Source organism: Algoriphagus yeomjeoni (genome assembly GCF_003259505.1).
Taxonomy (GTDB): domain Bacteria; phylum Bacteroidota; class Bacteroidia; order Cytophagales; family Cyclobacteriaceae; genus Algoriphagus; species Algoriphagus yeomjeoni.
This window is the reverse complement of sequence record NZ_QLLK01000017.1, coordinates 1-57,671: the sequence shown is the minus strand read 5'-3', so window position 1 is coordinate 57,671 and position 57,671 is coordinate 1. Positions and strand designations below refer to the sequence as shown.

46 protein-coding genes (1 of these 46 running past the window's edge) are annotated in these 57,671 nt (G+C 39.8%); 26 read left to right on the top strand and 20 right to left on the bottom strand.

Translation table 11 applies throughout. The annotated features are described in order from the left end of the window. Both LV83_RS19955 and LV83_RS19950 read left to right on the top strand, forming a co-directional pair. A protein-coding gene (locus LV83_RS19955) for a SusC/RagA family TonB-linked outer membrane protein (protein WP_111613332.1) crosses the window boundary here: on the top strand, positions 1 to 2,885 show its 3' portion. It extends 187 nt beyond the left edge of the window; only the last 2,885 of its 3,072 coding nucleotides appear in the window; its start codon lies beyond the left edge, outside the window; the stop codon is at positions 2,883 to 2,885. A gap of 44 nt (positions 2,886 to 2,929) precedes the next feature. Further along, a complete protein-coding gene (locus LV83_RS19950) occupies positions 2,930 to 4,675 on the top strand; it encodes a RagB/SusD family nutrient uptake outer membrane protein (RefSeq protein WP_111613331.1) in 1,746 nt (581 codons plus the stop codon). A 441-nt stretch (positions 4,676 to 5,116) separates the two neighbouring features. Here LV83_RS19950 and LV83_RS19945 read toward each other — a convergent pair whose 3' ends face one another. Beyond that, positions 5,117 to 6,958, bottom strand: coding sequence for a metallophosphoesterase family protein (locus LV83_RS19945; RefSeq protein ID WP_245947111.1), 1,842 nt, complete (start codon positions 6,956 to 6,958; stop codon positions 5,117 to 5,119). Positions 6,959 to 6,973: 15 nt separating this feature from the next. Continuing rightward, positions 6,974 to 8,047 carry a phosphatidylinositol-specific phospholipase C1-like protein gene (locus LV83_RS19940; protein WP_111613330.1) on the bottom strand — a complete coding sequence of 358 codons (1,074 nt, stop codon included), beginning with the start codon at positions 8,045 to 8,047 and terminating at the stop codon, positions 6,974 to 6,976. 279 nt (positions 8,048 to 8,326) lie between these two features. On the opposite strand from LV83_RS19940, the gene LV83_RS19935 reads away from it, so the two are divergent. The 5 genes from LV83_RS19935 (at position 8,327) to LV83_RS19915 (ending at position 13,987) form a co-directional block, all read left to right on the top strand. After that, complete coding sequence (locus LV83_RS19935) at positions 8,327 to 9,019, top strand: hypothetical protein (protein WP_111613329.1); 693 nt, start codon at positions 8,327 to 8,329, stop codon at positions 9,017 to 9,019. 195 nt (positions 9,020 to 9,214) lie between these two features. Continuing rightward, the gene (locus LV83_RS19930; RefSeq protein WP_111613328.1) at positions 9,215 to 12,208 is read left to right on the top strand and encodes a sensor histidine kinase; all 2,994 of its coding nucleotides are present in this window, start codon (positions 9,215 to 9,217) and stop codon (positions 12,206 to 12,208) included. 67 nt (positions 12,209 to 12,275) lie between these two features. Further along, entirely contained in the window at positions 12,276 to 12,908 is a 633-nt protein-coding gene (locus LV83_RS19925; RefSeq protein ID WP_111613327.1) for a response regulator, read from the top strand. A 257-nt stretch (positions 12,909 to 13,165) separates the two neighbouring features. Beyond that, positions 13,166 to 13,366: a hypothetical protein gene (locus LV83_RS19920; RefSeq protein WP_111613326.1), complete on the top strand. Its 201-nt coding sequence runs from the start codon at positions 13,166 to 13,168 to the stop codon at positions 13,364 to 13,366. 39 nt (positions 13,367 to 13,405) lie between these two features. Further along, positions 13,406 to 13,987: an RNA polymerase sigma factor gene (locus LV83_RS19915; protein WP_111613325.1), complete on the top strand. Its 582-nt coding sequence runs from the start codon at positions 13,406 to 13,408 to the stop codon at positions 13,985 to 13,987. Between the two features lie 105 nt (positions 13,988 to 14,092). Here LV83_RS19915 and LV83_RS19910 read toward each other — a convergent pair whose 3' ends face one another. Further along, a complete protein-coding gene (locus tag LV83_RS19910; protein ID WP_111613324.1) occupies positions 14,093 to 16,414 on the bottom strand; it encodes a PKD domain-containing protein in 2,322 nt (773 codons plus the stop codon). 290 nt (positions 16,415 to 16,704) lie between these two features. Between LV83_RS19910 and LV83_RS19905 the strand changes: the two genes are divergently transcribed. The 3 genes from LV83_RS19905 (at position 16,705) to LV83_RS19890 (ending at position 24,558) form a co-directional block, all read left to right on the top strand. Further along, on the top strand, positions 16,705 to 18,522 hold the full coding sequence (locus LV83_RS19905; protein WP_111613323.1) for an alkaline phosphatase: 1,818 nt from the start codon (positions 16,705 to 16,707) through the stop codon (positions 18,520 to 18,522). Between the two features lie 1,258 nt (positions 18,523 to 19,780). Then, positions 19,781 to 22,882 carry a SusC/RagA family TonB-linked outer membrane protein gene (locus tag LV83_RS19895; RefSeq protein ID WP_245947113.1) on the top strand — a complete coding sequence of 1,034 codons (3,102 nt, stop codon included), beginning with the start codon at positions 19,781 to 19,783 and terminating at the stop codon, positions 22,880 to 22,882. 119 nt (positions 22,883 to 23,001) lie between these two features. After that, a complete protein-coding gene (locus LV83_RS19890; RefSeq protein ID WP_111613320.1) occupies positions 23,002 to 24,558 on the top strand; it encodes a RagB/SusD family nutrient uptake outer membrane protein in 1,557 nt (518 codons plus the stop codon). Positions 24,559 to 24,650: 92 nt separating this feature from the next. Here LV83_RS19890 and LV83_RS19885 read toward each other — a convergent pair whose 3' ends face one another. The 3 genes from LV83_RS19885 to LV83_RS19875 form a co-directional block, all read right to left on the bottom strand. Further along, the gene (locus LV83_RS19885) at positions 24,651 to 26,138 is read right to left on the bottom strand and encodes a sulfatase-like hydrolase/transferase (RefSeq protein ID WP_111613319.1); all 1,488 of its coding nucleotides are present in this window, start codon (positions 26,136 to 26,138) and stop codon (positions 24,651 to 24,653) included. Then, a complete protein-coding gene (locus LV83_RS19880; protein WP_111613318.1) occupies positions 26,138 to 26,782 on the bottom strand; it encodes a TetR/AcrR family transcriptional regulator in 645 nt (214 codons plus the stop codon). The genes LV83_RS19885 and LV83_RS19880 overlap by 1 nt, the downstream gene beginning before the upstream one ends. Positions 26,783 to 26,996: 214 nt before the next feature. Then, the gene (locus tag LV83_RS19875; RefSeq protein WP_111613317.1) at positions 26,997 to 28,430 is read right to left on the bottom strand and encodes a sulfatase; all 1,434 of its coding nucleotides are present in this window, start codon (positions 28,428 to 28,430) and stop codon (positions 26,997 to 26,999) included. Positions 28,431 to 28,615: 185 nt separating this feature from the next. Between LV83_RS19875 and LV83_RS19870 the strand changes: the two genes are divergently transcribed. The 4 genes from LV83_RS19870 to LV83_RS19855 all read left to right on the top strand — a co-directional run bounded on the left by LV83_RS19870 (position 28,616) and on the right by LV83_RS19855 (position 33,324). Continuing rightward, positions 28,616 to 30,244 carry a sulfatase family protein gene (locus LV83_RS19870; protein WP_111613316.1) on the top strand — a complete coding sequence of 543 codons (1,629 nt, stop codon included), beginning with the start codon at positions 28,616 to 28,618 and terminating at the stop codon, positions 30,242 to 30,244. Positions 30,245 to 30,495: 251 nt separating this feature from the next. Beyond that, positions 30,496 to 30,813: a low molecular weight protein tyrosine phosphatase family protein gene (locus LV83_RS19865; RefSeq protein ID WP_111613315.1), complete on the top strand. Its 318-nt coding sequence runs from the start codon at positions 30,496 to 30,498 to the stop codon at positions 30,811 to 30,813. Between the two features lie 32 nt (positions 30,814 to 30,845). Continuing rightward, complete coding sequence (gene msrA, locus LV83_RS19860) at positions 30,846 to 31,346, top strand: peptide-methionine (S)-S-oxide reductase MsrA (RefSeq protein ID WP_111613314.1); 501 nt, start codon at positions 30,846 to 30,848, stop codon at positions 31,344 to 31,346. A 286-nt stretch (positions 31,347 to 31,632) separates the two neighbouring features. Continuing rightward, positions 31,633 to 33,324 (top strand): sulfatase family protein, encoded by a 1,692-nt coding sequence (locus tag LV83_RS19855; protein WP_111613313.1) that lies wholly within the window; start codon positions 31,633 to 31,635, stop codon positions 33,322 to 33,324. Between the two features lie 198 nt (positions 33,325 to 33,522). Here LV83_RS19855 and LV83_RS19850 read toward each other — a convergent pair whose 3' ends face one another. Beyond that, the gene (locus LV83_RS19850; protein ID WP_111613312.1) at positions 33,523 to 33,873 is read right to left on the bottom strand and encodes a GIY-YIG nuclease family protein; all 351 of its coding nucleotides are present in this window, start codon (positions 33,871 to 33,873) and stop codon (positions 33,523 to 33,525) included. 472 nt (positions 33,874 to 34,345) lie between these two features. Here LV83_RS19850 and LV83_RS19845 point away from each other — a divergent pair, with 472 nt between their 5' ends. Then, a complete protein-coding gene (locus LV83_RS19845) occupies positions 34,346 to 35,143 on the top strand; it encodes a phytanoyl-CoA dioxygenase family protein (RefSeq protein ID WP_111613311.1) in 798 nt (265 codons plus the stop codon). Between the two features lie 88 nt (positions 35,144 to 35,231). Here LV83_RS19845 and LV83_RS19840 read toward each other — a convergent pair whose 3' ends face one another. Together LV83_RS19840 and LV83_RS19835 are read right to left on the bottom strand one after the other, a co-directional pair. Continuing rightward, positions 35,232 to 35,519 carry a type II toxin-antitoxin system RelE/ParE family toxin gene (locus LV83_RS19840; protein WP_111613310.1) on the bottom strand — a complete coding sequence of 96 codons (288 nt, stop codon included), beginning with the start codon at positions 35,517 to 35,519 and terminating at the stop codon, positions 35,232 to 35,234. Then, positions 35,512 to 35,748, bottom strand: coding sequence for a ribbon-helix-helix domain-containing protein (locus tag LV83_RS19835; protein ID WP_111613309.1), 237 nt, complete (start codon positions 35,746 to 35,748; stop codon positions 35,512 to 35,514). Before LV83_RS19835 ends, LV83_RS19840 begins: the two co-directional genes overlap by 8 nt. A 333-nt stretch (positions 35,749 to 36,081) precedes the next feature. Here LV83_RS19835 and LV83_RS19825 point away from each other — a divergent pair, with 333 nt between their 5' ends. Further along, positions 36,082 to 36,237, top strand: a complete 156-nt coding sequence (locus LV83_RS19825; protein WP_245947110.1) for a hypothetical protein — start codon at positions 36,082 to 36,084, stop codon at positions 36,235 to 36,237. Between the two features lie 36 nt (positions 36,238 to 36,273). Here the strand turns inward: LV83_RS19825 and LV83_RS19820 are convergent, their stop codons facing one another. Then, positions 36,274 to 37,278, bottom strand: a complete 1,005-nt coding sequence (locus tag LV83_RS19820; RefSeq protein WP_111613308.1) for an SAM-dependent methyltransferase — start codon at positions 37,276 to 37,278, stop codon at positions 36,274 to 36,276. A 422-nt stretch (positions 37,279 to 37,700) separates the two neighbouring features. Beyond that, entirely contained in the window at positions 37,701 to 38,702 is a 1,002-nt protein-coding gene (locus LV83_RS19815) for a PDDEXK nuclease domain-containing protein (RefSeq protein WP_111613307.1), read from the bottom strand. 178 nt (positions 38,703 to 38,880) lie between these two features. On the opposite strand from LV83_RS19815, the gene LV83_RS19810 reads away from it, so the two are divergent. Together LV83_RS19810 and LV83_RS19805 are read left to right on the top strand one after the other, a co-directional pair. Next, positions 38,881 to 40,284 carry a sugar porter family MFS transporter gene (locus LV83_RS19810; RefSeq protein ID WP_111613306.1) on the top strand — a complete coding sequence of 468 codons (1,404 nt, stop codon included), beginning with the start codon at positions 38,881 to 38,883 and terminating at the stop codon, positions 40,282 to 40,284. Positions 40,285 to 40,803: 519 nt separating this feature from the next. Then, entirely contained in the window at positions 40,804 to 41,835 is a 1,032-nt protein-coding gene (locus tag LV83_RS19805; RefSeq protein WP_111613305.1) for an LLM class flavin-dependent oxidoreductase, read from the top strand. A gap of 104 nt (positions 41,836 to 41,939) precedes the next feature. Here LV83_RS19805 and LV83_RS19800 read toward each other — a convergent pair whose 3' ends face one another. Together LV83_RS19800 and LV83_RS19795 are read right to left on the bottom strand one after the other, a co-directional pair. Next, the gene (locus tag LV83_RS19800) at positions 41,940 to 43,001 is read right to left on the bottom strand and encodes a hypothetical protein (RefSeq protein ID WP_146613768.1); all 1,062 of its coding nucleotides are present in this window, start codon (positions 42,999 to 43,001) and stop codon (positions 41,940 to 41,942) included. Next, the gene (locus LV83_RS19795) at positions 42,994 to 43,626 is read right to left on the bottom strand and encodes an ABC transporter ATP-binding protein (protein ID WP_111613303.1); all 633 of its coding nucleotides are present in this window, start codon (positions 43,624 to 43,626) and stop codon (positions 42,994 to 42,996) included. The genes LV83_RS19800 and LV83_RS19795 overlap by 8 nt, the downstream gene beginning before the upstream one ends. A 238-nt stretch (positions 43,627 to 43,864) precedes the next feature. Between LV83_RS19795 and LV83_RS19790 the strand changes: the two genes are divergently transcribed. From LV83_RS19790 to LV83_RS19780, 3 genes are all read left to right on the top strand, one after another. Further along, complete coding sequence (locus LV83_RS19790; RefSeq protein ID WP_245947109.1) at positions 43,865 to 44,101, top strand: type II toxin-antitoxin system ParD family antitoxin; 237 nt, start codon at positions 43,865 to 43,867, stop codon at positions 44,099 to 44,101. Positions 44,102 to 44,128: 27 nt separating this feature from the next. Then, positions 44,129 to 44,575 (top strand): hypothetical protein, encoded by a 447-nt coding sequence (locus tag LV83_RS19785; protein ID WP_111613302.1) that lies wholly within the window; start codon positions 44,129 to 44,131, stop codon positions 44,573 to 44,575. Between the two features lie 361 nt (positions 44,576 to 44,936). Further along, complete coding sequence (locus LV83_RS19780; RefSeq protein WP_245947108.1) at positions 44,937 to 45,599, top strand: CPBP family intramembrane glutamic endopeptidase; 663 nt, start codon at positions 44,937 to 44,939, stop codon at positions 45,597 to 45,599. 135 nt (positions 45,600 to 45,734) lie between these two features. Here the strand turns inward: LV83_RS19780 and LV83_RS19775 are convergent, their stop codons facing one another. The 3 genes from LV83_RS19775 to LV83_RS19765 form a co-directional block, all read right to left on the bottom strand. Further along, on the bottom strand, positions 45,735 to 47,078 hold the full coding sequence (locus LV83_RS19775; protein ID WP_245947107.1) for an ammonium transporter: 1,344 nt from the start codon (positions 47,076 to 47,078) through the stop codon (positions 45,735 to 45,737). 154 nt (positions 47,079 to 47,232) lie between these two features. Then, positions 47,233 to 47,424, bottom strand: a complete 192-nt coding sequence (locus tag LV83_RS19770) for a helix-turn-helix transcriptional regulator (RefSeq protein ID WP_111613300.1) — start codon at positions 47,422 to 47,424, stop codon at positions 47,233 to 47,235. Positions 47,425 to 47,569: 145 nt separating this feature from the next. Next, a complete protein-coding gene (locus LV83_RS19765) occupies positions 47,570 to 48,271 on the bottom strand; it encodes a LytR/AlgR family response regulator transcription factor (RefSeq protein WP_111613299.1) in 702 nt (233 codons plus the stop codon). Between the two features lie 149 nt (positions 48,272 to 48,420). On the opposite strand from LV83_RS19765, the gene LV83_RS19760 reads away from it, so the two are divergent. After that, positions 48,421 to 48,750 (top strand): MotA/TolQ/ExbB proton channel family protein, encoded by a 330-nt coding sequence (locus LV83_RS19760; RefSeq protein ID WP_111613298.1) that lies wholly within the window; start codon positions 48,421 to 48,423, stop codon positions 48,748 to 48,750. Between the two features lie 36 nt (positions 48,751 to 48,786). Here the strand turns inward: LV83_RS19760 and LV83_RS19755 are convergent, their stop codons facing one another. Together LV83_RS19755 and LV83_RS19750 are read right to left on the bottom strand one after the other, a co-directional pair. Next, positions 48,787 to 49,629 carry an N-acetylmuramoyl-L-alanine amidase-like domain-containing protein gene (locus LV83_RS19755; RefSeq protein ID WP_111613347.1) on the bottom strand — a complete coding sequence of 281 codons (843 nt, stop codon included), beginning with the start codon at positions 49,627 to 49,629 and terminating at the stop codon, positions 48,787 to 48,789. Positions 49,630 to 49,678: 49 nt separating this feature from the next. After that, positions 49,679 to 50,341 carry a DUF6266 family protein gene (locus LV83_RS19750; protein ID WP_111613297.1) on the bottom strand — a complete coding sequence of 221 codons (663 nt, stop codon included), beginning with the start codon at positions 50,339 to 50,341 and terminating at the stop codon, positions 49,679 to 49,681. A gap of 342 nt (positions 50,342 to 50,683) precedes the next feature. Between LV83_RS19750 and LV83_RS19745 the strand changes: the two genes are divergently transcribed. Next, positions 50,684 to 51,073: a DUF3024 domain-containing protein gene (locus tag LV83_RS19745; protein WP_111613296.1), complete on the top strand. Its 390-nt coding sequence runs from the start codon at positions 50,684 to 50,686 to the stop codon at positions 51,071 to 51,073. On the opposite strand, the gene LV83_RS19740 is transcribed toward LV83_RS19745, so the two are convergent. After that, the gene (locus LV83_RS19740) at positions 51,047 to 51,301 is read right to left on the bottom strand and encodes a hypothetical protein (RefSeq protein WP_111613295.1); all 255 of its coding nucleotides are present in this window, start codon (positions 51,299 to 51,301) and stop codon (positions 51,047 to 51,049) included. The genes LV83_RS19745 and LV83_RS19740 overlap by 27 nt on opposite strands. Positions 51,302 to 51,501: 200 nt before the next feature. Between LV83_RS19740 and LV83_RS19735 the strand changes: the two genes are divergently transcribed. Genes LV83_RS19735 through LV83_RS19725 form a run of 3 tightly spaced genes read left to right on the top strand, consistent with a single transcriptional unit; the run spans position 51,502 to position 57,364 of the window. Next, positions 51,502 to 54,573, top strand: a complete 3,072-nt coding sequence (locus LV83_RS19735) for a type I restriction endonuclease subunit R (RefSeq protein WP_111613294.1) — start codon at positions 51,502 to 51,504, stop codon at positions 54,571 to 54,573. A gap of 3 nt (positions 54,574 to 54,576) precedes the next feature. After that, on the top strand, positions 54,577 to 56,175 hold the full coding sequence (locus LV83_RS19730) for an HsdM family class I SAM-dependent methyltransferase (RefSeq protein WP_111613293.1): 1,599 nt from the start codon (positions 54,577 to 54,579) through the stop codon (positions 56,173 to 56,175). After that, a complete protein-coding gene (locus LV83_RS19725) occupies positions 56,168 to 57,364 on the top strand; it encodes a restriction endonuclease subunit S (RefSeq protein ID WP_111613292.1) in 1,197 nt (398 codons plus the stop codon). The genes LV83_RS19730 and LV83_RS19725 overlap by 8 nt, the downstream gene beginning before the upstream one ends. On the opposite strand, the gene LV83_RS19720 is transcribed toward LV83_RS19725, so the two are convergent. Next, on the bottom strand, positions 57,324 to 57,671 hold a 348-nt coding region (locus LV83_RS19720), incomplete at its 5' end, for an IS1595 family transposase (RefSeq protein ID WP_111613291.1). The genes LV83_RS19725 and LV83_RS19720 overlap by 41 nt on opposite strands.

The following is a 57,671-nucleotide window of genomic DNA, read 5'->3' as shown; positions in this document are numbered from 1 at the left end:
CACTACCAGGCGCAACTGTTCAGATCAAGGGAACTGTGAATGGAACCGTAACAGATCTTGATGGTAAATTTTCTATTGAGGTGGGTGAAGATGCCATCCTTCAGATTTCATATGTAGGGTATATCCTTCAGGAAATCTCTGTAAATGGGAAATCTATCATTGATGTGCAATTGCAGCCAGATGCTACTCAACTGGATGAATTGGTTGTAATCGGCTACGGTACCCAAAAAAGATCGGATGTAACTGGAGCGATAAGCTCTGTTAAAAGTGAAGATTTCAATAGAGGCGTGATCACAAATCCAGTTGATCTGTTGCAGGGCAAAATGGCTGGAGTAAATATTACTTCTACCAGTGGAGAGCCTGGAGCAAACCAAAATGTGATTATCCGGGGAATCGGAAGTTTACGCTCAGGTACGCAGCCACTTTATGTCTTGGACGGGTTTTTATTGGACAATTCCGGAACTGGCGTAGCTTCTAATCCGCTCAACTTTCTAAATCCCAATGATATCGCCAGCATAGATGTGCTGAAGGACGCTAGTGCAACTGCGCTTTATGGTTCTCGTGCCTCAAATGGGGTTGTGGTGATTACCACCAAAAAGGGCAAAATGGGAAGTTCTCAAGTTAACTTCTCTGCTGGAGCATCCTGGTCTAAAATGGCAAAGCAAATCGATGTTTTTGGAGCAGATGAGTTTAGAGAGCAAGTAGTAGCTGTAGGAGGTAATCTGGAAGATTTCGGAGGCAACACCAATTGGCAAGAGGAATTGACTCAGGTAGGGTTCTCTCAGGATTATAGTTTATCTATGAGTGGAGCCAATACAGAGCGGTTTTCCTACTTCGCATCTCTAGGTTATCAAGAGCAAGAAGGTATTTTGAAAAACAGTGATTTGAAGCGCTATTCAGGTAAACTGAACGTAAATCAGAAGGCTTTTGATGGCAGGATGAATATTGATTACAATCTTACTGCTGCCTATACTGAAAACCTTCGACCAGTAATTACAGGCACGATTAGCGATATGCTGGGTCTTAATCCCACAATTCCAGCTTTCACAGATGGTGAGCCTACTCTTTTGAATACCAATGCACTGAATCCAATTAAGAGATATGATTTGTACAGTGATGATGCAGCAAACAACCGGATTTTAGGGACTATCTCTCCATCCTTTGAGATTTTTGATGGCCTGACTTATAAGTTGAATTTAGGTGTGGATTATTCCAATACAAATCGATACGTACAATACAAGCCATATACTGAGGTAATCAATGAATCCAATGTGTCCGACGGTACCTTGGATGAGCTTATTTCTTCGAATACCAATAGTCTTGTAGAAAACACGTTGACGTACAATTGGAACAATTACAAACACAATTTCACGGTATTAGCGGGCCATTCTTACCAGACTTTTCTAGACCAGTTTAGAGGTACTTCTTACCGAGGATTCGCAGCCAATAATATAGAGCCAAGATATCAGGATCATAATAGCACGAGCGAGTTTCCTACAACGGTCAATGCCTCTGCGACCCGAAATGAATTACAGTCCTTCTTCGGTAGATTGAATTATGTGTATGCAGATAAATATTTGTTCACGGCCACTTTCCGTGCAGACGGTTCTTCTAAATTCGGGGAGAACAACAAATACGGATACTTCCCTTCATTTGCTTTGGGTTGGAATTTGAGCAAAGAAGCTTTCATGGCCAATTCCGTTTTCAACAACCTAAAAGTACGTGCGAGCTGGGGACAAACTGGAAATCAGGAGATTCCATCCAAAATCACCAAAGCCAGCTATTCCGAAGATCGATTGGCCACTGGTTCAGGCAGTTTGAATACATATCCTATAGACACAGACGGAACGACCTTAGATAGCTATCCATACGGCATTGTATTCACGAGATTGGCAAATCCGAATTTGCAATGGGAAGTCTCCACTCAAATCGATTTCGGGATTGATTTTGCCTTGAGGGATTACAGATTGACAGGTACTTTGGATTATTTCAACAAAGTATCTTCAAATATCCTCCTTGAGGTAGTTCCGGCGGATCCGGTGCAACCGACTTCCACTTTTTGGGATAATATCGACAATATGGAAATCCACAACAGTGGAGTTGAGCTTACCTTGAATTATGCCAGTAAAGAAACAAAGTCTTTTTCCTATGAAATTGGCGGTAACATCACATTTATTCAAAACGAAGTAAGAGACTCTCCTTATGCGGTCTTGACTACTGGAGCAGCTCAGGGTGCCGGACAAACTGGCGCAACTATCAACGGATACATCAACAACCAGCCAATTGGAGCTTTCTATATGCTTGAGTTTGATGGAATCGGAGAGGATGGCCTCAATAGATTCGTAGACATCAACAATGATGGACAGATCCTGGACAATGACAGAAGTGTAGTGGGAAGCGCTATTCCAAAGGTTATCTACGGATTCAACACAAATTTTCGATTTGATAATTTCGACCTAGGACTAAACTTTAATGGGGCTGCTGGAAACAAGATTTACAATCACACCACTATGTCTTTGTTTACCAAAGCCCAACTTTCCAGATCGAATAACACAACAGATTTTGCCGTACAATTTCCAGAAGAATCTTTCAACAACTCCAATACTGTTTCTACAAGATTCTTGGAGAGCGGCTCTTTCTTTAGACTGAACAATGCCACTTTGGGCTACAATGTGAATCCGACAAGCTTTGGAATGGGCAATACTTTCCAAAATATCCGCCTCTCAGTCACTGGTCAAAATCTCTTCGTAATCACGGATTACTCCGGATTTGATCCTGAAGTAAATACAGGCTCTACTTCTGCTGGTATACAGACTTTCGGAATCGACAGATTCACCTACCCAAGAGCTAGGACATTCACTATTAACTTGAATGTCACCTTTTAAACACGAATAGATCACTAGTTAATCTTCCAGAAAATCTTAAAGAAATGAAAAATATAAAGTATAACATAATACTTCCAATTGCTGCATTTTTGCTGGCTTTTATCAGCTGTACCACGCTCGACGAAGAAATCCTCGATGAGTCGCTTACAGGCACAGGCGAAGCGGAAATCGTTAGTGGTTCCATTGCTCCGGTGTATGGCATGCTTCGTCAGGTATGGCTTCACACCGTGAATTTTGGACTTCAGGAAGTAGCTTCAGATGAAGGGATTCTTCCTTACCGTGGTGGTACAGATTGGTTTGATGGAGGTAAGTTTATCGCTATTCACCAGCATTTGATGACTCCTGGCAATAGCTTAGTTGGAGACGCTTGGACTTACATTACCTTGACGCTTTCCAGAGCTGTGGCAGCAGAGGAGCAATTGACTCTCGAGGTGGAAAATGGCAATACCAACGCGCAAAATCCTTTGTATGAAATGGTAGCCATGAAGGCGTACTTGAATATGCTAGCATTGGACAACTGGGGGCTGGTTTTTAGAAAAGACGCTTCTGACGAACAGTCTATCATTTTACGTGGTGAGGAAGCACTGGAATACATTGAAAATGAGCTACTCTCTGTAGTCAATGTGATCAGTAGCAGCAATGGTCCTGGTCGTATGAATAAATCTGCAGTTGAGGGACTATTGGCTCGATTGTATTTGAATGCTGCGGTATATCGTGACCCATATGGTACGCCTGATTTCAGGACTGAAGATATGGATAAGGTCATCGAATACACAAGTAATATCATCAACGGACCTTACACTTTATCTCCTGAATATTTCGATTTGTTTAATGACGACAACAATACTAATAAGGAAATTATCTTCTCTCTTGATCAGAGAGGTGTTTTGCAGACTGAGCATAGCAGATGGCAGTATTGGTCTATTTCAGGGGATCAGGTGCCGAGACCTGAATACCCGAGCACAAGAGGCACAGATGCAGTAGCTGCTACGCCGGATTTCATCCAAAGCTGGTATGACGCGTACGGTAATGTAGATCCTGCAGATGCAGATGCTCGTTTCTTCAAGCGCAATACTTTGGTTCCAGAAAATCTTCAGGACTTGACAGGTGTAAATCCTACAAATGATGCGGATCACTATTATTCAGTAGAAGATACCCAGTTTGAAATGGACCGAGGTATCCTGCGAAATATTATCTGGGGACCTCGTAAAGATGAAACTGGTGCTATTATCCGTGATGCTGACGGAAAAGTGAGAATATATCCTGTGATTAATAGAAGAAGCAGCGGAGCAAATATTCGCTACGTAGATCACACCTTCCAAGTAGATTTCACCAGTGAGGGTAGCTTGCATAACACCGGTCATAGATTCTCCAAATATCAGTTTAGCCGTACCGCGCCAAATTGCTGTTCAAATAGCAGTGTGGATATCGTTTTATTGAGATTGGGTGAGATCTATTTGATGCGCGCTGAGGCTAAGTTGCGAAAAGGTGACAATGCAGGTGCTCTTGCAGATGTCAATATGCTCAGAACTTCGAGAACAGCACGTCCAGCGCAAACACCTGCTCCTTTATCTTCAATAGATTTGGATATTTTATTTCGTGAATCAGGCTTTGAGTTGTACTGGGAAGGTTTGAGAAGAACCAATCAAATCAGATTTGGTAAATATGAAGATAGCTGGACAGAAAAGACCGATAGTGATCCCAACAAAAGACTATTCCCGATCCCCCAACGAGCGATTGACGGAGCTTCCAATATAGAAGGTTTCTTGGTTCAAAACCCTGGTTATTAAGACTTAAATATCATAATGTAATAGTAAAGCCGATGAGAATTTCTCGTCGGCTTTTGCTGTTTTTTTAGGTTTTTGTGTTACTGATCGTGCCTTTGGCACTCATAAATTCAATAATGATTTTTCTACCCCGAATTTCGCTGCGCTGTATTCGGGGCTGGTATTGTGAATGCCCTTGGCATTCTTCATATAGAATGTCTATTGGCCAATTGAATAATTAAAAGGTTTTTAAGTACTTACGTCAGTTGAATTTATTGGGTCTGCTATTATAACCTAGAAATAGGCTCATTATCCCGTTTTTAGAATCTCGGCAGGATTTCCCTTGCCAACGGCAAGGCCAGTAAAAGCCCAGAATGTCCGCGATAGCTATCGGGATTCTGGGTTACTAGCGGATTTATGACACAGGAGAGTGCCAACGGCACGACCAATATGATTGACTTTGCCTCAATCCTGAATTTTCTTTATCGTATTGTTTTTCAGGTCAATGGAAAAATGGTCTGAAGGATTCGACTGATAGAGCTTCTCAAAAATCCCAAAAAACTGAATCAATTCACGGTTCAGGTTCTGAACCGAAGAGGAGAAGGTTTTTTTGCTGAGTGAAGTAATCAATTCCTCATAAAAACTAAGTCTATCTTCAGGAATGAGGTTTTTTCCCAGTTCATCGCCGTTTTTCAACAAGTAAAAATCATCGATAATAGAATGTTTGGGATTCATACCTCCTGGATTGATTTGTAGTGTTCTTAATTTCTCTTGTAGAAATCTATCACTTTTGATTTCGTCCATTTTACTCCATAGGATAAGCTCTTTAGGACTGAGATTTTCTAGCAGAATAGCCAGATTTTCTGGCCAATCCGATGGGATAAATCTGGATTTTGTTAATTCCCGAAGGTGATTTCTGGTGTATTCGAGATAGTCTTTGGAAGCCAGAATGGTGGTATCCCAAATTCCGGGATCTTGGTTTTCAAGTAACCACCTATGCTCCATTCGATAGAGATCAAAGAATTCATTCATATGACCTACTTCTGTCAAAGGGATAGTCTCTATTTCAAAATTGTCTTGCGAAGTGATTGTGGCAGTCTTATAGGCAGGCGGAAAGGCCGCCAAGGAAGGAACTTGGATGTTATACATGGTATGGGTGGTTGATTGGTCTTGATAAATTCCGGTATCATTGATGTGCATGTGTCCCGCGAAATGGATGTTGATTCCTGCAGCAGCATATAGTTCGCTGGTCTCCGAAGAAGGCACGCGTTCGAGTTGAAATTTATTCGGTCCAAAAAGTGATTTCATCTCGGCTGATGCTCCGTCATGGAATTCTACCAGAGGGTAGTGACTGAAAGAAATCAGGGTTTTACCTCTATTTTCAGCTTCAGTACTAACTTTTCTGATCCAGTCGAGTTGGTGATTTTTGTGATTCACAGCCTGATTGAACCCAACAGAGGAGCCGCTCCAATTATCCTCTTCAGAGTGTGTGTATACATTTCCATCAAGCGCAAGTAGCCAAATTCCAGCTATAGGTTCCACGAGATAGCTGGCATCAGGCAGGAAAAGCCCCGAATCTGCATCTGAATAAACTCTGTTTTCAAGGTTGGAGGAAGCTATGGCCTGATCAAAGCTGTAAGAATCATAATCCAGCTCTTCAAATGGATGCGCCCAGAAAACATCCTGTGGGCTTGGGAAAAAGCCATAAGCGGCTAATGCTTGTGTGATCTCTGGATAACCCCAATAATTGATCTGATCTGAGGTTGCTGCGTCCGTATTTTTATATAAATCAGCTGTCCCTGCGATTGCTTGCTCGGAACCATCCACTCCCAAAAAATCTCTTTTCCCGGCAATTCCTCCAAATGGTTTGACTGGATCATGATTTCCAGTAGTCACATAAAATCGCATTCCGAAATTTTTAGCGTAATGGTTAAGAATTTTCTGAAATGCCAAAACATTCATCGGCTGACCGTCATCGGTAAAGTCGCCCGGAAGTACCACGAGTTGAATTTCTTTTTTCTTTAGGTCTTCCAATGCGCTGATGAAAGCAAAATAGTTTTCATTGAAAAGCCGGGTAGAATTTAGTTGGCTTTTCATGGTTCGAATAGTCGCGTATTTGCCAGTTTTTGGATTAAACAATCCGCGAAAATCAGGTGACTGCAAATCTGCATAGACATCTTGCAGGTGGATGTCTGAGAGAAACGCGATTTTTATTTCAGTTGATGATTGAGCAAAAAGCTGTGGGTTTGGGCTGATTAGGTGTATTGCTGCGCCAAGGATGCTAGGAAGAATATATTTTCTGTTCAAAATGTTAAGATGTGTCTATTTGTTGACCAACACTGGATTAGGTCTTTGGTACAGATCCCCTTCGAAATTAACTTTGTAATCCGATTTGAAGAAGGTTGATGGGATATAATAATCCGTGGAAATTACCTGAGCTCCAGATGCTTTAGCTTTTTCGAAAGTAGAATAATCATTCGTTCTGGCCTGCTTAGTATCTGAATCAGCCCGCGTTCGGATCATATATCCCTTTTTAACAAGTTCTCTAATGTACGACTCATCCTTCACCGCATTATTGATAATCCTAAATCCAGCAGTTGAATTCCCTTCTTTTTTGTTGACAAAAAGTACCGCATTTTTAAGTTCAGGTTTTGCAGTCAGATATCGGTCAATTTTCTCCTCACTCTCATCCAAAACAAAAAGGAATTTGCCACGCGCATCTTCCAAACTAGGCCAGTTTCCAGCAAGCACTGCTGATTCCAAATCAGTATAATCCCCTTTTACCATATCTGGAGTGATTAGCTTATTCATGCCCAAATGCGTTCTGATTTCCAAATCAATGCTGTCCAAAGCCGTGGCTGTAAAAGGCAGAACAGGGCGAGTGCCAGGGATATTTCCATCTTTTGCATTGATTAAAATAAAGATGGGATAATGCTCAGGGTTATTATTGCTCCATTTTTTGAGTGCGGTCAAAGCATCTGCAAACAGCAGGTGGTGAGATTGAAAATCTAAGTCCTGCACATGAAAAAGCTTCAAGCCAGGTTTGGAAAGTGCATCAGTTGGATCATAATTAGGTATGTCTCCTCCGCTGGCTTTGATGATTTCCAATCCTTTTGGGTTTGAATACCTTCCTCCTTCTGGATCGTGAAAAACATCTAATTCCAAGTTTCTTAAACCTAATTCCAATTGAGCTTCTAAAGGGATATGGGCATATTCTAAACTCTGGGCAGCAGGCGGATTCACTTTGGCCAAATAAGCCACAAGTTCTGGAGCCATTTGACTTTTGTAGCTATTGTGACTTCCGATTACCTGGATTTCGTTAAGCTTTTGGGCAGAAAGCTGTAAAGTGAGAAACAAACTGAAAAGTGTAATAAGAATAATTCTAATGGATTTCATACGATTGGGATTAGTTGGCAAGGTTCATTTTTAAACCTTAAAATCCTGATAAATCATTTCACCATTTTGTTATGAATTTGTTTGTTGAATTCATTTGTAAACCTTTCAACTATAGCTTGTTGAATGTTTTCTTTGGATAAAGTGGATTATAAGAAAAACGGATTTTAAGTGTTTGTTAAGTTTTTGATGCAACCCCACGTATTGTTTTTCCATCATCTGGAATAAGGGGGATTAAATAAAATAATCTTCAAACATTATTAAAACAAAAACTAACGAACAATGAAGAAAGTGAATTTAATTTTTCTGGCACTTTTTGGGGTCGCTCTCGGTGTGTCTGCGCAAAAACTGCAACAGCCTTTGGAGGAACTTCCCATGTCAAATAAAGGCTATGCATTGCTAAAATCAGGGCAAGTACTAGAAGGGAAAATCCTTTCTAGCTCAAGTAGCAGAGGGATTACCCAAGTAAATTTAGAAGATCTGACTGGAGCACGTCATATAATATCTGCGGAAGAGATGGAAGAGTTTGCGATTGCTTTGAATGGAGCTACCAGACTTCAATATCTAAATGAAAGAGGTTCTTCACTTAAGAAACTGCTTTCCAAAGATCAGCCAACTGGAATGCCACAGGATTATATCCTTTTCAGAAATACCAGTATTAACGGGAAGAAGGAAATGCTCTTGCAAGTGTTGAATCCTGATTTTGATGAGGTTTTTGAAGTTTATTATGATCCATTTGCAAGAAAAACCACTGCCTTAGAAGGGAAGTATATTACCTGGACTGGTGAGAAACATCGCGCATTTTTTATTTCAAAAAATGGTGGAGAATTGATGAAAGTAAAAAAAGGGAAATATAAAAAGTCATTTCACCAGCTTTTTGGAAACTGTGAAGGCGTAATGGAAATCAGGAAACCAAAATTCAGGGATTTGGAAAACCACATCCTCTTGTATAATAATTATTGTCTCTTTGATTGAGTATCAATTATTTTTTGAGTAGCTGGGCTTATAAAATGAGGTGGATTTTTTTACCTCATTTTATTCATAGAATGGCATTTTAAATTCCATGAAAAAGTTGAGTGATATGCTGAAAGATAAAGACCACATAAACGTGTGAATTGAAATATTTATTGGGTGAAAATATTATGATTTTCACCTAATTTGGAGCCAAATATGAAGCGGTACCTAGCCCTTTTTCTTTTCATATTATTTTTTCAGTCTTCGGAGGCTGAAACCAAAAGATTTTTTATCAATAAGTTCGGTTTAGCAGAAGGTCTTTCCTCCAATCAGGTATTGACAATACATCAAGATAAAAGTGGTTTTATATGGGTCGGGACGCCAAATGGGCTTCAACGGTTTGATGGTCGGAAATTCATGAACTATCGAATCAAAACCCCAGGTCACCAATCAGCAAAATCAGTTTCAGAAATCTTGATAGACCAGTCAGGTTTGATGTGGCTTAGAGTAGGTGATGATTATGGGTATTACATACCTGAAAAAGAGTTATTTACGAAAATTCCTTTTGAAAAACCTGAAGAAAGATATCAAGGAGAGCACCTTTGGATGGATAGTGAAGGTAGGATGTATGTGGTGCTTAGGAACAATAAAATTCTATTGATCAATCTTGACAAAGGTATTATTACAGACCTAAAAGTACCGATCAAAGTCCCGGATGGATGGAGGGTGAGATCCATTTTTGAAGAAGAAAAAGGATTCTTTTGGATCAGTAGTATGGATGGGATAGCAGTATATGATTCCCATAAAGACCTAATCTATACTTCCACTTTCAATCCTCTCAATTTACCGATTTTGAACGGGCCGGATTTCAAAGAGGTCTCAAATATATTTAAGGATGGCCATGGAATTTATTGGATAAATTATTGGGCGCCAAATGAACATTTGGTTTCCTATGATACTAAATCCAACATGTGGAAGGATCATATGGACCAAATCAAAGCTCCACATGATAATTACCAGGAAGCTTATGGACTGATTGCATTGCCAGGAGGTAAGCTTTGGAGGTATGGAGTTCAAACCCTAGCTGATTTTGATTATACTAATTTCAGATACAATCGAATTATTCAAAGTGATTTGATATATGATAGAATAAGTAAAATAATCTGGGATAAGTCAGGTGGACTTTGGCTTGCTACTGATTCGGGTTTGTTTTTTATACACTTTGACACTCCTAATATCTTCTTTAACCAAATGGAGTCTCAGTCAGGGAATAATGAATTTCAGGCGATCAAAGAAGTGATTCATAATGCTGATACCAATATTTGGGTTGGTAGTTGGGGAAAAGGGTTAAGGTTATATCATCCTAGAAATGGATTGCTCAATGATGAATGGATAAAAAGAAATTCTCCAGGCACAATTGAATCCAATCAAGTTTGGGATATTCACCACGATCAATTTAGAGGGTTAGTTTGGGTGGGGATGCAGAAAGGCCTTATTATGGTGGCAGATTTAAAAGCAAAAAAAGCTCATTACCTCAGTCCTGAACCATTTGATGGATCTACCATTCGAACCATCGCTCAAGACTCAGATGGAACTGTTTGGTTTGGTACTCAAGCGGGAGGAGTTGTCAAATATGAGGGAGAAGGGTTTCAGGTAAATGGCTTTAGCAGGTTCAGAAAGTTTCAAGGTAGGATTCCAAAAATCCTTGTAAGCAAGAATCAAAACCTATGGGTAACATCTACAAACGATGGGGTTTATGTTCTCAATCCTAAAGATGCTTCAGTGATTAGGCATCTGGACAATACAATTCTTAACTCCAACATCATAGAAAGAATTGTGCAGTTGAATGATAGTATTTTTTTGATGGGAACGGAGTTACTCAATAAATACAATGTCAATTCTGGTAAGAATGAGATCTTTTCCTTTTCAGAAGGTTTGCTGAGCAATGGCATTCTTCATTTGGAAGTCGATCAAAATCAATTAGTCTGGATTTACACCCCCAATGGATTAACCCGTTTTGATGCCAAAACCAATACTTTTTCATCTTTTGGAACGAATCATTTTTTTGCGCAAATTCCCAGTGATGGGCGTGGTGGTAGTCGATTCTCAAACGGAGATCTGGCCTTTTTGAGTAATAATGCGATTTTAATCTTCGATCCACTTCAATTTGATCGAAATTTAGTTCCTATTGTACCCATGATTACCAACGTGGAATTGTTTGGACATTATGTAGGAGATGCATCAATTCCAGATCCTCGACGGAAATTTTCCTCCCAAGAGAATAGTATAAGTTTTGATTTTAACATTCTCAATTTCCCGCTGCAGGATAGGTTTTCCTATTATTATAGATTAGTCGGTGCAGAGGAAAAGTGGGTGGAATCACAGCAAAATTACAGAGCAGTTTATTCTTTATTACCGCCTGGTGAATACAGGTTTGAAGTAAGAAGTGTCAATGAAGCAGGGATTTTGTCAGGAATTGCCAGTTATGATTTCGAGATACAACCTAGTTTGATTCAAAGTGGGTGGTTTAAAACACTATTGGTATTCCTATTCTTGGGAATTGTGGTTTTGATTTATCGCTTAAACCTGAATAGGGTGCTGGCGATTGGTAAAATCAGGGCTCGCTTAGCAAGAGACCTTCATGATGATATGGGCTCCACGCTTAGTACCATTAATATTCTTAGTTCCATGGCCAAAACAAAACTAGGAACTGATCCAGCAAAGACGAGTGAGTATATCAGTAAAATATCAGAAAATAGTCAACGTATGATGGATTCTATGGATGATATTGTTTGGAGTATTAAACCTCAAAATGATTCAATGGAAAAACTGATTGCCAGGATGAGGGAATTTGCTAATCAGGCTTTGGAGTCCAAAGATATCAGGATTCAATTTGAGGTGGAGGAGAAAATCTTGGGCATGAAATTAAGTATGGACACGATTAGAGACTTATTCTTGATCTTTAAAGAGGGTATAAACAATGTCGCTAAATACTCCATGGCTGATGAGGTATTCATTCATTTTGGTTTGGAAAAGAATCATTTTAAAATGAAAATCAAAGACAATGGGAAGGGATTTAATCCTAAACAAGTGGATGAAGGTAATGGAATGGGAAATATGAAAAAGCGCGCAGCAAGTTTGAATGGTGAACTTACTATCACTTCACAGCTAGGCGAAGGTGCCGAGATTTACCTCCAGTTAAGTGTTTAATTCCACACATACATATGATTGAATCAGAAGGAAGAGCCAAGTAATTTTAAGTTTAAATTGGAGGGAAATGATAAAGCTACTGATATATGAAGATAATCCTCAGCTGAGAGAGGGGCTCACCATGTTGATTGATGGGAGTGAAGGATTTAGCGTTTTGGCAGCATTTAAGAACTGTTCGAATGTGGCTTTTGAAATCAAAACGTATCAGCCAGATGTGATTCTAATGGATATAGATATGCCAGTAGTCAATGGTTTGCAAGGGTTGAAAATCATTCGCCAAAACAATGATCATGTCAAAGTACTTATGTTGACTGTGTTTGACGATCATCAGAATATTTTTGAGGCTTTAAAGAATGGAGCAAATGGGTATATACTCAAAAAAACTCCTCCAGCTAGATTGTTGGAATACATTGAAGAAGCTTCTTCGGGTGGAGCTCCGATGACAGCTTCTGTCGCCACCCAAGTGTTAAAAATGTTTGCCCAATTAAATGTTGCTGGCGTGAATGATTATAATCTTTCGGAAAGGGAAAATGAAGTGCTTCAATGGTTAGTCAAAGGGTATTCCTATAAAATGATCGCTGCTGAGATGTTCATTGCTATAGATACAGTTCGTTCCCACATCAAGAAGATCTACGAAAAGCTCCATGTCAATTCTAAAAGCGAGGCAGTTGCAAAAGCTTTTAGAGATAATCTGATTTAAAGAAACTGAAATTATTACTATGCAAGCTTCCTAAATAGGGAAGCTTTTTTTATCACATGAAATATGGTTTTTTAAGATTCAACCACTTCTTTTTCATTCATTTATGTGATTTTTTAGGGCTTTAAAATGACGCAACTTTGTCAAGTAAAATAATTGATTCTTGACATGAAATCGAGCATGACGAATAACGTCAAACACTGGGATGATTATAAATCCTGCGAGATTCCATATGACCGCTAAAAAACAATTATAGACATATGAAATTTTTTTTTAAAATCACCTGTGTCCTGTGGGGAATAACATTCAATAATTACTTGGATGCTGATCAGCAGGCTATTTCTTCCTTTTCACATTTTCGGCAAGTTGCTCCAAAAATCACCCAAACATGTGATGTTTCAGAGCAATCTCTTGGATACACTGTTACGTATTTATTGTCATCAACCAATGAAACTTTTTGAGAATTAGACCAACTACTTATTCTAACTTATTTAAATCGAATGAAAAAATCATTGGTAGATGCGGCAAGTACTTTTATGCCGTTACCACAATCTATTGATCAACTTTACTTGGGTTGCTTAGCCCAGAATCCAAAAGCTCAGCGGGAACTATTTGAAAGGCTGTCACCCAAGATGCTATCTATTTGCCTCAGATACATCAAGGAGACGGCCGCCGCTGAGGACGCTTTACTAGTCGCTTTTGGTAAAGTTTTTAGCAAAATAAGGCAATTCAGCCAAGAGGCCAGCTTTGAGGGCTGGGTGAGAAGAATCGTCGTCAATGAATGCCTGATGTATTTGGGAAAGCAAAAGGCGAAATTCAGAGCAATAAACATAGAGCAACTGGGTAGCCAAATGACAGTAATCTCTCCCGATAATTCTTTGGAATGGGAAGACCTGTCTATTATGGTGGAAAAACTACCTAAGGGATACAAAGCTGTCTTCGAACTTTTTGCCTTAAAAGGACTTAGCCATGAAGAAATCTCAAAACACCTTCACATCTCTGAAAGCACCTCAAAATCGCAGCTGTGTCGAGCTAGGATTCGGCTTCAGAAGCTTTTAAATCTACCAGAAAGGAAAAACTAAGCCACTTTTCTAGTTAAATTTTTAGCGTTTACTTTTAATTATTTGGAACGAAAAAAGCCTCTGGAAATCCCCAGAGGCTTTACTTTTTGATTGATACTTTCTATTTTACCAAGTGAAGATCTGTTCTCCTTTTATCTCTTCAAAGCTTAAATCAGAAGCAAGTAATAAGTGCGCGAATTGCTTGGTGACAGCGATACCATGCTGACCTGAATGTGTGATCTTGGTATTTTGAACCATCAGTGATCCTTGGGGAACATTGTCAACAGTAACTGCAGCTGAGAAATTATTGCTCATTGTCTTGCCTGCATGCTTGATTAGTGCATGTCTAATCACGTTTTGCTGATTACTGGTAGAATAAGTAATTCCATACCAAGAGCCCGCAGATTCAGTAGTGCCTTGGATGATTACTGGATTTCCTTCAAAACCTTCCACAGTTAAATACCCTAAACGTCCGTTGGCATTTTGAACATCAATTCTAGAACCTGGCTGCATTTTGATGGTTACTCCATCTTTGATTCTCATGCCTGATTGGATAGTCAGGTCCTTACCAAGGCCTTTGATTACATATGGAGTTCTTGTAGCAAAGCCTTTCCAGACTATTTCCCCACCATCTTTAGCTAGTGTTTTAAACCCATCTACAGCAACTTCATTGATGCCGTTATTTTCCATCTGAGTGAGGTAATCCAAGTGTTCCACCAAATCTGCCGCAACTGATACCGGGTGACCTGTATGGTTTATGATTTTATTCTCTTCAAATGCTAACCCTATATTACTACCTACAGCCTCAAAACCATCACCTTTTCCTTGATCCAAAACCGTTTTATAAAGTTTGAACTTAGCTCCATTTCCAAGCTTAATGGTTGCAGGTGTCTGTCCAGCTATTGCATTACTTCCCGCATGACGGATTTCAGTTAAATAGATACTGCTTGGTCGATCTTTGGAATTTTCAATATAAATCCCTCTCCATGCCCCTTTTTGCTTGGATATACCTTCTATTTTCACTGGTACAGTGTTACTTCCAAGAATTTTCAAAACAGATCCGTTAATTACCCGAATAGCTTTATCATCATTCATGTTAATTCTGGCTCCTTCAGAAAGTACCAAGGAGGAACCATTGTATACAACCAGATCAGTTAGGATGTCAAATCCTACAGTAAAGTTTGGCCAGATATGCTCTAATCCACTTAAGATTTTCCCTTCAGTGACATGAATGTTTTTATCTAGAATCTGATTCTCAATAAATAGCTCAGAAATCAATCTTGCAGGTATTTTTAATGGAGAAACTTCATTGTCATGGAGATGATTGTATTTGAATTCTTCCAAACTAGAGCTTTCATCAAGCCAAATTCCAACACCTAAATTATTGTGAACTGTGGTTCTGTTTAAGTGAGCTTTTGATCCATTAGTATATTTAATACCGTAACCAAGTTTTCCGGCATCTCTTAACTCTAGACCAACAATGTACTCAGGAGCTTGAGTGGAGAAAATAGTAATTCCATCCCAAAAACCTTTGTTTGCTTCCTTACCTTGGAAAATAATTGGTTTGTTCGTCACATCCATGGTATAAACTCTCAAACTTCCATTGGCATCAATTGTAAATCCCGTTCCTTCTTCAAAACCAATTCTTACTCCTGGATCTACTGTAAGCTTTGCGCCTTTTACTGCGATGTCTTTGGTTACTAAATAATCTAATTTTTCCGGGTTGTTGACAAAAACGTCTGGTAACATTTTATCTGCTAGAATATCTGAATTTAGGATAACTGGACCTTCACCATTTACTCCATCTAAAATTGTAACTTTTATCAAGTCTGAAGATTGGTGATTGCCCGCCTTTATGGTCATTTTAATTAGGTATTCGCCGGGTTTATCAGGCTGGAAATTGGTGATGCCAGCATTGCTAGGTGAAAACTGTACAGTACTACCTTCTGGCTTTGAAACAAATTCCCAAAGAAAAATAAGATCTTCTCCAGTTTCATTGAGGGAAAGTGTCCCATCCAATTGAATCATGGTTCCTAGATTTTGCGATTGATCATCTCCTCCTCTAGCTTCTAAAAAATTTTCATCTCCTTCAGATACCACAATAGTTACTTCCGCTTTATCTGTCCAAGCATTGTAAGAGACAGTCAATTCGAATGTGTAGGCTCCCTCAGTATCGGTGGTAAATTGTACTGCAATAGAGTTCAATACCGAAAGGGTTGGGTTAGCTCCGGTTGGTTTTTCCAAAAGCTTCCAGGAGTACTCCATAGGCTTTCCAGCAGCATTTGTGGATTTACTACCATCAAGTACGGCCATCGCTCCAGTGGTAATTTCTTGCTCTTCTCCTGCATTTGCAGTTAAAGGATTGTTAGGTTCATCAAATTTTCCCTCACATGACCAAGTCAGAAATGCAATTGAAAATAGAAACCATAAAAATTTTAGATTTTTCATTTTTTTGTTGGTTTAGAATTAAATTTTATTGAGGATTGGAAAAGTGAGGTAGAGGTTGCATTCTCTGGAACAAATTCTAAAAAAGTAGGAGAGGGAAGTGATTAAACAAGTCGCTTAAAACTCCTAGAATTGGCTCAAAAAAATGAATTGGACAAACAATTACATAATTACCAAATGAAGTTTGTGTTGTCCCTTTAGAAGTTTACTACTGCTAGTTTATCAATTTGTTAAACATTCGGTTGGGTGACTTATTACTATAAAAGAGAAATTGGAAAAGTCTATTTTTGAAGATGAATAAGATATTGATAAACAGTTTTTTCATTTCTCTCATAGCTGTTTTTGGAGCAGCTGCACAGGAACAAAAGGATTTTAGTCTTCACTCTCACAATGATTATTTGCAGACCGTACCATTTTGGACAGCATTTAGTGCTGGTGCTAATTCCATTGAAGTGGATGTGATTTTGAAGGAAGGAAGGCTAATGGCAGCCCACGAAGCAGCAAGTATTAATTCAGATCAAACTATTGAAAGCTTGTATTTGGATCCGATAACGAAGGGAATCAAAAGTGGTCTGATCTCTAAAATCGACTTTCATCTATTGGTGGACCTAAAGACTGAGGCATATGCTTCCCTAGAGGTACTATTGGAGATCATGAAAGATTATGAGTATATGCTTTATAGTTCTGGAAATCCTGGTGGATTGAAACTGATCATTTCAGGCAATAGACCTAATCCAGAAGACTATTCTAAGTATCCTGAATGGATGTTTTTTGATTATCAAAGTAAGGAGTTAGGCAAGGGTTTGCCATGGGAGAAAATAGGAATGGTGAGTATGAGCTTTCGTCAGTTCTCGGTGTGGAATGGAAAGGGGAGAATGGTGGAAGAGCAACGAAAAGCTGTGCAGGATTTTATTGATCTAGTCCACAGTTTTGATAAGCCTGTTCGCTTTTGGGGTTCGCCGGACAGCAAGTCGGCCTGGAAGGCTTTTTATGAAATGGGTGAGGATTATATCAATACCGATCATCCGATAGCCGCAGCTGAGTACTTAAGTAAGCTTGGCCAAAATGTTTATCAAAACACAAATTTTCATGAGGTGTACTATCCAAAATTTGACGTGGATGGAGCAGCTACACCTGTGAAGAATGTGATTCTGATGATAGGCGATGGAAATGGATTGGCGCAGATTTCGGCTGCTTTATTCGCCAATGACAATCAGCTGAATCTTACCCAACTGAAAAATATGGGCATGGTCAAAACCCAGGCTGCGGATGATTTTACTACGGATTCCGCTGCCGGAGCCACAGCTTATGCAACTGGCGAGAAGACCAATAACCGAGCTTTGGGCGTGGATCCTTCGGGAAAGGAGTTGGCAAATCTTCCTGATATTTTGGATAGCTACGGATTCTCCAGTGGGATTATTACTACCGATCAGCTCACTGGAGCTACGCCGGCATCCTTCTATGCGCATTATCCGGAGCGCGATGATTCGGATCACATTGCAGCCTATTTGTCTAAAAGTAAGCTTGATCTTTTCGTAGGTGGAGGTAAATCTAGATTTGAAAAGGAGATGGTAAACCTCAGAAATGCAGAATTTACTTTGGTGGAGAGTCTGGAGGATCTGAAAGGAGAAAGGGTAGGTTACTTTGCTGCTGAATACTCATTGCCAAAAGTTTTGGACGGTCGAGGGGATTATTTATTGAAAAGCACAAATGCTGCGCTGAAGTTTTTTGAGAAGAAAAAGAGCCCTTTTTTCCTGATGGTGGAGGCTGCGAATATAGACTCGGGAGGGCACTCTAATAGCACTTCTATGATCGTTTCCGAGATGCTTGATTTTGATCAGGTGATAGGGGAAGTGATACGATTTGCAGATGAGAATCCTGGAACTTTAGTGCTTATTACAGCAGATCATGAGACGGGAGGAGTATCTATTCCTCAGGGAGATATAGCATCTCAAACTGTAGAGCTAGCCTATCACTCAGATGATCACACAGGGATTATGGTTCCGATTTTTGCTTATGGAGCTCATTCCGGTGATTTCAGAGGGGTGTATGAGAATACAGAGGTATTTCATAAAATCATGAAGCTGCTGAAGGAATATCACCAGAAGTAATTTGCTTGCTATCGCTTACCAACAAGTGTGAAGGGAAGCATAAAGATATTTCTGACTAGTTCAAAAGAGAGATCCACTGCGAATCCCAGTAGCCTAAAAGGTAAAAGTAAAAGCCACACAATAGGGTAGAGAAACAGCGCAATAATCGCTAGTGGCCAACATAGGATAAAAAGGATGCACCAAAGAAGGAAGCTCAGCATAAGGAGTTTTTAGGTTAATATCTTCAATACTTGTTCCAATTTAAAAAAAGTCTTGTTGTAGCCGGGACGATCAGTTCATATGAAATTTGTGTAACGAAATCGAACATAATTAGCTAGGATTCGGACAATTTGACTAGTACAATATAATTTTAACCGAAATGCGCGAGGATTACCAGTGGCTTGTGAAAGCAAATTTTTAGATAGTTGAAAATTTATATTCTTGTTGAATTTGGATAATTAGGGTTCATGATTCCGTTGAGATTGATATTTTTGTGTTGAATTGGAATTGAAGGGTTTTTGATAAGCTATTTGTGCTAATATTATTGTTAAAAATGAAATAATAGGTTACTTCTTTTGACTATAGTAGTTTCTAAAATTTTTTTAGAATAGACCTAACAATTAAAATTTTTTTCTAAATTAGATCTGAGGGTATTTGGAAGGAGGGCTTCGGTAAATGGATTTATTTACATTTAAAGAAGGTTTTGTTCAATTAATTTAAAAGATGTTTAAGAAACATATTGAATTAATAATATCCCTTGGATTTTTCTTAATAAGAATGAGCTAAAAGATGAGTCTTAAATTAGATGTCAGATTCATTTTTTATTATATGAATAGCTAAAAGAAGTGTTTTTATAAAAATAGTGTGAGGGGATTGATTTCAATTGAGATTTTTCAAATAATTGAATTTCAAATAATTAACTCCTGCTTGATTTTGTTTTCATTTTTGTGATGGGTGAAAGTGTTCAGGTTTTTCCAGCTTGTTCTGATTAATGTACTAGGTATCAACTAATTTTTACATAATTTTTATTTTAAAAAAAACAGATTGCCAATGAACTGATCAAAGAGACCTTTGGAAGGAGCAGTCGAAATTTAAGAAGATCCCTCGCTGCGCAATATTCGATCCTCTGTGTTATAAATTATAATTACAGAAATATTTTTAGTAACCATTAAAATAAACCTCTTATACTATGAAATCAAAATTACATAGACGGCTTTTATGGGTGTCTAAAAGAATTCTATATGGATTCTTAATCCAACTTATGTTTAGCACTATTATAATGGCAAGTGCAAACGTAGCTCCCCTTATAAAAAATATACTGAAAGATGTAACTGTAACTGGGAAAGTTCTGGATGAAACTGGATTGCCTCTTCCTGGTGCAACGGTGTCTGTAGCAGGTACTACTTCTGGTACTATTACCGACATAGATGGGATGTACACGATTACTGTTTCTGACAATGCTGAGTTAATATTTTCTTATATAGGATATGAGCCACAGCGAGTTACAGTGGGTTCGCAAAGTGTAATTAACATAACACTAAGACCTGATGCCACAGCTCTTGACGAGGTAGTGGTGATTGGTTATGGAACTACCAAAAGAAGTGATTTAACTGGTTCTGTAGGCTCAGTTGGTGCAGAAGCACTGCGAGAGCGTCCGGCAGCATCTTTAAATCAAGCTTTGGCAGGAAGAGTGTCTGGAGTTCAAGTAAATAACAACTCAGGACGTCCAGGAGGAAGAACCACTGTTAGGATCAGAGGATTCAGCTCCATCAACTCATCAAATAATCCACTATATGTTATAGATGGTGTTCAGATGCCAATGGGTACTTTGGATCAACAAAGTAGTGCAATAGATTATATCAACCCGAACGATATTGTATCTGTGGAGGTGTTGAAAGACGCATCATCTACTGCGATTTATGGTTCTAGAGGTGCGAATGGCGTTATTCTAATCACCACCAAAAAAGGTAAATCAGGCGAAGGTAGCGTAACATACAATGTGGATTTAAGTGTTCCTATCATAGGTCCAAATAGACCTGAGGTGTTAAATGCCCAGCAATATTTGGATGTTGAGGATTTAGCTTGGGCTAATATGGCTAAATACGATCCAGAAGGATGGAATGCTGGCAAGTGGGCCTACCTAAACCCAGCCCTTAGAAGAACCGATCCCCGTATTTTTGACAGCCAGGGTAATCCTCTTTATGATACTGATTGGCTACAGGAAACCACTCAAAACAAGCTTTCCCAAAACCATCAGTTAGGCTTTACTGGAGGTAATGAGCGTACTTCTTACTCGCTTTCATTGGGATATAGGGATGATCAAGGACTTGTAAAAACATCCTATTTGAAAAGATATTCTACTCGTTTCACTATAGAAGATAAAGTGAAATCTTGGTTGACAGTAGGTGGTAGCCTTAGCTATAACAATCAGTCAGAAAATCTAGTCGATGTGTCTGATGCTGTTGCCAGACAGATGGTAGAAGATTTCCCATTCCTTCCTGTGAAATATGAGGATGGAACCTTTGCTAATAACAGAGATTATCCTTTTGCGGAAGGTACAATGAGTTCTATGCACAGGTTGTCTGGAAGAAGGTATATCCTTAATACTCAAACTACCTTGGGAAGTGCGTACACTAACATCAAGTTTTCTGATGCACTCCAAATGAGAACCGCATTGGGTGTAAATATCCTGACGCAGGAAAATGACAGGTCTGAGACCAGAACATTAGCTATTGGGCAGAGTGGAACTGCGTCCAAAAGTTTGAACAAAAACACATTTTGGTCTCTGGAGAATTACTTGACTTATAATAAAGTATTTGCTGAAAGACATGCTGTAGAAGGACTACTTGGTATTTCATGGCAGGAAAGTAATTCCTCATCTATGAGTGCAAGTATCCAAAATTTCTCTACGGATTACTTCTTGTACAATAATCTCGGTGCTGGGAGCCAGCTGCCAAGAGTAGGTTCGGGAGCTGACCGTGAAGCATTGAATTCCTACTTTGCCAGAATCAATTATATCCTTGATGATAAGTATTTGTTTACCGCAACAGGTCGTGCCGATGGTTCGTCAAAATTCGGTGATAATAACAAATATGCCTTTTTCCCTTCAGCAGCGCTGGCTTGGAGGGTTTCTGAAGAAGGATTTTTGAAAGGCAATTCAACTATTTCAAACCTAAAGTTGAGAACGAGTTACGGTTTGACAGGTAACTCAGAGATACCTCCTTATTCTTCCCTTTCTCTGTTGAGTTCTAATTATTCTGCGATTTATAACGAAAATCAAGTGGGTGGAACAGGTATCAATAGACTGGCAAACCCAGATTTGAGATGGGAGAAAACAGCTCAGACTGATTTTGGAGTTGAATTGGGATTGTTCAATAATCGCCTGAATTTGGAAGTTGACCTTTATTATAGAAAAACTACAGACATGCTATTGGATTCGCCTGTACCAAGAACAAGTGGATATGCGACCATCCGAAGCAATGTAGGTTCTATGGAAAATAAGGGAGTTGAATTCACGCTTAATTCTGTGAATTTTGATTCGGAGAATTTCAGTTGGAACACCTCTTTTAACCTCTCACTAAACAGAAATAAGGTGTTGTCACTAGCAACTCCGGCCGATATTTTCGGAGTTGGTGGTCCTAATTTCACCAACCAGACCAACATCATCAGAGTTGGTGAACCGGTAGGTTCTTTCTGGGGATTGGTACGATTGGGTACTTGGAGTGAAGCAGAAAGAGCAGAAGCAGCTGAATTTGTGAGTTATAGAAATGGACTTACAATTCTTCCAGGTGATATCAAATACTTGGATGTCAATGGAGATAAAGCAATCAACGATTCGGATAGAATGATCATTGGTAATGGTAGCCCTGATTTCTGGGGAGCAATTTCCAACAGTTTCAGAATGTACAATTTTGATCTAACTGTTGAGCTTCAATATAGTGTAGGAAATGATGTGCTAGACATGACTTTGCACCCAAGTGAAGACCGTCAAGCTTTGGCAAATAGCTATACTTCAGTGCTGAATGCATGGACACCTCAGAACCAAAACACAATGATTGCAGAGATCCGAGATACTCGAGCAGGATATGTGACTAATGTGGATTCTCACTGGGTTAAAGATGGTTCTTTCCTTCGTGGCAGAAACCTATTACTGGGATATAGTTTTCCAACCAATGTAACTAGCGCTATCAAACTAAGCAGATTGAGAGCATATGCCTCAGCTCAGAATTTCTTCCTATTGACAGGAAAAGATATCAATGGTGATCCAGAAACAACACCTATTCGTGGTGGTACCGGAAGTAATGTTTTCTCACAAGGTATGAACTGGCACAGTTATCCGAGACCGACAATTTTCATGTTCGGTCTGCAGGTGACTCTTTAATCCACTTTTTACTTAAAGCGATGTAATGCATGAAATCGAGCAAGACAAAGGCTGGACAAAGAAGTCTGGTTTTATCTCCATGCGAGATTACATGTGACCTTTAAAAAAAATATATTCATATGAAAAATAACATATATAACAAAGCAGGCAGGTTGCTCCTTTTTGGTGCGTTGGTAGCAGGATTTGTAGGTTGTTCAAGTTTCTTGGAAGAAAAAGACCCTTCCAATTTGACACCTGAAAGTTTCTATACTATTCCTGACCATGCCGAAGCAGCACTTGCTTCAGTGTATGCCGATACACGATTTATTGGGGGAGATGGGGGAATCTTTTCTTCAACTTGGCAATTACTAGAAGCTCCAACGGGAACATCTACTACCGAGACAGCCCAGAATTCCGATTTGAATAACCTGTACGGGCTCATTTATGATGGAAGAACTCAGCATGTGATCAATTGGTGGAATGGATTGTATAAAGTAATAGCACAAGCAAATCTAGTACTGGATAAGGTACCAGCTATTACACCAATGGATGCGGCACAAAAGACGAAAATTCTTGGTGAAGCAAGATTCCTAAGAGCTTGGGCATATTTCTATGCTGTGAGGCTATGGGGCGATGTACCATTGATTACCATGCCACAGACGGCTAGTTCTGAAAATTTCAGACCTGCGCCAGCTTCGCAAGACGCAGTTTATGCTTTAATCTTGGAGGATTTGAAAGCAGCTGAAGCAGCAGGATTGCCTTGGATGGACAATAGCGGTAGAGCATCCTTGGCGGCTACCAAATCAATGTTGGCGAAGGTCTATTTGACTATGGCGGGATTTCCTCTGAGCAAGGGAGCGTCTCATTATCAATTGGCTGCTGACAAGTCGAAGGAAGTGATTGACTATGCTACTAGTAATCCGCTTTCAATCAACTTGTTTCCAACCTACAAGGCAATTCATAATGAGAACAATGACAATAGACTAGAGCATATCTTTATGCTACAGTATAATGTGATTGTGGCTGGAAATCCTATGAACAATATGTTTCCGAACTTTAAGCCTGTGACCTTTGCGGGTCCATCAGGAACTGGTAGTACTGTTCCAACGGAAGATTTCTACAATTCCTATGAGCCTGGAGATAAGCGAGCAGTTAATCAGGAAGGATTCTTTTACACTACTTACTACACAAATGGTAGCGGTGAGGAATTTGATCTGGGTGCGCCTTATATTTTCAAACATTTCAATCAGCAAGCACTAGGCACAAAGGACCAGCCAGGCACAAGGGCAAACAACCTGAATGTTCCTTTAATCAGATTTGCAGAGGTATTGCTGATCTATGCAGAGGCTCAAAACGAAGTTGGTGGACCAAATGCTTTAGCTGTTGAGAGTTTGAAAAGAATACGTGACAGAGCTGGGTTAACCACTCCAAGCATGGGCGGATTTACCTCAGATACATTCAGAGATGCAGTTTTGAGAGAGAGATGGCATGAGCTCTGCTATGAGCAGATTACCTGGTTTGATATGCTTCGCTTACGCAAAGTATACAATGAAGCCACGAATGGATTTGATAATTTTGAAGGACATACTAATCCAAGCTCTAATCAGACCTTACAAGCCAAGCATTACTTAATGCCTTACCCGCTTCCAGAAATGCAGAATAATCCGAATCTAATGCCTCAGAATCCAGGATATTAAGTATGTGTTTTAGAATTTGATCAATGAAAAAGGACTCCAATTTTGGAGTCCTTTTTTACTGTTTCTACAAATAAATTCAGTATTAATTACAATTACTGTTTCTCAATTCCCTTAAAATATCGCTTCAACGTATACTCTGGCTGCCAGCGATCTGGTTTTCTAGTAAGAGTTGCAGGATCGTACTCGAGAGGCTTGATTTCTTTGGTCGTAAATGCTGCACTATCATCCGAGATTTTTTGCCAGTCTTTTAGCAAGGTAATCAACTCATCTTTCGTAGCAGTGTAATCCTTGTTTTCCGCTAGATTATTCAGTTCCAAAGGATCATTTTTCAGATTGAACAGCTGAAAATAATCTCGCTCTGGATAGCGGATGAGCTTCCATTCGGGAGTTCTCACGGCTCGCACAGTATGGCGGTAAGCTGTGAATAGACTACTTCTTACTTCTTTTTCTTTTCCTCCCAAAATAGGAACCAAGCTCTTTCCATCTACCTGATTTGGCTTGGGCAAACCAGCCAGTTCTGAGAGTGTAGGGTAAAGGTCATAAAGATAAACCATCGCATCGAAGGTCTCATTCTTGGGAACTCCAGGACCTTTGATAATCATCGGAACATTGGTGCTGTGCTCGTAGAGACTTTGCTTTCCAAGCAAGCCATGACTTCCTGCTGCCAGCCCATTATCTGCTGCATAGACGATTATGGTGTTGTCATATAAGTCATTGTCTTTTAGTGTTTGGATAATTTTGCCAATCTGAGAATCCAAATGCGTCACCAAAGCATAATAGTCAGACAAGATCATCTGAATAACCTCAGGTTGTCTTGGCCAGCCAGTAAGTAGCTCATCTCGAACCATTAAGTTATCAAATTCAAATGGGTGAAAGGGTTTGTAATTTCCAGGCAAAGGCAAAGAACCATCTGGATAATGATTGATGTATGCAGCTTCCGGTGAATAAGGATCGTGCGGCGCCGTAAAAGCTACATAGGCAAAGAAAGGCTTATCAGTTCCTGACTTCACATGAGCATTGATGAAGTCGATTGCGCCTTCGGCAAAAACCTCTGTTGAATAGCTTTTGAAAGTTGGCTCGCCCAGTTTACCATTATCATCATAATCTCGCATAGCGACACTATAGTGATCAGCCATCCCGCCCAAGTAAACATTTTTTGCTTGCTGAAAACTTGCTTCGAATGCTTCTTTTTCATTATGCCATTTGCCGGTGCCAAAAGTTGAATAGCCCGCCTCAGCAAAATCCATTGGCATGGTGCGCTCGTCTTTGAGTTTGTCGTAGACATGAAATAGGCTTTTACCACTTAATAGCATTGCCCGACTGGCGGCACAGACAGCTCCGTGATTTCCACCCATGACGTAAGCATTTGCAAAGCGACTACCTTCTGAGGCCAGCTGGTCCAGGTTAGGTGTTTGAATGTAAGGATTGCCGGAAGCTCCCAGTGCATCGGCTCGCTGATCATCAGCAAAGAGAAAAAGTACGTTAGGTTTGATAGCTTTTTGCTGGGCTGAGGTTAGCTGAACAACAAGTGACAGAAGCAGGGTTATGATTAATCCGATTGTTCTAGGTTTAGAGATCATTAGGTTATTTGGGTATATCCGTATTTGGCAATTGTTTTTTGCTGTTCTTCTTTTCCTTTTTCTGTTAAATAGGGACTTATTATCGCCCATATACTTTTGACCATAGCACCTTTTTCCGCAAATTTTGCTGTGCCTAATACTTCTCGTTGAGAGAGCCAAAAGGTAATGATGATCCGGATGATATGTTGAGTTTGCTCAAAGATCTCAGGCTCAATTTGTATCATGTATTCATTCGACCGAAACTCTTGGAAAAGAGAATCCATCTGTAATTTTCTGTATTCAGAAGTTTGTTGGAATAGCGTGGCGATTTGTGGGTAGGCTCTGCTGATTTCCAAAACATCCAAGTTGATAAATCGATATTTATATTGGAATTCTTCCAAACGTATCAATAGTAAATGAACATGTTCTATTGAAGAGGAATTTTCCTTTCTGGCAACAAAATAGTCCGACATTTCAGCTCTCATTTTATCATAGATTGCCAGTATAATGTCTTCTTTAGTTTTGTAATGATAGTCCAGATTGCCGTGACTTATACCGATTTTACTGGCAATGTGTCTGCTCGTGATACTCTGTACCCCAAATTCATTGTATTGTTCAATGGCATTCAGGAGTATTTTCTCTTTGGTCTTTATTGTTTTTTTCATTGTATAGGTTTCAGAGTTTAAAAAATTGAATCATTAATATAGCCTAAATACTAAAAAGAGGACTAAAACCCCTTTTGTAAAGCCACCAAGCCAATTTATTTTTAAATCATTAGCATTTTTATTCAATCAGAGTCCTTTTGTTATTGGTAAGTTTATCAACGAATAGGAATGCAACTTTGCTTATAGCTGAATGGAAATTGAAATGATCCTATACCTAATAAGCAATTCCCAAATCATTTGTTCTAATTTCTAAGAGCTTTTCACTTAGCTTCTGTTGAAAATCTGTTACAATAGCTTTATATGAAGCGTTCGTTGCCAGATTTGTGAACTGTTCTGGATCTTTTTTCATGTCATAAAGCTCAATTCCTGAACCTGCATCCTCATCGTATTGTATGAACGCAAAATCTTCTGTTCGAATCAGAAATGACTTTCCACCTTGAGATACCGAGAAAGCATAGTCCCGTACTTTCTTGGCAGGATTTTTCAATAGTGGAACTAGACTTTTACCTTGAATCACTTTAGAGTAGTCCAATCCAGCCAATTCTGCAATCGTAGGGTAAAGATCTAATAACTCAACGAATGAGTTGGAAGTTGCAGGCTTTTTCCCAGGAACCTTAATCATCATAGGCACAAGGACTGATTCTTCATGAAGACTTACTTTCATCCAGAATTCATGCTCGTTCAAATGAAAGCCATGATCTGAAGTGAAAATCACAATGGTATTGTCCTCTAATCCTTCTTCTTTCAAGGTGGACAAAACCTTCGCTACCTGAGCATCCATATAAGAAACGGAAGCATAATAGGCAGCAATAGCTTTCTGCTTTTGCACTGAATTCATTTCTGCATTCACACTAGTCACGTAATTGATTCCCCTTTCGGGAATATCATTCCAGTCATTTTCAATTTGCTTAGGAAGCTTGATTCCTTGGTAGGGAAAAGGCTCAAAGTAATTTGCCGGAGCCACAAAAGGCACGTGCGGTCTCACAAACCCAACAGCTAAAAAGAAGGGTTCATCCTTATGAGCACGGATCAATTCGGATGCTTTTTCAGCCGTTTTTCCATCCGAATGAGCTAAATCTCCTCCAGCAGCTTTTACGATTGTCATCACATTTCCACCTTTTCGCTCTATGCTTCCGTCAGGATTATTTTGTACCAATTCTGCCTCTCCTTCTGCCAGCCATTCTGGGCCTTGAGAATTGTATTTCTCAGTCCAAGAGGCTGGATCATCTTGGCCGTCAGCGCCATTCTCAATATCTATAGGGACGCCCATATGATAGATTTTGCTCACCCGGGCGGAGAAATAGCCGTTTTGCTTAAAAAGCTCGGCTATCGAAGGTCTGTTTTCTCCTACATTTTCCCGTCCACTCACATAGCCATAAGTCTGTGTTGCATTTGGATAATACCCAAACATGAAAGATGCCCTCGAAGGTCCGCAAACAGGATATTGCGTGTAAGCACGCGTGAAAACAGTACTCTCTTTTGCCAGTTGATCAATAGCTGGCGTATGAGCATTTTCATTACCATATGCTCCTAGTGCCGTAGTAGTCAAATCATCTGAAATAATGAAGAGAATGTTCGGCTTCTTTTTTTGCTGCGCAAATGAGGTCGTGGCAATAAGAGCTAGAGCGAGTAGTAATGACTTTTTCATTTTTTATTATCTAAAATCAACCGCAAAATGGGAATTGCAACAATTGTAGGTCGATTGGCCTAAGATAAGCTATGATTCTTAAATTTGATGAATGATCGGCGCCATAATTCAGATATAGTTATACTATAAACCTGCTGGTTTTGATCAAATTGCTTTAATTTCAAAATTCAATAAACCACCAAACTATGACTTGGAAATCGGTCAATATCCTATTCCTCTTTGCTGCTATAGCTTTGAGCTGTAGCCCAAAAGAAGAACAAAAGCCAGCCGAGCGGCCCAATATCATTTTTATCATGGCCGATGATCATGCCTATCAGGCAATCAGTGCCTATGGAAGTGGGCTCAACGAGACGCCAAATATTGACCGAATAGCAAAAGAAGGGGCGATTTTCACCAGAGCTACGGTAACCAATTCAATTTGCGCACCAAGTCGTGCTGTGTTGCTAACAGGCAAACATAGCTTTATGAATGGGAAAGTTGATAACATCCAGCCATTCAATTGGGATCAGGATAATTTCCCTAAACTCATGCAAGCCAATGGGTATACCACAGCATTGATCGGTAAGATTCACTTAGATGGACAGCCTCAGGGTTTTGATTATTCCATGGTACTTCCTGGACAAGGAAATTACTATAACCCAGATTTTTTGATCAATGGTGAGACCAAAAGAATAGAAGGCTACGTCACCGATATTACTACCGATTTGGCTCTGGACTGGTTGGAAAATGGAAGAGATAAGGAAAAGCCTTTTGTGTTGCTTTATCACCAAAAGGCTCCTCATAGAAATTGGAAACCGGCACCGGAATATCTGACCTTATATGATGACATGGAGTTCACACCGCCGGCTAACTTCTTTGACGAGGAGACAAACTATCAGGGGAGAGGAACTGCTGCCAAAGAGCAGGAAATGGAAATAGACGAAATCATGCGCTGGGGACGTGACTTGATGTTGGAAGTAAATCCCTATGGAGATAGCACTGGCTTGGCTGGAGATTTAAAGAGATTCAATCCTGAGCAGTTGAAAGCTTGGAGAGAGGCTTTTGACCCAAAGAATGCCGCTTTTCTGAAGGCTTATGGGCAATTGGATGAGAAGGCGCTAAGCGTAGAGAAGAAGAGGGAGATTGCACTTTGGAAGTATAATCGTTACATCAAAAATTACTTACGCACGATCAAGTCTGTTGATGATGGAGTAGGCGAGGTGCTGGATTACTTAGAGGCAAATGGTTTGGCGGAAAACACCATCGTGGTTTACACTTCGGACCAAGGGTTTTACTTGGGTGAGCATGGCTGGTTTGACAAGCGCTTTATGTACGAGGAATCTTTCCGTACGCCTCTTTTGGTGAAATATCCTAAGGAAATCAAGCCAGGAACCAGCATCAAAAGGTTGGTTCAGAATCTTGATTTTGCGCCAACTTTCCTAGACTATGCTGGAATCAAAGCTCCGGCTGAAATGCAGGGAGAATCTTTCCGCAAGTTGGTAAGTGGAGAAAGCGAGGAATGGCGTGATGCAGTTTACTATACCTATTACGAATACCCAGCTGAACACAGTGTGAAACGTCACAACGGAGTGGCCACAGATCGCTACAAATTGATTCACTTCTATTACGACATCGATGAGTGGGAATTGTATGATTTGGAAAAAGATCCAAGCGAAATGAATAATGTGTACGATGATCCAACATATGCGGAAGTGCGGGAAATGATGCACAAGAAATTTGTGGAGGTTCGTGAAAAGTACGGTGACTCTGATGCTAATGATAAGCGATTCCTGGATGAGTACATGGAGGTGTATAATAAGAGGAATGGGGGGTAAGCTGGAAGACGGGAGACAGGAGACGTCCTGATAGCTATCGGGAGACCTAAGTAGCCTTGAACTTAGCATCTGCCAAATCCTATGATGCTTTTATCAAATAGTACAGAAGGTCAAAATAAGTATTGCAGGAAAGGGAATAAAACAGGTCAACTGTGCAATTATTTAGTTTGAAAATGAAATCTGACAATCGAGAATGTTAATTTTCAGAATTGATAATCCAACACAATTTGAATTTATCTAAGGCTTGAAAGATGAACATACTATTCGTTTGCAGTAGAAATATTTGGAGAAGTCCGACTGCAGAAGCAATTTATAAAAACAGGAAAGATCTCAATGTCAGATCAGCTGGTACAGAGCCCTCTGCAAGGATTAAAGTTTCTGCAAAGAATATTTCGTGGGCGGACATAATTTTTGTGATGGAGAAAAAGCATAAACAAAGATTGTTGCAAAAATTTAGACATGAGATTGAAGATAAGACTTTAGTGATTCTGGATATTGAAGATGATTATCAGTATATGGATAATGAACTAATTGATATGATTAGAGTTTCTGTTGATCAGTATTTGTAAACCAAAATGCATTAACGCTAAACCAAAACACAATGAGTAATTATAAAAAAGCATACATCGCTGGAGGCTGCTTTTGGGGAATGGAAGATCTCTTCAGAACACGCCCAGGAATCGTTGATACAGAAGTGGGTTACCAAGGCGGAGAAAATGAAAACCCGACATACAGAAATCATCCCGGTCATGCGGAAGGAATTGAATTGACCTACGATCCTAAGGTCACTTCCTTCAAGGAGATCTTAGATTACTTCTTCAGAATGCATAATCCAACTACGGTAGACCAGCAGGGCAATGATAGGGGTTCGAGCTATCGATCTGCTATTTTCTACCAAAATGAGAAGGAAAAAGCCGAGGCTGAAGAAATGATTGCTTTGGTCAACGAATCTGGAAAATGGCCGGATAAGGTGGTGACTACTTTAGAGCCTTTTGCTCCTTTTTGGGTGGCTGAGGATTACCATCAGGATTATTTGGTGAAAAACCCGAATGGGTATACTTGCCACTTTCTGAGGTTTGAGGATAGTTTTATCAAAGAATGAGGAGGATTGATGTCCGATGTCCGATGTTAGTTGACCGAAGACCGAAGACGGGAGACGGAAGACGGAAGTAGGCTGAAGTCTAGAGTTAAGTATTTCTTACGATGTTTTTGTCTCTTTGCTTTGCTGCTAGCATGAAAATTCAAGCAATAAGAGAAGAAAAGAAGAGGTAAAAGCTATAACTGATGCTACTTCGGGCATCGGACATCCGACATCCAGCAAACCAAAGAAAATTCTACGACTGACATCTTTAAAGACAAACATTTATACCCAAAAAACCACCCCAAAAATGAAGCATATTTTAAAATCCATTTTATTAGGCTCCTTGGCTGTTCTTGCTTTTTCCTGCAAGACTGAAGAAGCGGCAAAGACAGCCGAGCGGCCAAATATCGTGTTTATCATGTCAGATGATCATGCGTATCAAGCGATTTCCGCTTATGACAATACCCTGATCGAAACTCCGAATATTGATCGAATTGCGAAAATGGGGATGCTTTTCACCAATGCCTCAGTCACCAATTCAATCTGTGCGCCTTCGAGAGCGACTATTTTGACAGGCAAGCACTCACATATCAACGGCAAGGTGGACAATCACTTTCCTTTTGATACCACGAATGTGACTTTCCCTCAGATTCTTCATGACGCAGGATATCAGACCGCCATGTTCGGTAAGCTTCACTTTGGTAACAATCCAAAAGGCTTTGATCAATTTAAGATTTTACCAGGCCAGGGAGCGTATTACAATCCTGATTTTATCACCAAAAATGAAGGAAATATCAAGGTGGAAGGTTATGTGACGGATATCATCACTGACATGACCTTGGATTGGTTGCAAAATGAGCGCAAGGCAGATCAGCCGTTTATGTTGATGTATTTGCATAAAGCTCCTCACCGAGAGTGGCTTCCTGCAGAGCGACATGTGGATGAGTTTACTCAACGAACATTCAAAGAACCTGCGACGCTTTTCGATGATTACTCGGGAAGAGGTAGAGCTGCAAAAGAAGCAGAAATGAATTTGCTCACTGATATGCATTGGGCTGGAGATTCCAAAGTTTATCCTGAGGTGATGGATGAACTGGGGATAGAAGAGAACTCAGGCTGGGACAAAGGAGCCTTTGATAGGGAGGTTGGCCGAATGAATGAAGCTCAGCGCGCGAATTGGGATAAAGCCTACATGAAAGTGAATGAGGACTTCAAAAAAGCTTACCCAACCATGACGGAGGAAGACAAAATGAAGTGGCGGTATCAGCGCTATATGCAGGATTACTTGGGGACGATCAAGGCAGTAGATGAGAACGTGGGCAGAGTTTTGGATTACTTGGAAGCAAATAACCTGATGGAAAACACCATCATCGTTTATACTTCCGATCAAGGGTTTTACCTAGGTGAGCATGGCTGGTTTGACAAGCGATTCGTGTACAATGAGTCATTTAAAACTCCTTTATTAATGGCTTGGCCTGGTAAAGTGCAGGGGGGAACGAAGTCAGATGAGATGGTTCAGAATCTTGATTTTGCGCAGACTTTCCTAGCTGCTGCCGGGATAGAAGCCCCTTCAGATATGCAAGGTGAAAGCTTATTGCCTTTGCTCACTGGCGACACGGATAAATGGACTCGGGATGCGGTTTACTATCACTATTACGAATACCCTTCGGTTCACATGGTGAAGAGGCATTATGCGATCATCACCAAGGAATATAAGTTGGTGCATTACTATTTCGATAATGACGAGTGGGAATTGATAGATCGCAAGAAGGATCCAATGGAATTGACCAATGTCTATGATGATCCTGCCTATGCAGAGATCAGAGCGGATTTACATAAGCAGCTGGATGGCTTGCGTGAGAAATATGGGGACAGTTCAGAGCTCAGTCAGGAATACATTGAAAAATACCTAGACTACATTCAGGAGAATAACTCATATAACGGTGGGAAAAACACCGAGTTGATCGATAGGATTTTCGAGGATAGAAAGAAGAAGTAAACCTGAATATGGTTTTAGATAAAGCCTCAGTAGATTGATATACTGAGGCTTTTTTGTTTTTAACCGCAGAGTACACAAAGTTTTCGCAAAGGGCACCATTGTCAGGCTGAGCTAGGTCGCTTTCAGGCTGAGCGAAGTCGTTGTCAGGCTGAGCGAAGTTGTTGTCAGGCTGAGCGAAGTCGAAGCCCCACCTTCAACCTAGGAGGATTTTTCATCAGTTTTAGAGGTCAATAATTTCTCATTGAAATTTTTATGAGAAGTCTCATTCTTACATTCAGCTAAATCTTTCAATTTATCCCACTCGTCATTGATCATTGCGAGTTTTTTCTTCTTACTCCATCCTTTGATTTGTTTTTCAAAGGCAATAGCCTCTTTGATTTCTTGAAACTCCTGAACAAACACTATCTGCAAAGGCCTTCTTTTTGCAGTATAGCAAAAAGGATCTAGGCCTTCAGAATGTTCAGCTAATCTCCTTTCCACATTATTTGTAACTCCTGTAGAGAAAGTGTTATCGGAACATTTCAGAATGTAAACGAAGTATATTTTCATACAATTTTAATTTTAAAAAAAGGAGTCTTACGATTATAAGGTGTTAATTAGTAGGATATAATGTAGATATCAAAGTTGAATTAAACTACAATTAATCTGTCCGTAGTTGTCAGGCTGAGCGAAGTCGAAGCCTCTTTTAAATTTTGATAAAAAAATGTCCTCGACTTCGCTCGGACTGACACACTCTCCGTTTTCAAAAATCAATCTATATTGGTAACTAATTTGTTATCAGGTTGAATGAAGTTGGTGGTAGTATGAGCGAAGTAGTTGTCAGACTGAGCGAAGTCGTTGTCAGGCTGAGCGAAGTCGAAGCCCCCTCTTTTAATGTGAGTAAAGTAATTGTCCTCATGCCTTCAGACTTCCGTCTTCCGAGTACTCGGACTGACAGAGTATGAGGTTAAAATCACTTTTTATTAAAATCTATTTTATTACCCATTTGAGCTTCCTACTTTAACTACAAATAACCCAACCCATGAATAACCTATCCCAACACTATCCGATCTCTCCTGAGGCTAAAGCATTTTACCAGGAGAATAACTTCATCAAACTGAAGCAGGTGCTCAGCCCTGCAGAAGTAGCTCATTTCAATGAAGTGATTTCGGCAGAAGTCAAGCGGAAAAACACGCAAGCCAAACCTTTGGAACAACGGGATACTTATAGCAAAGCATTTTTGCAGATTTTCAATCTATGGACGGAATCTGAGGAAGTCAAAAAACTGGTGATGAGCAAGCGCTTGGCGCAAATCGCTGCAGATTTGATGGGGTGTGAGCGGGTGAGGATTTACCATGATCAGGCCTTATTCAAAGAAGCTGGTGGAGGCATCACACCTTGGCATGCGGATCAGTATTACTGGCCAATAGATACTGATAAAACTATTACGGCTTGGATTCCACTTCAGGCTACTCCGCTGGAGATGGGGCCGCTGGAGTTTTCTGCCAAAAGTCAGCAAATTGTCTTCGGAAGGGATTTGGAAATAGGGGATGATTCTGAGGCGAAGATCAAGGACAACCTACGAATCAACAACTTCGAGCATGTGATCGAAGCCTTTGATCTGGGTGAAGTGAGCTTCCACTCGGGTTGGATTTTTCATCGTGCTGGCGCTAATCAAACGGATCAGATGAGAAAGGTGATGACAGTGATCTATATGGATGCTACCGCCAAACTCAAGAATCCTGAAAATGATAATCAGATTAACGATTGGAATACTTGGTGCCCGGGAGCGAAGATCGGCGAGGTAATCGATACGAAATTGAATCCGGTGGCGGGGTAATTCGGATAAAGTACGCTCAAGCCTTCGGGTTCAATTTATGACCTATTTGTTAAGGCCTTTTTTGGCAATAGCATTTTGTCCGGAATGTTTACAGTATGTTTTTCAAATCCTGTCTTCCAACGATTGCCATTATTTCAACCGTATTATTGGTTATCCTGTAATAAATACTGTCAGAACCACAAACACATCGGCGATACCCCTCCTTTATGAAATCCACCGATTCGAAGGAATAAGGGCTTTGTGCTATAAGCTCAAAATATTCGAAAAAAGTATTAAAATATTTGTCGGCTTGGGTCATTCCAATTTGCTTGACCCCGTAGCTGTGAATGCGTATTAGGTCCTCCTTAGCAACATTACTAAGCTTGTAACTACTCATTTAGAGATTTGGCTTGAGCTAAAATTTGCTCTTTACTATCATTAGTAAAGCCACTTTTTTCTGCTTTTTCTAATTTGGCTTTAATCCAGTCTATTTCGATTTGCTGATTTCTCGCTTGTCTTATTAAGTCATTCACAACTTCACTTTTGCTGGAATATTCCTGATTGTCAACTTGCTCATTTAACCATTTATCATTTGGTTCTGTAAATGAAATGCTCTGCCTTGCCATACTAATGTTTTTTGATTTGGTGCTAATTTACATCAAAATCGAACCAGAATCAAAAATTTTTATTATGAAGAGATCTATAGATAGGGGCTGAGCCCGAATAGAAAATCAAGCAGAATCTCCGCATCAACAACTTTGAGCATGTGATCGAAGCCTTTGATTTGGGAGAAGTGAGTTTCCACTCAGGCTGGGTTTTTCATCGTGCCGGAGCAAATCAAACAGATCAAATCGAGCCTGCCTGAGGCAGACAGGCATGACTCAAGCGTCACACAGAGGATGTTTAAAATGATGCGAGATTCCATGTGGCCAATTAAAATCAAAATATAAACACATGAAATGCGAAAGGTGATGACAGTGATCTATATGGATGCTACTGCTAAGCTCAAAAATCCTGAAAATGATAATCAGATTAACGATTGGAATACCTGGTGCCCTGGAGCGAAGATCGGAGAGGTGATTGATACGGAATTGAATCCTGTGGCGGGGATTTAGTAGAAAGTTGAGTAGATCTATTCTCCCTGTTTTACACTAAATCCATGAGTACTCAATTCCCGGCTCTTCACTAACCGTGTATCTAATGTTTAAGGTTAATCCTTTTTGATGAGCTGAAAGGTCTTCTAATATCAGTGGCATGGTTAGCCCACTTTCATTGATACTGATTTTATTTTCACCGAACACCTGAATCTCAGTAAGGACTGCCAACTGGTTGAATTCCTTTAAGTCTTCCATTTTTAGATTAATCGACTTTTGCGGGAACAGTAATTTCCCATTCTCCAGATGACTGCTCAGCTCATACTCTTTTATTTTCTCACGGCTTAGTTCAAAAAAAGCACCCAACCGAATGCAATACTCCTCTTCTGTGTTTTTCTCTCTTGCATGAAGTTTTGTAAAGTTCATTTGGCAAACATTAAGTGTGATCTTTTCAGGAATTAAAATTACTTCTTCCTTCACTTGACGCATTATATTCAACACTATTGGAACTTGTTGTTCTCGTTTCAATCCGTGCTGCATCGTCTCGCTTACTACAATGTCAATTTGATGGTCAGAATTGACTACATATTTTGTTGCGTCTTCGTTTGTCGAAGCTTTAATGTAACCGCCAAATCCTAATTTATTGATCACTTGATTGACAGTGTCAAAACTTACCTTATTCACTTCCAATAGTGTGAACTGTACTTCCGCTTCCGAGTAGGTAGCCATTATTGGTAAGATCAATGTGGCAAAGGGGCCAGTTCCTGCATATAGAACATTTACAGTACCTTGTTTTGTTTTTTTAACCTGTTCTATAGCATTAAAAAGCCCTTTTATAAAAATTTTTGTGCGAATCAGATCTCTTATGCATAGAGCTGCCCAAGTGGTGCCCAATGCTTTTCCGGTATCAAAATGAATGTCCTCCCTGTTTGATTCATTTTCGATTTCAATAGTTGATAACGCGAAAACCAAACTTTCATAGTCTTGGATTGCTTGAGCCAACTCCAAATAATCTGTCTGGTCTTTTCGCAAAACGAAGGCTATTTTCTCAAGTGTTTTCATCTGTTTATAATTGTTTTTTAGCGGTCAGATGGAATCTCGCAAGGCTTATAATTATCCCTTTGTGTGTCCTTTTCGACATGCTCGATTTCATTTTATAAATTAAGCATAACAACGCTGCATACCCAACCAGGGACGTATACTTCCTGCCTTTCTTTTATATCATTCTCCTCCAAACTTTAATTTTTGCACCTTGAAGAGTTAGTTTTTCCAGAAAGTGAGTTTTAGGATCGACTTCACGCCCTATAGATGATGTTTTATTCTAATTTGGATTTTCATTCCAACAAGCCAAATAGTATGCTAATCAGATCCATGACTGGAATACCTGATGCCCGGGAGCGAAGATAGGTGAGGTGATCGATACGGAGTTGAATCCTGTGGCGGGGTGATTTAGTAGAAAGTTGAGTAGATGAATTTCTCCTATTTTAGGCTAATTTGTCTTGCACTATTTTCTTGAATTCTTTCTCCAACTGATCCTTCTTAGGGAGATATAACTGGTATTTACTTGCGAGGATATTAGTGTTGTGTTTAGGCAAGGCAAATTCTACCATGGTATTGTTTTTATCGGCACAGAGTATTATTCCAATAGTGGGATTTTCATCAGCTTGTTTTTCAGTTCGATCATAATAATTTACGTACATCAGTAATTGTCCCAAGTCTTGATGAGTGAGCTTATGGGTTTTGATTTCTATCAAAACGAAACACCTAAGCAGACGATTGTAGAAGACTAAGTCAATGAAATAAGCATCATCTTCCAGTTGAATTCTTTTTTGCCTAGCTACAAATGAAAAGCCATTACCTAACTCCAATAAAAAGGATTGCATATTGGTAATTAGAGCATTCTCCAAGTCTTTTTCGTAGTACGATGCTTGTGGTTTTAACCCTAAAAATTCCAACACCATTGGGTCTTTAATTATTTCTCTGGGATTTTCAGGTTGAGCTTCTTTTTTAGCCACAGCTAAAACCTTCTCTTTCTCGTTACTTAGCAAAAGGCGTTCGTATAATTGGCTATTAATCTGTCTTTCCAATTGCCGTGCACTCCAATTGTTATTACAGGTCTCCTCTATATAATAGGTTCTTTTGTCTGAATCATCAATGCGGATCAACAGCCGATATTGAGTCCAGTTTAATTGTGAACGCAGTGCGTTCATTATTGGGAATGTGATATAAAACTGTCTACAAAAATTAAGTTGCCTGAAAGAAAAACCGCTTCCAAAGTCCTTTTCAAGGGCTGTAGCCAAGTTTTTTAGGAGAAATGTCCCATAATCTGCACGCTCTTTTCCGTTTTGCTCTTCTTCTACGATGTGCCGACCGATTTCCCAATACATTAAAACCCGCTCCTGATTTATTGCGCGAGCTGCATTTGTCTGTGCCTGCGAAATAATTTGCCGGATACTATCAATACAAGAGTTAGAAATTTGACTCATAGTTTTCTCTGTGAATGACAGACTAATATACTTGCTAATCTTGATTTAGGAGTCTATGATTTAGCCTATTTCAAATAGGGGGATTTAAGACTAACAACTACCTGTTGAACAGGATTGCCAAAATCCCAAAAAGCCCTATTTTATGGTTTCGTTTTTCCCAAACCCCTAACCTGATCCCATGAAGCCTACCTATACTTACAACCAAACTTATATTTGGCTGATTAGCCTTACCGCAGCTTTGGGAGGATTTTTGTTTGGGTACGATTGGGTGGTAATAGGAGGGGCCAAACCATTTTACGAGCCTTTTTTCAACATCACTTCTGCAGCAGACCAAGGTTGGGGGACGAGTTCTGCGCTGATCGGCTGCATGATCGGGGCGGGTTTATGTATTCTCATTTCGGATAAACTGGGGCGAAAAAGACTGCTGATTGCTTCAGGTTTGCTGTTTTCCATTTCGGCCATAGGAACTGCCATGGCGGGTACCTTCTGGGCATTCAATTTCTATAGAATCATAGGTGGCGTGGCGATGGGAGTTGCGCTAAATCTCTCCCCGCTTTATATCGCCGAACTTTCACCTCCAGAGAAACGGGGGAAAATGGTCACGATCAATCAGCTGCTGATTATGATCGGAGTTTTACTGGCCCAGTTGGTCAATTGGCAGATTTCGCTTGCGGATACCTTGTTGGCGGATGAAGCAAGTTTTGAGATGATTGCTGCGAGTTGGTCTGGGCAAAATGGCTGGAGATGGATGTTTGCCGCTGAGGCTATTCCTGCGCTTTTGTTCTTTGTGTTGATGTTTTTTGTGCCCGAGTCCGTGCCTTGGCTAATCAAGAACAAGCAAGTAGAACAAGCAAGAAAGATCTTGCTGCGAATCGGAGGGGAGAACTATGCAAAGGATACCATTGCAGAAGTGAAAACCACCCTGAAAGAAGGAGATTTCGGGCAAGTCCATTTCAAAGATCTCTTGCAGAAAAGAGTGGTCAAATTGCTCGGAATCGGTGTTTTCCTAGCCTTCCTACAGCAGTGGTCTGGGATCAATGTGGTGATTTATTACGCCGCAGATATCTTCCAGGCAGCAGGCTACAATCTCAAGCAAATGATGCTGAATATCGTCGTGATTGGTGGAGTGATGGTACTTTCCGTGTTTATCACCTTGGCTACGGTGGATAGATTTGGCAGAAAGAAACTCCTGCTGATCGGGACTGCTGCGATGGCGATTCTATACGGGTTGATCGGATATTTTTTCTTGATTGACCTTGGCGGAAATGCTGTTGTTTTGGCAGTACTAACCAATGTTATGTTCTATTCCTTCACTTTAGCTCCGCTGCTTTGGGTGGTGCTTTCGGAGATTTTTCCCACCAGAATCCGAGGAGCAGCGATTTCCATCGGAGCGCTGGCACACTGGGTTGGGAATTTTACCCTGACTTACTTTTTCCCTGCGATCCGCGAGAATCTCGGCTGGGCCAATAACTTCTGGCTTTATGGAGGGATCTGTGCCTTCGGGTTCCTGGTGATTTACTTTGTGCTGCCAGAGACGAAGGGTAAGTCCTTGGAAGAGATTGAGAAGGAATTGGTGGGGTGATTTGACCTAATAGGATTATCCGCAATGATGCCAGTCACCTTAGATTCTTTGCTTATCTGGACGGAAGACCGATGACCGAAGACCGAAGCGGCCTCAATTCTTAAGTTTACCATATCTATTTCTGCTTTTGACGCCATACTGGCACAAAAGCGGAAATACTATTTCCGAATAGAAAGCGGGACTAAAGCAATCAACAATTGTCTACTTTCATTCGAGATTCTTTTGGACGAAGTCCTGAAAATGAGAACAGTCCACTCGGGTCAAATTATGCTTTCCTTCCCGAATATGGCAGCCTAATCTTTCTGATATTTCCCTGCCTTCCGAGATAATTGCCAATTTTCCTTTTTCACATCCAAAAGAATTAGGAAGCAACAGAATTAAGAGTTAGGGGGCTGGTTTTTATGAATCAAGGAAATGGCCGAAGAGACTCCAAAGCGGAAAACTTTTGAATGTCTAGACCTATAAAATGGAATTGAAAAAGCTTGCCTTTGGTTAAGAGAAAAATAATCCCGTCATGCCATGGAAATAGGAATAGATAGTTTTGCAGCAGCAGCGCCTGCAGGAACAGATAGCCAAACTGAAAACCGTAGAAAATCATTAACTGAGCTCATAGATAGGATCGTCTATGCAGATGAGATGGGTTTGGATGTTTTTGGAATTGGGGAGCACCACCGAAAGGAATTTTTGGATTCTGCGACTGCGATTATTTTGGCTGCAGCTGCAGCTCGAACTTCCAGAATCAAACTTACCTCGGCGGTTACTGTACTGAGTGCAGCCGATCCTGTTCGGGTTTTTCAGGAGTTTGCGACCATAGATTTGATCTCCAATGGACGTGCGGAAATCATCGCAGGAAGGGGCTCTTTTACGGAGGCATTTCCACTTTTTGGCCTGAGATTGAATGATTATGATGCGCTTTTCTCCGAAAAACTGGAATTACTTCTGAAGATCCGAGATGAGGAGATCGTGACTTGGAGAGGTCAGTTTCGTCCTGCATTAAATCAGCAGGCAATCTATCCCCGACCAGTTCAGGAATCGCTTCCTATTTGGCAAGGTGTGGGCGGAACCCCGGCTTCTTTTGCAAGAGCAGGTACGCTGGGTTTGCCTCTGATGGTGGCAGTGATAGGCGGGGAGACGCATAGATTCCGTCCGCTGGTGGATCTGTATAGGGAAGCTGGGGCCAAAGCTGGGCACGCACCGGAAAAATTGAAAGTTGGATTGCATTCTTTGGGCTATGTGGCAGAGTCTACCGAGCAAGCAGTGGAAGCATACTATCCAGGCTATGCCGAGACATTTACCCGAATCGGCAGGGAGCGAGGTTGGCCGCCAGTTACCAGAAATCACTTCAATGCGCAGACGGGACCTTTCGGAGCGTTGGTAGTTGGTGGAGTTGAGGATGTGGCAGAAAAAATCCTACGTCACAGCGAATCTCTTGGAGGCATCGACCGATTCACTTTCCAGATGGATAACGCTAATCTGAGTCATACTCAATTGAAAAATGCAATCGAATTGATAGGAAAAGAAGTGATTCCGAGGGTGAAAGCTGGGTTATAAGGGGGGAGCTTATTGGAAAAGCAAGATGTTCAGGGTAGAATAGGAGGAATTATGATGAAGGAAAACTTGATCTCAGGAAAAGGTCGATAGAAGTAGTGTGGTGATCAAACCGAATACCTTGATCTCACTGCCAAAACAAAAGGAACCAAGCAAATTGCTGCTATGATCAGAGGTTGAAGATTAAAAATCACCAATAGGAAAAGGATAAAGAAGGCTAGGTATCCTGAGGTTAGGGACTCGCTGAGAGCTTTTCTACCTTTGATCAGTCCATATATTCCCATATTCAACCCCTGGAATAAAAAGAGCAAAAACAACAGATTTGCAAGGTTTTCTATACTCCCAATTTTGTAAATCAACAACATGAATTCAGGTAAAAGTATCAGCAAGATCGTGGTACTATGCTGTTTGAATTTCCAGCCAAATCGGAGTGGCATTGCGTAAAAATAGCTGAGTTGCCCAGACTCAAAAGCATGCTTGTCAAGCCAGATAGGAAAATGGGCAAAGCTAGCGCAAAGCAGTCCAAACTCAAGCCATCTAAGGTCGTATCTCCCAGTTGAAAAAGCATAGAAAAATCCGTTCAGTAAGATGATGCTGAAGAGCTTTACTCCAAGAATTAATAAGGTTCTTTTTTCTCTCAAATGCATCAGAAACCAAAACTGGAATTTGAGCTTTTTGAAGATTGTCGATCTGACTCGTATGAAATCAGGAAAAGGTTTTTTGAGTTTGAGATAGGTTAAGGTGAGATCAGCTAGAAAAATCCCAGCGATAAATATCCAAAGCAGGACTAGTTTTCCACCAGTATTGATCCCAATTGCTACAAAGCTCAGAAGTGCTCCATAAAGCAGAATAAGCAGATGATTTGAAACCCAAACAGGAAGGAAGCTCCAAGCGAGTTGCCGCCAAGTCAAGAAACCCAAATGATGAAAAATTCTATAGCGCTTGTCATTCATAAGCCGGAGCTGAAACCGCTGTTGGGCTATGGCAAATGCAAGGAAGATCAGTAGTATAGAATAAAATCCGATGGTATTTTGAAGCAATCGCTCAGCAATCATCAGGTGCTGCTTCAGCTCCATAAAAACTCCAAATACGAGGATAATCAAGATGAAAAAACCCAGAAAAGCCTTGTAAAATGGAATTGCAAAACTTTTAAAAAACAGCTCACTCATGGTTTTGGAGAAGGCTTCCATTGGAGATATTCAATACTGAATTATAATCGAAAAACCCTTCGAAATCTGCGATATGGGAGGTAAGCAGAAAACTGACTCCTTTGTACAATTCGCGATTGATCAGCTCAGTTAGTCTTTTCTGAGTTCCCAGATCAATTGTAGTATAAGGTTCGTCCAGAATGATCATGCTGGGCTTTCCTAGAAAAGCTAAGATCAATCCAGTCTTTTTCAACATTCCCGAGGAATAGGTAGCAATGGCATTTTTGGAAAAGTCTCCGATTGCCAAAATCTCTTTAAGAGATGTGATCTGAGTTTTATCCGCACCTTTGGTTTTAGCTACAAAGGCTATCAGCTCGTCCATACTCAGAAAGTCAGGAAAAAGAGGTTCTGCTTCAGAATAGTTGACTTTGTGGCGAAAAGAGATAGGTTCTTTTTTAAGAGAAATGCCATCGAGAATAACGTCACCCTCAAAGTCGTGAATTCCAGCAATCGCCTTCAGCAGTGTGGATTTTCCAGAACCATTTTCACCTTTGATAAGATGAATTCCCTTGTCCAATTTTAGTGAGTTAATCTCTATCTGAAAACCAGTTGGGTAGGATTTACGGAAGTGCTGGATTTCTAACATAGGATTTTAACCACAGAGTACACAAAGGTCGCGCAAAGGTCGCAGTTGTCCTGCTTCTCCAGAAGCTGGACATGAGTTATTAATTCTAATCCATTTTGGGGATTTTTATACATAATCGTTTTTCAAAAAGTACTGGGTTCAATATCTGAATTTCTGGGAATTAGTGAGGGAGGGGTTTAGGAATTTTAACGAACCTGGAAAAATAGAGCATTAATTAAGCATACCAATTTTTGGTATATTGGAATCAAACAGAGTTCCTATAAATAAAAACACATCAATATTACTCGGAAGTTTTTTAGACGAAGTTGTTCAAAATAGAATAAATGGTGGTCGATTTAACAATATAAGCGAAGTTATACGTGCTGGATTGAGACTTCTGGAAGAGGCAGAAAACAAGGTGATAGTATTAAGTAATGCGATTCAAGAAGGAATAGAAAGTGGCAGTGAAGAGGATTTTGACCCAAAAAACATTTAAAATTATTAAAAGCCAAAAAGTCAAATAATGACGCAGATCCATAGCAATTTAAAATTCCTCCTCTTAAAGTATCTGCTGATTACAGGTACTGTGACCATTATCGCAATCGTCTTGCTGATCTTAATTATGGTGGGAACCATTGGAGAAAGCAGTGGAGGATTAGCAATTGGCTTAGCTATTGAGCCTGTGGAAATATTTATGATTGGACTGTTAATCTTTTGCTCACTTTCAATAGCGTATTTTATCGGGCCACATGCTGTTCAGGCTATTAGTCAAGGAAGGAATGGGGTTTTTATAGGTGTCAAAAGCCTGATAATCTGTTGGTCAGCTCCTTGTTTACTTTTTTCAAGTTTGGCAGCATTGCCAGAATTAACTTGGGGTATTCTGCTAAGTGGTGGAATCGTTGCCATCATTCCTGCTATGATAATAGGCCCAATTGTAGGTCTTGCCATGAGGAGGAAAATAGTGAATTGATTTCTCAATTTGAGGTACTTGACTTTAATATTCTCCTAGATTTAAGCTAAAGTCGCAAATGATTACTGTGAATTTAGTAAATCTCATACGCCAATTGAAACTTGCGAAATAGATGTAATTGGTAGGTGGAGTAGTAAATGTAAAACTATGGCCAAACATGCCGCATGGCAGAAAAAGGGTGTTCATTTTAGCAAAACAGTGTTCGAAATTGGATACGTAACTTTTAATAACCCCCGTCTATTGTCATTTAAGTAGCGTTTTTTCGATTGGAATATGAATTGTTGAGAGATTCAATACATCATGAACTAACAGAAAGTTGACTCAAGAGACGACAAGCAAATTAAAAACCGCAGTAGTATTCGTGGCTACAATCATTTTCGGATTTTTATTCTTTGCAGTTCCAAACCTATTTTTTGGGATTTTTAAAATCAATGATGGCTTAATAGGTACCAATTTGGCAATTATTGGGATTTCTCAATTTGTGATGGTTACCTCTCTTATCTACTTTTCTCTCAAGTATTTGAAAAAAGACATGACCTATATTGGTTTGAATTTTAACCACTGGAAAAGAGATTTATCAAATGGCTTAGGTGTGACACTTGTGAGAGTTGTAGTCGATTTTGGTTTCATCATACCAAATACTGGAGGGGCAAACAGAGCAGACGTGCTGGAGGTAATTAATTCCTTGGATGGAACTACAACTGGCCTGATTTCACTATTAATCCTGGGAGTAGTTGGTGGCGGGATTACTGAAGAGATTTATAATCGTGGCTTCTTTATCAACATCATGAAGGATCTGTTCAAAAACGAAACTGTGGGGCTCTGGATTTCTTCTGTCCTATCAATTCTGTTTTTTTCCGTAGGGCATTTGCCAAGTAGTAATTTACTTTGGTATGACATTCTCGTCGCAAGTATAATTTATACCTCCCTTTTCCTATATACGGGCAGATTAACAGCTCCCATGATTGCTCATGCCGCCTGGAATTCAACAGCTATCCTACTAATTAACTACTGGTATTTCTGAATTATTTACTGAAGAAATTTTAGAGCGTGAAGACTACATATTCCAACTGCCAGTTTATTAACTAAAAAATCAGCCGCCTTTGTTTCCAAAAACGGCTGATTCATTAGAGTGAAATGCTGGAATTCTATCCTCTTACTAGATAGACTCTCCATGCTGGGAAATATCCAATCCTACTTCTTCGTATTCCTCGCGTACACGAAGGGTGACAAACTTATTTAGGATAAAGAAAATGGCATAAGACATAGCAAAGGAAAAAATGCACACGCCTATCAAAACCAGCATGTGAGATCCGAATACGCCAATTCCTCCATGAAGCAAGCTTGATCCTTCTTTTCCTGCAAAGATTGCTGTTAAAATCATTCCCATGATTCCCCCAATTCCGTGACAGGCAAAAACGTCCAGCGTATCATCAATTTTTTTTAAGAACTTGGCATTCATCGCTAAATTGGAAACGATCGCGCCAACAGCTCCGAAGAAGAAACTCTCGGGAACCGTGATGTAGCCAGCAGCCGGAGTGATCACTACCAATCCAACAACTGCTCCGATACAGGCTTGCAAAGCGGAAATCTTTCTTCCCTGAATTCTGTCAAAAAGCACCCAAGTCATCATCGCTGTGGCAGAACTGATCGTTGTAGTGGCAAAAGCTAAAGCCGCAGTAGCATTTGCTCCAAATGAGGATCCCGCATTGAAGCCAAACCAGCCAAACCAGAGCATTCCAGTTCCAAGAAGCACATAAGTGATGTTCGAAGGTTCGTGGTGAGGTTTGTTTCTTTTTCCCAAAAACAAAGCTCCAGCCAAGGCAGCCATCCCGGCACTGATGTGCACGACTGTACCGCCAGCGAAATCCAATACTCCAAAATAGGATCCTATCAGTCCGTTTGGATGCCAGACCATGTGGCAAAGTGGAGCATAGACAACTAGAGAGAAAATCCCGATAAAGAATAGATACCCAATGAATCTCACACGCTCTGCAAAGGATCCGGTAATAATCGCCGGTGTGATCACGGCGAATTTCATCTGGAATAAGGCAAAAAGAATAAAGGGGATAGTACTTCCCAGCGTATTGTGAGGCAACTCCGCAACCTGATCAAAGAAGAGGTACTGCAGTGGGTTTCCAATGATTCCGTATTTCACGCCGTCGATAGTGAACCCAATCGAATCGCCAAAGGAAAGGCTGAAGCCAACAACCACCCAAAGCATGGTGATTACACCAAGTGAAATAAAACTTTGGAGCATGGTGGAAATGAGGTTTTTCTTGTTCACCATGCCACCATAAAAAAGTGAAAGTCCAGGTGTCATCAGCAAAACCAGGCAGGAAGCAGTAAGTAGCCAGGCAATATCTGCATAGTTCAAATCACTCTCAGTCCCAAAATTTTCAATAATAGGTTGGCTATGCTTCCAAAAAAGTCCTAGTACAGGAGCAGCAATTGTGATTAGAAAAGCTACTTTCCACTTGAATTTCATTCCACTTTTTTCCATGGGTCAAAAGTAACAGTTTTAATTTTTTATTCTGTATTTGAATGGTAATTCAGAATAAAAAATCACATTTTCTCAATTTGCTAAGGGAAAGTAGGGGTTAGGTTGAAATTATAAATACTTAAAATACAGGTTTTTATAGCCGATCTTTTGTGATTCACTCAAATTGAAAAATCTCTTCTATGGGTTTTTCAAATAACCTAAACATCTTAAAAGCTGTAGGTAAACTCGTATCAAATTTTCCTTTTTCGATGGCATTTATGGTTTGCCTTGATACACCGATGATTTCTGCTAAATCTTCCTGAGTTATTCCATTTGTTGTGCGAAAATCTCTGACGCGATTTTTCATTTGAAGCGTTTTGTATTAATAACCATGGCTAGCAAAAGTTGACTTTACAAATGCAGACAAGACTTCACAAAAATCAATTCTTGCTGACATTTTTTATTTCAAATTGATAATACGAGCAGGAAATAGGACTTTAGTTTGAGGTAAATCAGGATTCTAAAAAATGTCGTCGAGTGATTTCTTTAAATTTTCGTGAGATTGGAACTAGCTGCTTTCCATCCATTTCAATCTCATTTCCTTTGTAGATAGCAAAGGTTGGATTGATCAGAAAAGATCGGTGAACTCTCAAGAAATTAGGCAGCCGATTTTCCCATTCGCTTATTTTAATGCTGTTTTTCAACGATTGGCCATTTGAAAGTCGAACCGAAGTATGATCAGATAGACTCTCTACCATCAAGATATCCTTTATCTGTACGGTGGTTATTTTTCTCTCGCTGAAAAAGCTAATAGTTTTTTCTCCCTCTTCTTCCTCAGACCGTTGTTTTTGAAATAGGAAAAAATAAAGCCCTACAAAAAAACCCATAATTACCCACAAAAGAATGGGGTTGATAATAGACTTTTCAAAGTAGTTTGGGTTGAAATTCAGGAAGTACCAATAAACAAATGCAATAACGAGGTAAGCTAAGTTGAGCGAAAGGATACCACTTAGCAAAAGTCGAATAATACGCTTAAATGAATCGAATTTTAAGGACCATTTAATCCCAAGAAGAAGTGTGCCAGTTGGCAATAAAAGTAAGGTGCCTGCTAGCCAACTTCCACTCATATTGGAGAAAGCATCTTTCACCAGGAAGCTGAGTAAAATAGCCGTCGCTAACCAAAAAATGGTCTTGCGTATGAATTGATAAAGCATTTTCGAAAATACGTAAAAACAGTATTAATAACCTTTTCGGCAAATTGTGAATACCTTTAAATGGGTTTTTTACTATTCAACAGCTGCTTTTAACTTACCTTACTAACCCTATCTCAGGGTAAATTTGTATCAAACCAAAACACAAAATTATGATACATTTATTTAATGCAGGAGGGCCAATTTATATGAGCATCCTCACTATCCTTTTATTGACGGTGATACTCTCAATATTTAAATTCCCAAAATGGACAAAGGAAATAGGTTTATTAGCCCTAGCCGTAGGGATTTTGGGCCAGGTCGTAGGGCTCTATGGGATATTTGAAGGAATAGAATCTATGGGAGGAAATGTCGGGCAGGCAATGATTGTCGGTGGACTTAAAATCAGTATGATTACAATGATTTATGGAGTAATTATCTTTATCGTCTCCCTTCTGGGAAGATTAATAAATAAGAAGGTGATTTTTAATATTGCTGCCTAACGAAATTCGCCTCGGTTCAAAATTTTGAGCCGAGGTTTACCTTAACCTAGCCACCATAATTCCTGATTGGGATTTGTTTCCTGCCAGGTACTCACTCAGAGGTTTTTCGGAAATTTCCACTTTCATGTTTTTGGAACTTGCATGAAGCAAATGCATTCTGCCGTTTTTCTCAATTGCAAAACCTGTGTGTACGATATCCAGATTATTCATTGAAGTGGTGATAGCGATGATGTCACCTGATTGGATGTTTTTCTCCAGCTTTTTTATATCAGCTTTCGGGATATAGAAATAGCTTCTTCCTTTGATGAGAGCTTCAGATGCCTTGATCTGAACTAGGTTGCTTGAATTATTCAACTGTGCATAGAACTTTGGGTTTTCAGACATAAAGGAAGGAGTGTTCCCGTATGGAGATCCACCAACTTCCTTGGTCACATCCTTCAAAATTCTCTTTTGCTCATTTTCATAAATCCAGTCGGAAAAATAGTGTAATCGTGAAGAGTATCCGCTGTTGATTCCATCTCGATAGCGTAGCATTTCCAGCTCCTTTTCGAATGCTTCAAAAGTGAATTTACCTTCTTGAGTAAGTCTTGTCATCGTTACTACTGTTTCCAAAAAAGTAGTACAATCGAGGCCTGTGAGATTAATAACAAGTTTTTCGCTGCCTGGAAGCTCTAGCGTTTTTTCTACGTAGGGAGTTTCAAGGAAGAGCTTTCCAATCTCTATGACCAGCTCATTTGAAGTTCTATTTTCAAGGTCTTTCTGCTCAAGTTTGCTCAGCATCTCTTCAAGCTTTTCCCTACTTTCCAAAGTGCAGACCGTTTGGGCAGTGGAGATGAATGGGAGGATGAGGAAGAGGACTAATGCAATAATCTTGTTCATAAAGGGAATCATATAGGATAAGCAGTATTCAACTCCTATCACATAAAAACTAAATAATTCCCAAATAAACAGAATCTGAAAGTTTTCTTTTGTTGGTTCTGCGATTTACTTGACTGAATGCTAAATAACCATGCCAATCTCCGCCAGAAGTTCCAAATGAGTGTTTGAGGAAGTGTTCTCCCTTATTCCTGTGGCTCCCTATTTCTTCCCATACTGAAGTTTGTTGGGTAGGATTATGGATTACTAAGAAAGCTTCGTCCCATGCTTGTGCACTGGAAGTTCCGGAATTGTCTTTCCAGGTAAATAAGATGCCTTCATCAGTTCTTAAAGCTTTGCCATCTTCTGCTTCCATAAGTGTACCCCGGCTTACTTTGAAAAGAGAGGGATCGATTTGGTAGTCCTGCCCATCTTGGGAAAAGCAGTTCAATCGGGTATAGGAACCACAGGCATGATAGGCGTGCCTGGCTCCTTTGATTTCCTCTTGAAACCCGAATCTAATCACATATTTTAACCCTTTTAGGTATTTGTGCACCATTGAAAATTTCCCTTGAGATCGTTCGTTGATCGGGGATTTTTTCATTCTCTTTTTCTGTGCATTGCTTCTTTTTGTGGGTTTACGTCTTACGTAGGTTATACCATTGATTTGGTAAAAAATCATATCTCCCATATTACCATTTAGTCCTGCTAGGGAGCTGTTTGCTACTCGTGCCATACATCCATGTGTTTAAAGTCCTAGTTGAATATAGGCTTTGTGTGGTTAAATAACTAGTAATCAGTTGTATAAATTTTACTATTCACAAATTATAAGCTAGATAAAACCATTAAAAAATTGGTTTTTATAAGGGTATAAAATGGTTTAGCTATGGTTTAGATATGGTTTAAAATTTCCTGATATGAAACTCTACTATCGCTAAGCAGCTAAGGATTTGGCTGTAATCTATGGCTTAGGGAGGCAGATGATAAGCTAGAAATGTTGTTAATACCTCATTTGAAGTGGAAATAGTGATGGTTAGGCACTGCTAAAAATTCAGTTGTATCAACTATTTTTGAGCCCATGGCATTTTCAAAAGAACATCTTCGAGATATAGAATCATCCTTGACTATTTGGCTGGCTTTGCGTCGACCGGATGAGGAGATACGGAACAAACTTGATTTGGGCTATACGATCAAAGGTCAGGATATTTTCTTGGAGGAAGTCAGACCTATTTGGAATAAGCCTTCTGAGAGTATGAGAAACCCGTTTGCAAAGATCAAATATGAAAAGAGCACTGATCTCTGGAAAATCTACTGGATGCGAGGAAATCTGAAATGGGCTGCTTATGAGCCAAAAGCAGAGGTCGTTAAACTTGAATTAGCATTAGAAGAGATTGTGAATGACCCCATCATTGTTTTTTTGGGTAGATGTATAAAGCCTGTTTTATTCCTCAGTGGGAGCCTGCTCTGAAACTTCCAACTCCAGTTTACGCTGAGCATCCATTATCCCATTTAGATGCTCTATCATTTCAGTTTCTGATTCCCATGCGGTAGTAATACCAGCGATTAAATTTCTGTTGATTTCCAGAGATTTCAGTAAGAGTTCAAAAACTCTGGCATCACTGTTTATATAACTTGCCTTGATATCTCCTCCAATTGAGATGTAGGAGTTGTTTATGCTGGATATAATTAAAGTCATGTTTTTTCTTTTTTTGATTTATGACTTTAAGTTTTTCAATTTCTAGGTTCTAAAGTATTCTGGAAGAGGGTAAAATACCAGAAGACTATAAGTTATAGCATCACCTATTATTCAATACATCTTTCTGCAAAATTGACCTTGTCAAAATTGCTGGAATTCCCCATATTGAAGCATTCTTACTTTTTACAGTTTTATTTTAAATGGCTTTTAACGAAGATTCTAGGGTCAAAATCCCTGCTATTTTACATTTTATACGATTGGGATATACTTATATTCCTCAAAGTCAGCAAAATCGAAGGGAAGAGACCAATATTTTTGAACCGATTTTTATTGAAAGTCTACTTCGAATCAATCCTGGGATATCCGAAGATGATATCATTCGCTTATTGGATGAATTGACTTTGGAATTAGATTATGAGGATTTGGGGAGAAAATTTTATCAAAGGCTAACTGCTACTTCAGGGATCAAGCTCATAGACTTCAAAAACTTTGATAATAACAGCTTTCATGTTACTACTGAGCTTACTTGCAAAAATAATGAGGAAGAGTTTCGGCCTGATATTACAGTCCTGATCAATGGAATGCCGCTTGCCTTTGTGGAAGTGAAAAAGCCTCATAATAAAGATGGGGTAATCGCGGAAAGAAGCCGGATTAATTCCCGTTTTAAGAATAAATATTTTCGCCGCTTTGCCAATATTACCCAGTTGATGATTTTCTCCAATAACATGGAGTATGAAGACGGAATTGTAGAACCTGTATTTGGAGCTTTCTATGCTACTGCTGCATATTCGGATTTGAAATTCAACTACTTCAGGGAGGATGAGGATTACCCTGTCAGACAAAAACTGGTAGATATTTCGGAAGAGCAAGAAAATTTTGTCCTGAAAGACAACAATTTGCTAGTTGTAAAACATAGTCCCGAGTTCAAAACCAATAGGAGCGAAAATTCTCCTACAAATAGGATTTTAAGTTCTTTGTTTAGCAAAGAGCGACTAGCTTTTATTTTGCGCTACGCTATCGCTTATGTGGAGGAGGAAAAAGGGTTGGAAAAGCATATCATGCGATATCCTCAAATCTTTGCTACTAAGGCCATTGCAGCAAGATTGGATGAAGGCAAACAAAAAGGGATTATCTGGCATACACAGGGTTCTGGAAAGACAGCCTTAGCATATTTCAATGTGAAACATCTGAGGGATTATTATCAAAAGCAAAATGTGATTCCTAAATTTTACTTCATTGTAGACCGAATAGATTTATTGATTCAAGCGACTGCTGAATTTTCAAACCGAGGCCTGAAAGTAAATCCAGTGAATTCCCGTCAGGATTTTATTAAGGATCTTCAGGTAGTTGGAGCTCTGCACAATGATAGTGGTAGACCTGAAATCACTGTAGTCAATATTCAAAAATTCACAGAGAGTGCTACTGCTGTAGCTATACCGGATTACGATATACAGACCCAAAGGGTATTCTTCCTGGATGAAGCACACCGAAGCTATAATCCCAAAGGGAATTACCTAGCCAATTTGATGAATTCAGATCGAAAGGCAGTTATCATTGCTTTGACTGGAACTCCATTGCTTCGAGAAGTAGCAAAAGAGTATGATTCCAGATTGTTGTTTGGTAACTATATCCACAAATATTATTACAACCGCTCCATCGCTGATGGCTATACGTTGAGATTGATTCGGGAGGAAATCGAGGGAAGTTTCAAGCTAGAGATGAAGGAGATGATGGAGGAGATCAAACTTCTCAAAGGTGATATTAAAGCTTCGGATGTTTATGCTCAACCGAAATTTGCAAAAGGTTTGCTGGATTACATTACTAAGGATCTGATCGACTTTAGGGATTTCTGGCAAGATGAGACGTTGGGAGGATTGGTGGTTTGTGATTCCTCCAAGCAAGCTAAAATGTTGTTCCAGTTATTTGAGGAGCAATATGGAGAACAGGAAATAAGTGTAGAAAATCTACCTGTGGCTGCTGAACCCTCTCTTCCTTACGGAAAAAGAAAGCGGAAAAAACTGAATGCTGCCTTAATCCTACATGATGAGAATGACAAGAATATTCGAAAGGATTTGATCAAAGCCTATAAGTTTGGCCGGGTTGATATTCTGTTTGTTTACAACATGCTATTGACTGGTTTTGATGCCAAGCGGTTGAAGAAGCTTTATTTGGCAAGAGTTATTCAAGATCACAACTTGTTGCAAACTTTGACAAGGGTCAATCGACCTTATAAAAAATACCACTATGGATATGTAGTTGACTTTGCTGATATCTCCTCTGCTTTTGACAGAACAAATCGGCTTTATTTCGAGGAACTTCAGGATCAGTTGGGAGATGAAATGGAAATGTATTCCAATTTATTCAAATCTGAAGAGGAAATTCGAACTGAGATTAATGAAATACAAGAGACTCTATTTCATTTTGATACTCAAAACCGTGAGCTCTTTTCCCAACAGATCAGCCAAATTACCGACAAAAAAGAATTGCTCGCTTTGGTCAAAGCCTTACGCACTGCCAAAGAGCTGAAAAATTTGATTGCCCTTCAGGGCTATGAGGGACTTGGGGAACTGGTGGACTTTGAGGTGCTCAATCGCCTATTGATCGAAGCTCAAAATAGATTGGATAATCTCAACTTTATAGAAAATATTGGAAACGAAGAAGCTAATCAAAACTTGCTTAATGCAGCTTTGGAGGAGATCGTTTTTCAGTTTATCAAAGTAGGGGAAGAAGAGTTGAAGCTAGCGGATGAACTCAAGGAGCAACTCCGAAAAACCCGTGAAGCCTTACAAAACAATTTTGATCAAAGTGATCCTATTTTTGTGAATCTTAGAGAGGAATTAGAGCGGATTTTTAAGAAGAAAAATTTAACAGAAACCACTCAGGCAGATCTGGTAGAAAACTTACCTTTGCTGCGCAAAATTCATGAGCAGGCCAAAGAACTGAACCGAAAGAATGCTTTACTCAAAGCCAAATACGGCAATGATGAGAAATATGCCCGAATCCATAAGAGACTGACAGAAAAGGGAAGTCTCAGTGCCAAAGAGATGCAATTGCATAGAGCCTTAATGCTGGTGAAAAAAGAGGTGGACGATAGGCTGGAAGGGCAGGAGGACTATTTGCACAATGAAGAATTGTTTGATCGCTACCTGGTTCGTCTCGTCTCAGAAAAGTTTGTTGTGGATGAAAAATTGAATTTAGATACCGGGACAAGAAGAAATATCAGCACCCTGATCGGGAAGGAATATTTTCAATTGTACCAAGCTAGAATATAAAAAATGACTCAGGATATTACCTATACCACCAAAACCAAGCAACTCATCGATAATCTGAAGAGTGTCTGTGCTAACTACGGCTTGGGAAATGATGGCAATGAATTTAAGATTATCTCTCAGGTGTTTTTATACAAATTCCTGAATGACAAATTCCGATATGAAGTAAAGAAGAAAAAGCAACAGCTTGGTAAGGAGGTAGATGAGGATTTGTTGATGGATTTGCTGGATGAGAATGTTCCTAAATTGAAACCTCATCAACTGATTGCCCACCTGCACAATACCCAGAATACCGATGATTTCGCCAAAACTTTTGACGATACCTTACGGGATATCTCGGTGGAAAATACAGGTATTTTCTCCATCAAATCCTTTTCCGGAGCAAAGGATAAGTTGTTTGATGAGCTGAGTCAATATATCTCAGATTCTTCCCAACGGGATGATTTTTGCAGGGCTTTGATTAATAAGCTCTTTGAATTTAGTTTTGAGGAGAGTTTTGAGGATTACTTTGCGGAGAAGTACGATTTCTTCAAGGACATCTTTGAGTATCTGATCAAAGACTACAACTCCGATTCAGGAGGGAAATATGCCGAGTACTATACCCCGAATGCCGTAGCAAGGATTATTGCCAATATTCTGGTAGATCCTGAAAATATCGGTAAGGGTAAATGCTATGACCCAAGTGTGGGCTCAGGCTCACTTTTGATGTCTTTGGCGCATCAAATCGGCGAGGATAAGTGTACCATCTATTCGGAGGATATTTCCCAAAAGTCCAGCACCATGCTACGACTGAATCTGATCCTGAATAATTTGACTCATAGTATTCCCAATGTGATCAAGACTAATACCATTGCACAACCCTTTTATTGGGAAAAGCAGTCTTTCGATTATATCGTTTCTAATCCGCCTTTCAAGCTGGATTTTTCTGATTTTAGGGATGATCTGGAAAAGGATACCTTCAAAGAACGCTTCTTTGCAGGCATTCCAAAGGTGCCAAAGGCCAAGAAAGAATCCATGGCGATCTACCTGCTCTTTATCCAGCATATAATGGGTAGTCTAAATGATTCCGGTAAGGCGGCCATTGTGGTGCCTACAGGATTTATTACTGCCCAGAGTGGGATAGAGAAGAAGATACGGCAGCGATTGATTGATAAAGGCTGGCTTCGGGGCGTGGTCAGTATGCCGAGCAATATTTTCGCAAGTACTGGAACCAATGTGTCTGTAATCATTATAGACAAGAAAGCAGGTACAGAGCAAATCGTACTAATGGATGCTTCCAAACTGGGGAAAACAGTAAAAGAGGGCAAGAATCAACGGACTGTACTTTCCCGAGAAGAAGAGAGACAGATTATCGAAGTATTCAATTCCAAAGAAGCTGAAGAAGATCTCTCTGTGGTGGTTACTAAAACCGAAATTCAGGAGAAAAACTATTCCTTCTCAGCTGGGCAATATTTTGAGGTGAAAATCGAGTATGTGGATATCACCGCTGAAGAATTTCAAGAAAAACTTAGTGGCTTTGAGGAGCGGCTGAGTGGCTTGTTTGCGGAGGGAAAGCGATTGGATGGGGTAATTCAAAAGCAATTGAAAGGGTTGAGTTATGAGTAAAGCATTTGAATATCAAATATTAGGGGAGGTTTGTAAAGTAATAAATGGAAGAGCTTACAAGCAAGAGGAACTTTTGAAACAAGGTAAATACCGTGTATTGAGAGTTGGAAATTTTTTTTCGAACAATTCATGGTATTATTCCAATCTTGAATTGGATGAAGATAAATATTGTGAAAATGGAGATTTGTTATTTGCATGGTCAGCCTCTTTTGGTCCCAAAATATGGAAAGGAGAGAAAGTTATTTACCATTATCACATTTGGAAACTTCTTCCAAATACCAATAAAATAAATAAAATATTTCTTTACTATTACCTTTTTCAAAGAACCAATTCGATGATTGGTTCAACCCATGGAAGTATAATGCTTCATATTACTAAAGGTTTCATGGAGAGTTTACCTGTCCAGATTCCTAACTTAGTTCGTCAAAAAAAAATCGCATCAATTCTTTCAGCCCTAGACGATAAAATAGAACTCAACAACCGTATCAATGCTGAGCTGGAGGCGATGGCGAAGTTGATTTATGAGTATTGGTTTGTGCAGTTTGATTTCCCCTTCGACTTCGCTCAGGGCAAGCCCGATTCCGACGGTAAGCCCTATAAAAGCTCAGGCGGGAAAATGGTCTGGAATAAGGAGCTGAAGCGGGAGATTCCTGAGGGGTGGGAGGTGAAAGAGTTAGGTCGAGTCCTTAAAACCTATTTAGGTGGAACACCTTCAACCAAAATTGAGGAGTATTGGAATGGTGATGTACCATGGTTAAACTCTGGGGAGATTTCTGACTTTCCAATAATTAGTTCTGAGAAAAAGATCTCGAAGAAGGCAATCAAAAACTCCCCGACTTCTTTTTTAGAAAAAGGAAGTGTTTTACTTTCAATAACTAGGCATTTGCGAGTTAGTATTTTAGGAATTGATGCATGTTTTAATCAGTCCGTAGTTGGGATAAAGGAGAATGAGCAATTCAAAAATTCATATATCTATTTTTCAGTTTTAAGCGACATTGATCGATTAATGAGCCTAAGAACAGGGGCACAACAACCTCACATTAATAAGGAGATTGTCGATTGTTCTCCTTTTGTGATTCCAGGCCAAGAAGTTCTTACATTGTTTTATGAAAAAGTGGAGCCAATCATTCAAAGAATAATAAATATGATTATCCGCAATCATACCAGTATGGATAAATTGAAGCAATGATGAGTCTGTCAAAGAGTTTTTGACCGAAGTATCTTCTGTTGAGCTTGTAACAAAACTCATCTAGGTAGTTCTGCATCATTCTTTCGCTGATCATATGATATGTCTGCAGGTGTTTCTTTAAGTTACTAATGGCAATATGAACCCATTTGAGGTTAAAATTGCCTTCTTTGGTTCCAGAGATTTCTCTGACATGAACATCAATACAATTACTCAGGTCTGAGAAGGTGGTGCTCTTATCTGTTTGAAGTACAGCGTTTGAATCAATGTAATCTTTGATTAAATGCTGTGCCGTTTTCGCCTCCAGGTT

Bases quoted from the DNA above. Each gene is read 5' to 3' on its own strand.
- LV83_RS19810 (WP_111613306.1), top strand. From the start codon at position 38,881: ATGAAGCCTACCTATACTTACAACCAAACTTATATTTGGCTGATTAGC.
- LV83_RS19850 (WP_111613312.1), bottom strand. From the start codon at position 33,873: ATGAAAATATACTTCGTTTACATTCTGAAATGTTCCGATAACACTTTC.
- LV83_RS19915 (WP_111613325.1), top strand. From the start codon at position 13,406: ATGAAAAAATCATTGGTAGATGCGGCAAGTACTTTTATGCCGTTACCA.
- LV83_RS19865 (WP_111613315.1), top strand. From the start codon at position 30,496: ATGAACATACTATTCGTTTGCAGTAGAAATATTTGGAGAAGTCCGACT.
- LV83_RS19845 (WP_111613311.1), top strand. From the start codon at position 34,346: ATGAATAACCTATCCCAACACTATCCGATCTCTCCTGAGGCTAAAGCA.
- LV83_RS19825 (WP_245947110.1), top strand. From the start codon at position 36,082: ATGCGAAAGGTGATGACAGTGATCTATATGGATGCTACTGCTAAGCTC.
- LV83_RS19835 (WP_111613309.1), bottom strand. From the start codon at position 35,748: ATGGCAAGGCAGAGCATTTCATTTACAGAACCAAATGATAAATGGTTA.
- LV83_RS19745 (WP_111613296.1), top strand. From the start codon at position 50,684: ATGGCATTTTCAAAAGAACATCTTCGAGATATAGAATCATCCTTGACT.
- LV83_RS19805 (WP_111613305.1), top strand. From the start codon at position 40,804: ATGGAAATAGGAATAGATAGTTTTGCAGCAGCAGCGCCTGCAGGAACA.
- LV83_RS19735 (WP_111613294.1), top strand. From the start codon at position 51,502: ATGGCTTTTAACGAAGATTCTAGGGTCAAAATCCCTGCTATTTTACAT.
- LV83_RS19895 (WP_245947113.1), top strand. From the start codon at position 19,781: ATGGCAAGTGCAAACGTAGCTCCCCTTATAAAAAATATACTGAAAGAT.
- msrA (WP_111613314.1), top strand. From the start codon at position 30,846: ATGAGTAATTATAAAAAAGCATACATCGCTGGAGGCTGCTTTTGGGGA.
- LV83_RS19925 (WP_111613327.1), top strand. From the start codon at position 12,276: ATGATAAAGCTACTGATATATGAAGATAATCCTCAGCTGAGAGAGGGG.
- LV83_RS19765 (WP_111613299.1), bottom strand. From the start codon at position 48,271: ATGCTTTATCAATTCATACGCAAGACCATTTTTTGGTTAGCGACGGCT.
- LV83_RS19855 (WP_111613313.1), top strand. From the start codon at position 31,633: ATGAAGCATATTTTAAAATCCATTTTATTAGGCTCCTTGGCTGTTCTT.
- LV83_RS19905 (WP_111613323.1), top strand. From the start codon at position 16,705: ATGAATAAGATATTGATAAACAGTTTTTTCATTTCTCTCATAGCTGTT.
- LV83_RS19885 (WP_111613319.1), bottom strand. From the start codon at position 26,138: ATGATCTCTAAACCTAGAACAATCGGATTAATCATAACCCTGCTTCTG.
- LV83_RS19755 (WP_111613347.1), bottom strand. From the start codon at position 49,629: ATGAACAAGATTATTGCATTAGTCCTCTTCCTCATCCTCCCATTCATC.
- LV83_RS19875 (WP_111613317.1), bottom strand. From the start codon at position 28,430: ATGAAAAAGTCATTACTACTCGCTCTAGCTCTTATTGCCACGACCTCA.
- LV83_RS19940 (WP_111613330.1), bottom strand. From the start codon at position 8,047: ATGAAATCCATTAGAATTATTCTTATTACACTTTTCAGTTTGTTTCTC.
- LV83_RS19890 (WP_111613320.1), top strand. From the start codon at position 23,002: ATGAAAAATAACATATATAACAAAGCAGGCAGGTTGCTCCTTTTTGGT.
- LV83_RS19770 (WP_111613300.1), bottom strand. From the start codon at position 47,424: ATGAAAAATCGCGTCAGAGATTTTCGCACAACAAATGGAATAACTCAG.
- LV83_RS19910 (WP_111613324.1), bottom strand. From the start codon at position 16,414: ATGAAAAATCTAAAATTTTTATGGTTTCTATTTTCAATTGCATTTCTG.
- LV83_RS19795 (WP_111613303.1), bottom strand. From the start codon at position 43,626: ATGTTAGAAATCCAGCACTTCCGTAAATCCTACCCAACTGGTTTTCAG.
- LV83_RS19840 (WP_111613310.1), bottom strand. From the start codon at position 35,519: ATGAGTAGTTACAAGCTTAGTAATGTTGCTAAGGAGGACCTAATACGC.
- LV83_RS19820 (WP_111613308.1), bottom strand. From the start codon at position 37,278: ATGAAAACACTTGAGAAAATAGCCTTCGTTTTGCGAAAAGACCAGACA.
- LV83_RS19730 (WP_111613293.1), top strand. From the start codon at position 54,577: ATGACTCAGGATATTACCTATACCACCAAAACCAAGCAACTCATCGAT.
- LV83_RS19950 (WP_111613331.1), top strand. From the start codon at position 2,930: ATGAAAAATATAAAGTATAACATAATACTTCCAATTGCTGCATTTTTG.
- LV83_RS19750 (WP_111613297.1), bottom strand. From the start codon at position 50,341: ATGGCACGAGTAGCAAACAGCTCCCTAGCAGGACTAAATGGTAATATG.
- LV83_RS19935 (WP_111613329.1), top strand. From the start codon at position 8,327: ATGAAGAAAGTGAATTTAATTTTTCTGGCACTTTTTGGGGTCGCTCTC.
- LV83_RS19785 (WP_111613302.1), top strand. From the start codon at position 44,129: ATGACGCAGATCCATAGCAATTTAAAATTCCTCCTCTTAAAGTATCTG.
- LV83_RS19775 (WP_245947107.1), bottom strand. From the start codon at position 47,078: ATGGAAAAAAGTGGAATGAAATTCAAGTGGAAAGTAGCTTTTCTAATC.
- LV83_RS19870 (WP_111613316.1), top strand. From the start codon at position 28,616: ATGACTTGGAAATCGGTCAATATCCTATTCCTCTTTGCTGCTATAGCT.
- LV83_RS19760 (WP_111613298.1), top strand. From the start codon at position 48,421: ATGATACATTTATTTAATGCAGGAGGGCCAATTTATATGAGCATCCTC.
- LV83_RS19740 (WP_111613295.1), bottom strand. From the start codon at position 51,301: ATGACTTTAATTATATCCAGCATAAACAACTCCTACATCTCAATTGGA.
- LV83_RS19800 (WP_146613768.1), bottom strand. From the start codon at position 43,001: ATGAGTGAGCTGTTTTTTAAAAGTTTTGCAATTCCATTTTACAAGGCT.
- LV83_RS19815 (WP_111613307.1), bottom strand. From the start codon at position 38,702: ATGAGTCAAATTTCTAACTCTTGTATTGATAGTATCCGGCAAATTATT.
- LV83_RS19930 (WP_111613328.1), top strand. From the start codon at position 9,215: ATGAAGCGGTACCTAGCCCTTTTTCTTTTCATATTATTTTTTCAGTCT.
- LV83_RS19725 (WP_111613292.1), top strand. From the start codon at position 56,168: ATGAGTAAAGCATTTGAATATCAAATATTAGGGGAGGTTTGTAAAGTA.
- LV83_RS19920 (WP_111613326.1), top strand. From the start codon at position 13,166: ATGAAATTTTTTTTTAAAATCACCTGTGTCCTGTGGGGAATAACATTC.
- LV83_RS19880 (WP_111613318.1), bottom strand. From the start codon at position 26,782: ATGAAAAAAACAATAAAGACCAAAGAGAAAATACTCCTGAATGCCATT.